At 66.2% G+C, this 52,620-nt stretch carries 65 protein-coding genes and 1 tRNA gene (1 of these 66 only partly in view); 48 read left to right on the forward strand and 18 right to left on the reverse strand.

Translation table 11 applies throughout. From position 1 onward, the window contains the following. Nucleotides 1-133 precede the first annotated feature (133 nt). From ACO2Q5_RS10160 to hypE, 38 genes are all read left to right on the forward strand, one after another. Nucleotides 134-298 carry a hypothetical protein gene (locus tag ACO2Q5_RS10160; protein ID WP_423290564.1) on the forward strand — a complete coding sequence of 55 codons (165 nt, stop codon included), beginning with the start codon at nt 134-136 and terminating at the stop codon, nt 296-298. Between the two features lie 305 nt (nt 299-603). Beyond that, nucleotides 604-1,443: a 50S ribosomal protein L2 gene (gene rplB / locus ACO2Q5_RS10165; protein ID WP_423290566.1), complete on the forward strand. Its 840-nt coding sequence runs from the start codon at nt 604-606 to the stop codon at nt 1,441-1,443. A 3-nt stretch (nt 1,444-1,446) separates the two neighbouring features. Further along, a complete protein-coding gene (rpsS, locus tag ACO2Q5_RS10170) occupies nt 1,447-1,725 on the forward strand; it encodes a 30S ribosomal protein S19 (RefSeq protein ID WP_423290568.1) in 279 nt (92 codons plus the stop codon). A gap of 3 nt (nt 1,726-1,728) precedes the next feature. After that, complete coding sequence (rplV, locus tag ACO2Q5_RS10175; protein ID WP_423290570.1) at nt 1,729-2,109, forward strand: 50S ribosomal protein L22; 381 nt, start codon at nt 1,729-1,731, stop codon at nt 2,107-2,109. Further along, nucleotides 2,109-2,834: a 30S ribosomal protein S3 gene (gene rpsC, locus ACO2Q5_RS10180; RefSeq protein WP_423290572.1), complete on the forward strand. Its 726-nt coding sequence runs from the start codon at nt 2,109-2,111 to the stop codon at nt 2,832-2,834. Before rplV ends, rpsC begins: the two co-directional genes overlap by 1 nt. Before the next feature lie 13 nt (nt 2,835-2,847). Continuing rightward, a complete protein-coding gene (gene rplP / locus ACO2Q5_RS10185; protein WP_423290574.1) occupies nt 2,848-3,261 on the forward strand; it encodes a 50S ribosomal protein L16 in 414 nt (137 codons plus the stop codon). Nucleotides 3,262-3,939: 678 nt separating this feature from the next. Continuing rightward, nucleotides 3,940-4,563, forward strand: coding sequence for a TIGR02466 family protein (locus ACO2Q5_RS10190; RefSeq protein WP_423290576.1), 624 nt, complete (start codon nt 3,940-3,942; stop codon nt 4,561-4,563). 149 nt (nt 4,564-4,712) lie between these two features. Beyond that, on the forward strand, nt 4,713-5,321 hold the full coding sequence (locus ACO2Q5_RS10195; protein ID WP_423290578.1) for an outer membrane protein: 609 nt from the start codon (nt 4,713-4,715) through the stop codon (nt 5,319-5,321). Nucleotides 5,322-5,515: 194 nt separating this feature from the next. Then, nucleotides 5,516-5,716 carry a 50S ribosomal protein L29 gene (rpmC, locus tag ACO2Q5_RS10200; protein WP_423290580.1) on the forward strand — a complete coding sequence of 67 codons (201 nt, stop codon included), beginning with the start codon at nt 5,516-5,518 and terminating at the stop codon, nt 5,714-5,716. A gap of 11 nt (nt 5,717-5,727) precedes the next feature. Continuing rightward, a complete protein-coding gene (gene rpsQ / locus ACO2Q5_RS10205) occupies nt 5,728-5,961 on the forward strand; it encodes a 30S ribosomal protein S17 (protein WP_423290582.1) in 234 nt (77 codons plus the stop codon). Nucleotides 5,962-6,052: 91 nt separating this feature from the next. Further along, on the forward strand, nt 6,053-6,421 hold the full coding sequence (gene rplN / locus ACO2Q5_RS10210) for a 50S ribosomal protein L14 (RefSeq protein ID WP_013066055.1): 369 nt from the start codon (nt 6,053-6,055) through the stop codon (nt 6,419-6,421). After that, nucleotides 6,421-6,726 (forward strand): 50S ribosomal protein L24, encoded by a 306-nt coding sequence (gene rplX, locus ACO2Q5_RS10215; RefSeq protein WP_423290585.1) that lies wholly within the window; start codon nt 6,421-6,423, stop codon nt 6,724-6,726. The genes rplN and rplX overlap by 1 nt, the downstream gene beginning before the upstream one ends. Next, nucleotides 6,726-7,286 carry a 50S ribosomal protein L5 gene (gene rplE / locus ACO2Q5_RS10220; RefSeq protein WP_423290587.1) on the forward strand — a complete coding sequence of 187 codons (561 nt, stop codon included), beginning with the start codon at nt 6,726-6,728 and terminating at the stop codon, nt 7,284-7,286. The genes rplX and rplE overlap by 1 nt, the downstream gene beginning before the upstream one ends. Before the next feature lie 18 nt (nt 7,287-7,304). Beyond that, on the forward strand, nt 7,305-7,610 hold the full coding sequence (gene rpsN, locus ACO2Q5_RS10225; RefSeq protein WP_423290589.1) for a 30S ribosomal protein S14: 306 nt from the start codon (nt 7,305-7,307) through the stop codon (nt 7,608-7,610). A 13-nt stretch (nt 7,611-7,623) separates the two neighbouring features. After that, nucleotides 7,624-8,022 carry a 30S ribosomal protein S8 gene (gene rpsH / locus ACO2Q5_RS10230; RefSeq protein WP_423290591.1) on the forward strand — a complete coding sequence of 133 codons (399 nt, stop codon included), beginning with the start codon at nt 7,624-7,626 and terminating at the stop codon, nt 8,020-8,022. Nucleotides 8,023-8,032: 10 nt separating this feature from the next. Next, nucleotides 8,033-8,566 carry a 50S ribosomal protein L6 gene (rplF, locus tag ACO2Q5_RS10235; RefSeq protein WP_423290593.1) on the forward strand — a complete coding sequence of 178 codons (534 nt, stop codon included), beginning with the start codon at nt 8,033-8,035 and terminating at the stop codon, nt 8,564-8,566. An 11-nt stretch (nt 8,567-8,577) separates the two neighbouring features. Next, on the forward strand, nt 8,578-8,937 hold the full coding sequence (gene rplR, locus ACO2Q5_RS10240) for a 50S ribosomal protein L18 (protein ID WP_423290595.1): 360 nt from the start codon (nt 8,578-8,580) through the stop codon (nt 8,935-8,937). Nucleotides 8,938-9,056: 119 nt separating this feature from the next. Then, a complete protein-coding gene (rpsE, locus tag ACO2Q5_RS10245) occupies nt 9,057-9,614 on the forward strand; it encodes a 30S ribosomal protein S5 (RefSeq protein WP_423290597.1) in 558 nt (185 codons plus the stop codon). A gap of 4 nt (nt 9,615-9,618) precedes the next feature. After that, nucleotides 9,619-9,810 carry a 50S ribosomal protein L30 gene (gene rpmD / locus ACO2Q5_RS10250; protein ID WP_423290599.1) on the forward strand — a complete coding sequence of 64 codons (192 nt, stop codon included), beginning with the start codon at nt 9,619-9,621 and terminating at the stop codon, nt 9,808-9,810. Nucleotides 9,811-10,004: 194 nt separating this feature from the next. After that, entirely contained in the window at nt 10,005-11,336 is a 1,332-nt protein-coding gene (locus tag ACO2Q5_RS10255; protein ID WP_423290601.1) for a sensor histidine kinase, read from the forward strand. Further along, nucleotides 11,333-12,322 carry a HupU protein gene (locus tag ACO2Q5_RS10260; protein ID WP_423290603.1) on the forward strand — a complete coding sequence of 330 codons (990 nt, stop codon included), beginning with the start codon at nt 11,333-11,335 and terminating at the stop codon, nt 12,320-12,322. The genes ACO2Q5_RS10255 and ACO2Q5_RS10260 overlap by 4 nt, the downstream gene beginning before the upstream one ends. Next, nucleotides 12,319-13,746, forward strand: coding sequence for a nickel-dependent hydrogenase large subunit (locus ACO2Q5_RS10265; protein WP_423290605.1), 1,428 nt, complete (start codon nt 12,319-12,321; stop codon nt 13,744-13,746). Before ACO2Q5_RS10260 ends, ACO2Q5_RS10265 begins: the two co-directional genes overlap by 4 nt. Before the next feature lie 55 nt (nt 13,747-13,801). Continuing rightward, complete coding sequence (hypF, locus tag ACO2Q5_RS10270; protein ID WP_423290607.1) at nt 13,802-16,042, forward strand: carbamoyltransferase HypF; 2,241 nt, start codon at nt 13,802-13,804, stop codon at nt 16,040-16,042. Nucleotides 16,043-16,242: 200 nt separating this feature from the next. After that, the gene (locus ACO2Q5_RS10275) at nt 16,243-17,328 is read left to right on the forward strand and encodes a hydrogenase small subunit (RefSeq protein WP_423290609.1); all 1,086 of its coding nucleotides are present in this window, start codon (nt 16,243-16,245) and stop codon (nt 17,326-17,328) included. Nucleotides 17,329-17,332: 4 nt separating this feature from the next. Next, nucleotides 17,333-19,126: a nickel-dependent hydrogenase large subunit gene (locus tag ACO2Q5_RS10280; protein ID WP_423290611.1), complete on the forward strand. Its 1,794-nt coding sequence runs from the start codon at nt 17,333-17,335 to the stop codon at nt 19,124-19,126. A gap of 9 nt (nt 19,127-19,135) precedes the next feature. Further along, on the forward strand, nt 19,136-19,870 hold the full coding sequence (gene cybH, locus ACO2Q5_RS10285) for a Ni/Fe-hydrogenase, b-type cytochrome subunit (protein ID WP_423290613.1): 735 nt from the start codon (nt 19,136-19,138) through the stop codon (nt 19,868-19,870). Between the two features lie 215 nt (nt 19,871-20,085). Beyond that, nucleotides 20,086-20,703 (forward strand): HyaD/HybD family hydrogenase maturation endopeptidase, encoded by a 618-nt coding sequence (locus ACO2Q5_RS10290; RefSeq protein WP_423290615.1) that lies wholly within the window; start codon nt 20,086-20,088, stop codon nt 20,701-20,703. Next, on the forward strand, nt 20,703-21,014 hold the full coding sequence (locus ACO2Q5_RS10295) for a HypC/HybG/HupF family hydrogenase formation chaperone (RefSeq protein ID WP_423290617.1): 312 nt from the start codon (nt 20,703-20,705) through the stop codon (nt 21,012-21,014). Before ACO2Q5_RS10290 ends, ACO2Q5_RS10295 begins: the two co-directional genes overlap by 1 nt. Before the next feature lie 3 nt (nt 21,015-21,017). After that, nucleotides 21,018-21,446: a hydrogenase accessory protein gene (locus tag ACO2Q5_RS10300; RefSeq protein ID WP_423290619.1), complete on the forward strand. Its 429-nt coding sequence runs from the start codon at nt 21,018-21,020 to the stop codon at nt 21,444-21,446. Between the two features lie 4 nt (nt 21,447-21,450). Beyond that, entirely contained in the window at nt 21,451-22,284 is an 834-nt protein-coding gene (locus ACO2Q5_RS10305) for a hydrogenase expression/formation protein (protein WP_423290621.1), read from the forward strand. Further along, nucleotides 22,281-23,066 carry a [NiFe]-hydrogenase assembly chaperone HybE gene (hybE, locus tag ACO2Q5_RS10310; RefSeq protein ID WP_423290623.1) on the forward strand — a complete coding sequence of 262 codons (786 nt, stop codon included), beginning with the start codon at nt 22,281-22,283 and terminating at the stop codon, nt 23,064-23,066. Before ACO2Q5_RS10305 ends, hybE begins: the two co-directional genes overlap by 4 nt. Next, a complete protein-coding gene (locus ACO2Q5_RS10315) occupies nt 23,063-23,968 on the forward strand; it encodes a hydrogenase expression/formation protein HupK (protein ID WP_423290625.1) in 906 nt (301 codons plus the stop codon). Before hybE ends, ACO2Q5_RS10315 begins: the two co-directional genes overlap by 4 nt. After that, complete coding sequence (gene hypA / locus ACO2Q5_RS10320; RefSeq protein ID WP_423290627.1) at nt 23,961-24,302, forward strand: hydrogenase maturation nickel metallochaperone HypA; 342 nt, start codon at nt 23,961-23,963, stop codon at nt 24,300-24,302. The genes ACO2Q5_RS10315 and hypA overlap by 8 nt, the downstream gene beginning before the upstream one ends. Continuing rightward, nucleotides 24,302-25,303, forward strand: coding sequence for a hydrogenase nickel incorporation protein HypB (gene hypB / locus ACO2Q5_RS10325; protein WP_423290629.1), 1,002 nt, complete (start codon nt 24,302-24,304; stop codon nt 25,301-25,303). Before hypA ends, hypB begins: the two co-directional genes overlap by 1 nt. Nucleotides 25,304-25,307: 4 nt before the next feature. Then, the gene (locus ACO2Q5_RS10330) at nt 25,308-26,789 is read left to right on the forward strand and encodes a sigma-54-dependent transcriptional regulator (protein WP_423290631.1); all 1,482 of its coding nucleotides are present in this window, start codon (nt 25,308-25,310) and stop codon (nt 26,787-26,789) included. Nucleotides 26,790-26,793: 4 nt separating this feature from the next. Further along, nucleotides 26,794-27,078 carry a HypC/HybG/HupF family hydrogenase formation chaperone gene (locus ACO2Q5_RS10335; protein ID WP_423290633.1) on the forward strand — a complete coding sequence of 95 codons (285 nt, stop codon included), beginning with the start codon at nt 26,794-26,796 and terminating at the stop codon, nt 27,076-27,078. Further along, nucleotides 27,075-28,211 (forward strand): hydrogenase formation protein HypD, encoded by a 1,137-nt coding sequence (gene hypD, locus ACO2Q5_RS10340; protein WP_423290635.1) that lies wholly within the window; start codon nt 27,075-27,077, stop codon nt 28,209-28,211. Before ACO2Q5_RS10335 ends, hypD begins: the two co-directional genes overlap by 4 nt. Before the next feature lie 58 nt (nt 28,212-28,269). Continuing rightward, on the forward strand, nt 28,270-29,307 hold the full coding sequence (hypE, locus tag ACO2Q5_RS10345) for a hydrogenase expression/formation protein HypE (protein ID WP_423290637.1): 1,038 nt from the start codon (nt 28,270-28,272) through the stop codon (nt 29,305-29,307). A gap of 18 nt (nt 29,308-29,325) precedes the next feature. Here hypE and nikR read toward each other — a convergent pair whose 3' ends face one another. Next, complete coding sequence (gene nikR / locus ACO2Q5_RS10350) at nt 29,326-29,796, reverse strand: nickel-responsive transcriptional regulator NikR (protein WP_423290639.1); 471 nt, start codon at nt 29,794-29,796, stop codon at nt 29,326-29,328. Between the two features lie 126 nt (nt 29,797-29,922). Between nikR and ACO2Q5_RS10355 the strand changes: the two genes are divergently transcribed. Genes ACO2Q5_RS10355 through ACO2Q5_RS10375 form a run of 5 tightly spaced genes read left to right on the forward strand, consistent with a single transcriptional unit; the run spans nt 29,923 to nt 33,238 of the window. Then, nucleotides 29,923-30,681, forward strand: a complete 759-nt coding sequence (locus tag ACO2Q5_RS10355) for a DUF4198 domain-containing protein (RefSeq protein ID WP_423290641.1) — start codon at nt 29,923-29,925, stop codon at nt 30,679-30,681. Between the two features lies 1 nt (nt 30,682). Beyond that, on the forward strand, nt 30,683-31,294 hold the full coding sequence (gene cbiM / locus ACO2Q5_RS10360) for a cobalt transporter CbiM (protein WP_423290643.1): 612 nt from the start codon (nt 30,683-30,685) through the stop codon (nt 31,292-31,294). Beyond that, nucleotides 31,291-31,830, forward strand: a complete 540-nt coding sequence (locus ACO2Q5_RS10365; RefSeq protein WP_423290645.1) for a cobalamin biosynthesis protein CbiL — start codon at nt 31,291-31,293, stop codon at nt 31,828-31,830. The genes cbiM and ACO2Q5_RS10365 overlap by 4 nt, the downstream gene beginning before the upstream one ends. Further along, the gene (locus ACO2Q5_RS10370; RefSeq protein ID WP_423290647.1) at nt 31,827-32,579 is read left to right on the forward strand and encodes an energy-coupling factor transporter transmembrane component T family protein; all 753 of its coding nucleotides are present in this window, start codon (nt 31,827-31,829) and stop codon (nt 32,577-32,579) included. The genes ACO2Q5_RS10365 and ACO2Q5_RS10370 overlap by 4 nt, the downstream gene beginning before the upstream one ends. After that, on the forward strand, nt 32,576-33,238 hold the full coding sequence (locus ACO2Q5_RS10375) for an energy-coupling factor ABC transporter ATP-binding protein (RefSeq protein WP_423290649.1): 663 nt from the start codon (nt 32,576-32,578) through the stop codon (nt 33,236-33,238). Before ACO2Q5_RS10370 ends, ACO2Q5_RS10375 begins: the two co-directional genes overlap by 4 nt. Here the strand turns inward: ACO2Q5_RS10375 and ACO2Q5_RS10380 are convergent. From ACO2Q5_RS10380 to ACO2Q5_RS10415, 8 genes are all read right to left on the reverse strand, one after another. Then, the gene (locus ACO2Q5_RS10380; RefSeq protein WP_423290651.1) at nt 33,226-34,668 is read right to left on the reverse strand and encodes a mannitol dehydrogenase family protein; all 1,443 of its coding nucleotides are present in this window, start codon (nt 34,666-34,668) and stop codon (nt 33,226-33,228) included. The two genes, ACO2Q5_RS10375 and ACO2Q5_RS10380, sit on opposite strands and share 13 nt — an antisense overlap. 2 nt (nt 34,669-34,670) lie before the next feature. Then, the gene (locus tag ACO2Q5_RS10385) at nt 34,671-35,444 is read right to left on the reverse strand and encodes an L-iditol 2-dehydrogenase (RefSeq protein ID WP_423290653.1); all 774 of its coding nucleotides are present in this window, start codon (nt 35,442-35,444) and stop codon (nt 34,671-34,673) included. Beyond that, a complete protein-coding gene (locus ACO2Q5_RS10390; protein ID WP_423290655.1) occupies nt 35,441-36,430 on the reverse strand; it encodes an ABC transporter ATP-binding protein in 990 nt (329 codons plus the stop codon). The genes ACO2Q5_RS10385 and ACO2Q5_RS10390 overlap by 4 nt, the downstream gene beginning before the upstream one ends. An 8-nt stretch (nt 36,431-36,438) precedes the next feature. After that, entirely contained in the window at nt 36,439-37,269 is an 831-nt protein-coding gene (locus tag ACO2Q5_RS10395) for a carbohydrate ABC transporter permease (RefSeq protein ID WP_423290657.1), read from the reverse strand. 12 nt (nt 37,270-37,281) lie between these two features. Continuing rightward, nucleotides 37,282-38,154, reverse strand: coding sequence for a carbohydrate ABC transporter permease (locus tag ACO2Q5_RS10400; protein WP_423290659.1), 873 nt, complete (start codon nt 38,152-38,154; stop codon nt 37,282-37,284). A 164-nt stretch (nt 38,155-38,318) separates the two neighbouring features. Then, on the reverse strand, nt 38,319-39,629 hold the full coding sequence (locus ACO2Q5_RS10405; RefSeq protein WP_423290661.1) for an ABC transporter substrate-binding protein: 1,311 nt from the start codon (nt 39,627-39,629) through the stop codon (nt 38,319-38,321). A gap of 115 nt (nt 39,630-39,744) precedes the next feature. Then, a complete protein-coding gene (locus ACO2Q5_RS10410) occupies nt 39,745-40,704 on the reverse strand; it encodes a sugar-binding transcriptional regulator (RefSeq protein WP_423291103.1) in 960 nt (319 codons plus the stop codon). After that, nucleotides 40,698-41,381 carry an HAD family hydrolase gene (locus ACO2Q5_RS10415; protein ID WP_423290663.1) on the reverse strand — a complete coding sequence of 228 codons (684 nt, stop codon included), beginning with the start codon at nt 41,379-41,381 and terminating at the stop codon, nt 40,698-40,700. Before ACO2Q5_RS10415 ends, ACO2Q5_RS10410 begins: the two co-directional genes overlap by 7 nt. A gap of 169 nt (nt 41,382-41,550) precedes the next feature. On the opposite strand from ACO2Q5_RS10415, the gene ACO2Q5_RS10420 reads away from it, so the two are divergent. Continuing rightward, the gene (locus tag ACO2Q5_RS10420; RefSeq protein ID WP_423290665.1) at nt 41,551-42,681 is read left to right on the forward strand and encodes an S-(hydroxymethyl)glutathione dehydrogenase/class III alcohol dehydrogenase; all 1,131 of its coding nucleotides are present in this window, start codon (nt 41,551-41,553) and stop codon (nt 42,679-42,681) included. A gap of 165 nt (nt 42,682-42,846) precedes the next feature. Here the strand turns inward: ACO2Q5_RS10420 and ACO2Q5_RS10425 are convergent. Next, nucleotides 42,847-42,922: transfer RNA gene (locus ACO2Q5_RS10425), tRNA-Ala, on the reverse strand. Nucleotides 42,923-43,021: 99 nt separating this feature from the next. Beyond that, a complete protein-coding gene (locus ACO2Q5_RS10430) occupies nt 43,022-43,354 on the reverse strand; it encodes a TIGR02300 family protein (RefSeq protein ID WP_423290667.1) in 333 nt (110 codons plus the stop codon). 217 nt (nt 43,355-43,571) lie between these two features. Here ACO2Q5_RS10430 and ACO2Q5_RS10435 point away from each other — a divergent pair, with 217 nt between their 5' ends. The 3 genes from ACO2Q5_RS10435 to purU all read left to right on the forward strand — a co-directional run bounded on the left by ACO2Q5_RS10435 (nt 43,572) and on the right by purU (nt 46,159). Next, complete coding sequence (locus tag ACO2Q5_RS10435) at nt 43,572-44,258, forward strand: M48 family metallopeptidase (RefSeq protein ID WP_423290669.1); 687 nt, start codon at nt 43,572-43,574, stop codon at nt 44,256-44,258. Nucleotides 44,259-44,300: 42 nt separating this feature from the next. Next, nucleotides 44,301-44,951 (forward strand): GntR family transcriptional regulator, encoded by a 651-nt coding sequence (locus ACO2Q5_RS10440; RefSeq protein ID WP_423290671.1) that lies wholly within the window; start codon nt 44,301-44,303, stop codon nt 44,949-44,951. A gap of 323 nt (nt 44,952-45,274) precedes the next feature. Beyond that, nucleotides 45,275-46,159: a formyltetrahydrofolate deformylase gene (purU, locus tag ACO2Q5_RS10445; RefSeq protein ID WP_423290673.1), complete on the forward strand. Its 885-nt coding sequence runs from the start codon at nt 45,275-45,277 to the stop codon at nt 46,157-46,159. A gap of 52 nt (nt 46,160-46,211) precedes the next feature. On the opposite strand, the gene ACO2Q5_RS10450 is transcribed toward purU, so the two are convergent. The 7 genes from ACO2Q5_RS10450 to ACO2Q5_RS10480 form a co-directional block, all read right to left on the reverse strand. Next, nucleotides 46,212-46,619, reverse strand: coding sequence for a c-type cytochrome (locus ACO2Q5_RS10450; RefSeq protein ID WP_423290675.1), 408 nt, complete (start codon nt 46,617-46,619; stop codon nt 46,212-46,214). 119 nt (nt 46,620-46,738) lie between these two features. After that, nucleotides 46,739-47,818 (reverse strand): molybdenum ABC transporter ATP-binding protein, encoded by a 1,080-nt coding sequence (gene modC, locus ACO2Q5_RS10455; RefSeq protein WP_423290677.1) that lies wholly within the window; start codon nt 47,816-47,818, stop codon nt 46,739-46,741. After that, nucleotides 47,815-48,531 (reverse strand): molybdate ABC transporter permease subunit, encoded by a 717-nt coding sequence (gene modB, locus ACO2Q5_RS10460; RefSeq protein WP_423290679.1) that lies wholly within the window; start codon nt 48,529-48,531, stop codon nt 47,815-47,817. Before modB ends, modC begins: the two co-directional genes overlap by 4 nt. Nucleotides 48,532-48,545: 14 nt before the next feature. Beyond that, entirely contained in the window at nt 48,546-49,316 is a 771-nt protein-coding gene (gene modA, locus ACO2Q5_RS10465; RefSeq protein WP_423290681.1) for a molybdate ABC transporter substrate-binding protein, read from the reverse strand. 105 nt (nt 49,317-49,421) lie between these two features. Continuing rightward, on the reverse strand, nt 49,422-50,498 hold the full coding sequence (locus tag ACO2Q5_RS10470) for a zinc-binding metallopeptidase family protein (protein WP_423290683.1): 1,077 nt from the start codon (nt 50,496-50,498) through the stop codon (nt 49,422-49,424). A gap of 78 nt (nt 50,499-50,576) precedes the next feature. Further along, nucleotides 50,577-51,041, reverse strand: coding sequence for a GFA family protein (locus tag ACO2Q5_RS10475; RefSeq protein ID WP_423290685.1), 465 nt, complete (start codon nt 51,039-51,041; stop codon nt 50,577-50,579). Between the two features lie 75 nt (nt 51,042-51,116). Beyond that, the gene (locus ACO2Q5_RS10480) at nt 51,117-51,941 is read right to left on the reverse strand and encodes a TIGR00730 family Rossman fold protein (RefSeq protein WP_423290687.1); all 825 of its coding nucleotides are present in this window, start codon (nt 51,939-51,941) and stop codon (nt 51,117-51,119) included. Nucleotides 51,942-52,025: 84 nt separating this feature from the next. Between ACO2Q5_RS10480 and dapD the strand changes: the two genes are divergently transcribed. Next, on the forward strand, nt 52,026-52,620 hold the 5' portion of the coding sequence (gene dapD, locus ACO2Q5_RS10485) for a 2,3,4,5-tetrahydropyridine-2,6-dicarboxylate N-succinyltransferase (RefSeq protein WP_423290689.1). 230 nt of this gene lie beyond the right edge of the window; 595 of the gene's 825 nt are visible here — the first part of the coding sequence; it begins with the start codon at nt 52,026-52,028; its stop codon lies off the right edge, out of view.

The raw sequence follows: 52,620 nt of genomic DNA on the forward strand, positions 1-52,620 counted from the left end.
CCCTACATGCGACGCCTGACGAAATGAGCTCATCAAGTAGCCCACTGTGAGCTACGAACAGACCTCTGCCATCACTCCGAACTCGCCGTGCAAGCGATAATCCAATGGGGCGCGGCCGCCGCATACGGCGCAGATGGAAGCTGCTCCGAAGTTCTTCAATTTTGACCATCCAACCATGCCCGCCGAAATCCTTGAAGGATTGAGAAGCAAGTCATTCTCGGAATGGGCAGATGACTACGAAATGATGCTCTACACTTTGGAGCAACAAGTAGCCGCTTGGGAAGAGTTATACGGCTGAAGATTTAAAAGCCTACAACCATTGCCTTGCTTCGGCGCCAAGCGCCCGGGCCTGCCGTAGTCCATCTACCTTGCGAGACGAGAATCTTCTCTGCAAGGCATTGCCCCCCCGTCCCCCGTCTGCTACTGCACCCCCACACCAGAAGCCCCGGATTCGTCCGGGGCTCTTGGTTTTGTCCGGGCTGATGCGGTTTCACATCGGCGCGGGCAGTCGAACCGGGGATCTTCGGAGCCCTTAACCCCGGATCATCGCTGCAGCCGGCAACGGCAAGGTGACGGTCCAGAAGCAAACGGAAGACAGTAAACATGGCACTCAAGTCGTATAAACCGACGACGCCTGGCCAGCGCGGGCTGGTTCTGATCGACCGTTCGGAGCTGTTCAAAGGACGTCCTGTCAAGGCGCTGACCGAAGGTCTGGTGTCGCAGGGTGGCCGCAACAACCTCGGACGTGTCACGGTGCGCCACCAGGGCGGCGGGGCCAAGCGCCTCTACCGCATCGTGGATTTCAAACGCCGCAAGTGGGATGTGGCGGCAACCGTCGAACGCATCGAATATGACCCCAACCGCACCGCCTTCATCGCGCTGGTGAAGTATGCCGATGGCGAGCTGGCCTATATCCTGGCCCCGCAGCGTCTGGCCGTGGGCGACACCGTTGTCGCAGGCGCCAAGGTCGACGTGAAGCCCGGCAACGCCATGCCCTTCAGCGGCATGCCGATCGGTACCATCGTCCACAACGTCGAGCTGAAGCCCGGCAAGGGCGGCCAGCTGGCACGCGCCGCGGGCACCTATGCCCAGTTCGTCGGCCGTGACGGGTCCTACGCCCAGATCCGCCTGTCCTCGGGCGAGCTGCGTCTGGTCCGTCAGGAATGCATGGCCACCATCGGTGCCGTGTCGAACCCCGACAACTCGAACCAGAACTTCGGCAAAGCGGGCCGTATGCGCTACAAGGGCATCCGCCCGACGGTGCGCGGCGTTGCGATGAACCCGATCGACCACCCGCATGGCGGCGGCGAAGGCCGGACCTCGGGCGGCCGTCACCCGGTCACCCCGTGGGGCAAGCCCACCAAGGGCGCCCGCACCCGCACCAACAAGGCGACGGACAAGTTCATCGTCCGCTCGCGTCACGCCAAGAAGAAGGGGCGCTAATCCATGGCACGTTCCGTCTGGAAAGGCCCGTTCGTCGATGGCTATCTGCTGAAGAAGGCAGAGACCGCGCGCGCGTCGGGCAAGAACGAAGTGATCAAGATCTGGTCGCGCCGGTCCACCATCCTGCCGCAATTCGTCGGGCTGACTTTTGCCGTCTACAACGGCAAGAAGCACATCCCCGTTGCGGTCACCGAAGAAATGATCGGTCAGAAGTTCGGCGAATATTCGCCGACCCGCACCTACTACGGCCATGCGGCCGACAAGAAAGCCAAGAGGAAGTAAGCCATGGGTAAGGAAAAGAATCCGCGCCGCGTGGCCGAAAACGAGGCTCAGGCCATCGCCCGCATGCTGCGCACCAGCCCGCAGAAGCTGAACCTTGTCGCCGGTCTGATCCGCGGCAAGAAGGTGGAAAAGGCGCTTGCCGACCTGACCTTCTCGAAGCGCCGCATCGCCGGTGAAGTGAAGAAGGTTCTGCAATCGGCCATCGCCAACGCCGAAAACAACCACGGTCTGGACGTCGACAATCTGGTCGTCGCTGAGGCTTGGGTCGGCAAGAACCTGGTGATGAAGCGCGGCCGTCCGCGGGCCCGCGGCCGGTTCGGCAAGATCATGAAGCCGTTCAGCGAAATCACCATCAAGGTGCGTCAGACCGGGGAGTCGGCATAATGGGACAGAAGGTTAACCCGATTGGCATGCGCCTCCAGGTGAACCGCACCTGGGACAGCCGCTGGTTCGCCGAGTCGAAAGACTATGGCAATCTGCTGCTGGAAGACCTGCGGATGCGCGAGTTCATCCACAAGGAAGCCAAGCAGGCCGGCATCTCGAAGGTCGTGATCGAACGTCCGCACAAGAAGTGCCGCGTGACGATCTACTCGGCGCGTCCGGGTGTGATCATCGGCAAGAAGGGCGCCGACATCGAAACGCTGCGCAAGAAGCTCAGCGCTTTCACCAAGTCGGAACTGCACCTGAACATCGTCGAAGTCCGCAAGCCGGAAGTCGATGCCCAGCTGGTGGCCGAGTCGATCGCCCAGCAGATGGAACGCCGCGTCTCCTTCCGTCGCGCCATGAAACGCGGCGTGCAGAACGCGATGCGCATGGGTGCCCTTGGGATCCGCGTGAACGTGGCCGGCCGTCTGGGCGGCGCGGAAATCGCCCGGACCGAATGGTACCGTGAAGGCCGCGTGCCGCTGCACACCCTCCGTGCCGACATCGACTATGCGCTGTCGGAAGCCGAAACCCCCTACGGGATCATCGGCGTGAAGGTCTGGATCTTCAAAGGCGAAATCCTTGAGCACGATCCGCAGGCGCATGACCGCCGTATGACCGAAGCCCAGGACGGCCCGGCCCCGCGTGGCCCCCGTCGTGAGCGCGGCGACCGCGAACGCGCGTAAGGAGTAGAAGACAATGCTGCAACCGAAGCGCACCAAGTATCGCAAGATGCACAAGGGCCGGATCCATGGCGAAGCCAAGGGCGGTTTCCTGCTGAACTTCGGCTCTTTCGCCCTGAAGGCGACCGAGCCGGAGCGTGTGACGGCCCGTCAGATCGAAGCGGCCCGCCGCGCGATCACCCGTCACATGAAGCGTCAGGGCCGTGTCTGGATCCGTATTTTCCCGGATACCCCGGTCTCGGCCAAGCCGGTCGAAGTCCGGATGGGCTCGGGCAAGGGGTCGGTCGACTACTGGGCCTGCAAGGTCCAGCCCGGCCGCATCATGTTCGAGATCGACGGCGTGGCCGAAGACATCGCGCGTGAGGCCCTGCGCCTTGGCGCCATGAAGCTGCCGGTCACCTCGCGCATCGTCGCCAAGGAAGACTGGTAAGGACGCCGGGGCGGACTGCCCGCCCCGACATCTCGCAGAACAGACCCCCGCCGGAAACGGCGGGGGTTTCTGTTTAACGGGCCAAGGGCCTCACACAATATCCTCCCATGACGGCGCACGGCACAGGGTGAGGCAGGCCTCACATATCTCCTGAAGCGGACCGAAAGCCGGGGCCGCCCCCAGAGAACTGGATTCGCCATAGCGCGGCCACTTTTCAACAGATCAGCCATCAAACTCAGCGTGCCGCGATCAAGTAGATCAGGTTCTGCGCCATATTCGACGCAAAGTTTCCATGCGGCAACAAGGTCATGATTTGCGCTTCGGACACGTCTTTCGGACATCCCCTGTTTCAGCAGAAAGGCTTTGAGGGACAGCTCTATGCAGTGGGCGCAAAGCACCATGACCGGAGGAGGCGCAGCGCTTTCATACCCTGGGATATGGCCAATAACATCATCCGCTGCCAAGGCTGCCTCATAGTTCAGCCGGGCAAGGTACCTGTAGTAGTCCGCACGATTGTCCGGCGTGACGCTGAACATCACACTCCTCCTGCATTGACCGCGTGAGTTCGCATATATCAGGCACGGCACGGCCGGTCAGTGGAACTTGCCGCGGCGTGCACCTTTTCAATCCGACGGTCGCCTGCTAGCTCAGACCTGCGCCTTCGCAAAGGACCCCGCCATGGCCGAAATCACCTCGCTTTTCGTCACCCGCCTTTACCGTGCTGCGCTGAATGAGCTGGCGAAGAAGAAGGTGGACTATGCCGAACTCCACGCCTCCTGCGAGGCGATTGCCGAGGAGGACGAGGCCGGGCAGGAATGGTGCGAGGCCAACGGCTATCCGGGCTACACCTCTTATGCCTCGCTGGCCGATCTGCCCTGGCGGTTCCCGATCTTCGGCGCGCTGGAAAAGGTGCTGGACAAGCATGTCGCCGCCTTCTGCGACGATCTGGGCTTCGACCTGCAGGGGCGAAAGCTGAAGTGCAACTCGCTCTGGATCAACATCCTGCCGGAAGGCGGCACCCATTCCAGCCATATCCACCCGCATTCCGTGATCTCCGGCACCACCTATGTCGCCATGCCCGACGGGGCAGGGGCGCTGAAGCTGGAAGACCCGCGGCTGCCGATGATGATGACGGCGCCCCTGGTGCGCAAGAACGCCGGTGAGGACCGCCAACGGTTCCACTACGCCACGCCGAAGGTGGGCGATGTGCTCCTCTGGGAAAGCTGGCTGCGGCATGAGGTGCCGATGAACATGTCCGAGGAAGAGCGGATCTCGGTCAGCTTCAATTACGGCTGGGCGTGAGGGGCGGCCCCTCCATTACGTCTTCCGGGTAGCGAGACTGTGGCGCGGAACAAAAGGGTTCGTCCTCGGAGCCACAGGGCTTGCCCGCCGGCGTCACGGAACCAGATCGCGTTTTGTTGAATTGTCCTGATGGAACAGGACGTTCAGCCATGTCACACAAAAGCGCCGTGCTAGCCGCCATCATCGCCCTTTCCGGGCTGAACCCGGCTTATGCCGATGGAATGGATCCCGTCGTTGCAGAACGGGGGGTACCTGTCCTGCCCCCGGATATTGCTGATTGGTCGGGGTTCTATGTGGGGCTGGGCTATGGCAGCCTGGGCGGCAAGATCGCCGATGCGATCCGCGACTTTGATCTGGACGATACCACCAGCGCCGCGTTCATCGGCTATTCCCGCCAGTCCGGCCATGTCGTCTATGGTGTGGAGCTTGCCTATTCAAAAGGCGCCGATGACACCATCAACGGACGCGAGGTGCGAGGGGACGGAATGGTCGCCCTGACCGGGCGGCTTGGCTATGCGTGGAAGAAAAGCATTGTCTATGCACGGATAGGCTATGCGATTTCCAGCTATGAGATTGGCGGTGCCAAGGCGGATTACGATGGGGTCGCCTATGGGATCGGCTTCGACCACCGGCTGAACGACCGGCTTTCGGTCGGGCTGGCGGTCACGAACTTCGACCTCTCATCGGCTGACAGCGCCGCGCAGGGAATCGACATCAAGCCGCAGCAGTTGGATCTGCGTCTCAACCTGAGGTTCTGAACGGCGGCGATCCAGTCCCTGCCCTCGGAAGGGGGCAGCCCCAACTTTCCCTTGCCCCTTTGCCCCTTTCCCCCTATACGGCCCCATCCACGGTTCCGGGGCGACTCGGATTCGGTGGTTTGCCATTGATCCGCCAGGCTCACGGTGACCCTGCAAGGGGGGCCGTCTGGCGATTGTGAAGAAGGAAAAGCGCGATGAGCGCCAAGGAACTGACCGGGAAGACCCCGGACCAGCTGCGTGATCAGCTGGTCGCCCTGAAGAAAGAAGCCTTCAACCTGCGCTTCCAGCAAGCGACCAACCAGCTTGAGAACACCGCGCGCATGCGTGTGGTGCGCCGCGAAGTGGCGCGGATCAAGACCGTTCTCGGCCAAAAAGCCGCCGAAGCTGCGAAGTGAGGAACTGAGATATGCCCAAGCGCATCCTGCAAGGCACCGTGACCTCGGACAAGAACGAACAGACGATCACCGTTCTGGTGGAACGTCGCTTCAAGCACCCGCTGCTGCAGAAGACCGTCCGCAAGTCGAAGAAATACCGCGCCCACGACGCGGAGAACAAGTTCAAGGTTGGCGACGTTGTCCGCATCGAGGAATGCGCGCCGATCTCGAAGACGAAACGCTGGACCGTGGTGGTAGAGGGCTGAGGTAACTCAACCCTCTCCATCGCTCCAGTTGAACTGAGCGAAACCCCGGGGCAGCTTGCATTGGCTGTCCCCGAAGGTCGGGAGAAACCAAATGATCCAGATGCAAACGAATCTGGATGTTGCTGACAACTCCGGCGCGCGCCGGGTGCAGTGCATCAAGGTTCTGGGCGGGTCGCACCGCCGTTATGCTTCGGTCGGCGACATCATCGTGGTGTCGGTGAAGGAAGCGATTCCGAAAGGGCGCGTGAAGAAGGGTGACGTCCGCAAGGCCGTTGTCGTCCGCACCGCCAAGGAAGTCCGTCGCGAAGATGGCACCGCCATCCGCTTCGACCGTAACGCCGCCGTCATCCTGAACAATCAGGGCGAGCCGGTCGGCACCCGTATCTTCGGGCCGGTCGTCCGCGAGCTGCGCGCGAAGAACTTCATGAAGATCATCTCGCTTGCGCCGGAGGTGCTGTAATGGCTGCCAAGCTCAAGAAGGGTGATACCGTCGTCGTTCTGACCGGCAAGGACAAGGGCAAGAAGGGCGAAATCACCTCCGTCTCGCCCAAGGACAACAAGGCCGTCGTCGAAGGCGTGAACATCGCCATCCGCCACACCAAGCAGTCTGCCGGTTCGCAAGGCGGCCGCATCCCGCAGGCCATGCCGATCGACCTGTCGAACCTTGCCCTGATGGACAAGAACGGCAAGGCGACCCGCGTCGGCTTCCGTGTGGAAGGTGACAAGAAGGTCCGCTACGCCAAGACCACCGGGGAGGCGATCTGATGCTCGATACCCAAGCCTATTCCCCGCGTCTGAAGGCAGCCTACAAGGCCACGATCCGTGCGGCCCTGAAGGAAGAATTCGGCTACAAGAACGACATGCAGATCCCCAAGCTGGACAAGATCGTCCTGAACATGGGTGTCGGCGAAGCGGTCAAGGACACCAAGAAGGTCAAGCAGGCCTCTGAGGAACTGTCCCAGATCGCTGGTCAGAAGGCTGTCATCACCAAGGCCAAGAAGTCGATCGCCGGCTTCCGGGTCCGTGAAGAGATGCCGCTTGGCACCAAGGTGACCCTGCGCGGTGACCGGATGTATGAATTCCTTGATCGGCTGATCAACGTGGCACTGCCCCGCGTCCGCGACTTCCGCGGCGTCAAGGGCACGGCTTTCGACGGCCGTGGCAACTATGCCATGGGCCTGAAAGAGCACATCGTTTTCCCGGAAATCAACTTCGACAAAGTCGATGAGGTTCTGGGGATGGACATCATCATCTGCACCACGGCCAAGACCGATGCGGAAGCGAAGTCGCTGCTGAAGCACTTCAACATGCCGTTCTCGGCCTGATCGCGAGGAACCTGATTCATGGCTAAGAAATCCATGGTGAACCGCGAAGTGAAGCGCGCGAAACTGGTGAAGCAATTCGCCGGCAAGCGGGCTGCGCTGAAGGCGGTGATCAATGACCAAGAGAAGCCGATGGAAGAGCGCTTCAAGGCGTCTCTGAAACTGGCTGAGATGCCGCGCAACTCGTCGGCCACGCGGATTCACAACCGCTGCCAGCTGACGGGCCGGCCCCACGCCTATTACCGCAAGCTGAAGCTGTCGCGGATCATGCTGCGCGAGCTGGCCTCGTTCGGCCAGATCCCCGGCATGGTCAAGTCGAGCTGGTAAGGGAGGAAGACAAATGTCGATGAACGATCCTCTCGGCGATATGCTGACCCGCATCCGCAACGCGCAACTGCGCGGCAAGTCCACCGTGATCACCCCGGCGTCCACGCTGCGGGCCCGCGTTCTGGACGTGCTTCTGGCGGAAGGCTACATCCGTGGCTACGAAAAGGCTGAGACCTCTAACGGTCAAGGCGAGTTCTCCATCTCCCTGAAGTATTACGAAGGTGAGCCGGTCATCCGCGAACTGAAGCGGGTGTCGAAGCCGGGCCGCCGCGTGTACATGGGCGTGAACGATATCCCGCAGGTCCGCAACGGCCTTGGCGTGGCGATCGTCTCCACCCCGAAGGGTGTTCTGACCGATGCAAGCGCACGGGCTGCCAATGTTGGCGGCGAAGTGCTCTGCACCGTGTTCTGAGGAGGGTGCAATGTCTCGTATCGGCAAGAAGCCCGTCGCCCTGACCAAAGGCGTCACCGCCTCGGTCTCGGGCCAGACCATCGAAGTGAAGGGGCCGAAAGGCACCCGCAGCTTCACCGCGACCGACGATGTCACCATCGCGGTCGAGGGCACCGAAGTGAAGGTCACCCCGCGTGGCCTGTCCAAGCGCGCCCGCCAGCAATGGGGGATGACCCGCTCCATGATCGAGAACCTGGTCACCGGCGTGACCACCGGGTTCAAGAAGGAGCTGGACATTCAGGGCGTCGGCTATCGCGCTGCGATGACCGGCAACGTTCTGAAGCTGTCGCTCGGCTTCTCGCATGAGGTGAACTTCGAAGTTCCCAAGGGCGTGACCGTCGCGACCCCGAAGCCCACGGAAATCGTGGTCGAGGGCATGGACGAGCAACAGGTCGGCCAAGTGGCGGCGAACATCCGCGAATGGCGTCAGCCCGAGCCCTACAAGGGCAAGGGTATCCGCTACCGGGGTGAGTTCGTCTTCCGCAAGGAAGGCAAGAAGAAGTAAGGGGCGCAAAAATGGCTTTGAACAAAAGAGAGCTGTTCCTGAAGCGCCGCCTGCGCGTTCGGAACAAACTGAAGGCCTCCTCGGCTGGCCGTCTGCGGCTGTCCGTCCACCGCTCGTCGAAGAACATCAGCGTTCAGCTGATCGACGATGTGAAGGGCGTGACCGTCGCTGCTGCCTCGTCGCTGGAGAAAGACTTGGGTGTGGTCGGCAAGAACAACGTCGAGGCGGCCGCCAAGGTCGGTTCAGCGATTGCCGAGCGCGCAAAGGCGGCTGGCGTGGAAGAGTGCTACTTCGACCGCGGCGGCTTCCTGTTCCACGGCAAGATCAAGGCTCTGGCCGATGCAGCCCGTGAGGGCGGCCTGAAGTTCTGATCCCTGCGGGCGGTGCCTCAGCGCCGCCCCGATGATCCGGGAGCGCGCCTTCGGGCGTGTCTCACCAGGATTGGTTCAATAGGGCGTGCCGGACACGCCATCACGAAAAGGAATGCCTTATGGCAGAACGTGAACAACGCCGGGATCGCCGCGAAGCGCGCGAAGAGACCCCGGAATTCGCGGATCGTCTCGTTGCGATCAACCGCGTCTCGAAGACCGTGAAGGGCGGCAAGCGCTTTGGCTTTGCAGCTCTCGTCGTGGTGGGTGACCAGCGCGGCCGCGTGGGCTTTGGCAAGGGCAAGGCGAAGGAAGTGCCGGAAGCGGTGCGGAAAGCGACCGAGCAGGCCAAGCGCAACATGATCCGTGTGCCGCTGAAAGATGCGCGCACCGTGCACCACGACATCGAGGGCCGTCATGGCGCCGGCAAGGTCGTGATCCGGACCGCCGTTCCCGGTACCGGGATCATCGCCGGCGGCCCGATGCGCGCCGTCTTTGAAATGGTGGGGATTCAGGACGTGGTGGCCAAGTCCATCGGCACCCAGAACCCCTACAACATGATCCGTGCGACGTTCGAAGGCCTCAAGAAGGAAGCCTCGCCCCGCTCCGTGGCCTCGCGCCGCGGCAAGAAGGTGGCCGAGATCCTGAAGAAGCCGGAAGGCGAAGCGGTGGAGGCCTGAGACCATGTCGAAGAAAACCATCGTTGTGAAGCAGGTGGCCTCGGCCGCCCGTCGCCCGGCCGTCCAGACCGCGACCCTGAAGGGGCTGGGCCTGAACAAGATGAACCGCACCCGTGAGCTGGAAGATACCCCGGCTGTGCGCGGCATGGTGAACAAGATCGCGCACCTCGTGCAGATCATCGAAGAGCGCGGCTGAGCTTCCGCTTTTTCCGAACATACAGAACGCCCCGGTCGCAAGGCCGGGGCGTTTTGGCATTCTCCGGCCCGGCTTTCGGTCGCCCCTCCGGCCCGACCGGGCTGGTGTCTGGATCCCAACGGGCCGGCCGGGGGCGGCGCCGCGCCCCCTTGACGCGGGCCGCCCCCGGGTGTCGCATGGCGGCAGGAGGAGCGATGACCGTCAGCCCAGAGCCAGCCCTGCCCCCGGGCGCCGCGGAATTTTCCGATGGCGCCTGGAACGACGTGCTGTCTGCGGTGGACCGGACCTATTCCGAACTGGTGGCGCATCAGGAACGGCTGGAACGGCAGAACCGCGAGCTGGAGGCGCTGCGGCAATTCCTCGCCTCGGTCTTTGCTTCGGTGTCGGATGTGCTGGTGGTGCTGGACCGTGAGGGGCGGGTGGAAGAGGTGAATGCCTCGGTCACGGCGATGATCGGCTCGACCGCGGTGGCGCTGGCCCGGCGGCCCCTGGCCGAACTGGTGCGGCCCGAGGACCGCGCGCCGGTGCAGGCGCTGCTGGCGCAGGTGGCGCGCAGCCGCAGCCCCGGCAAGCTGGATTTCGCGCTGCTGACCCCTGCCGAACCCGCGCCGGTAGAGGCGGTGCTGTCGCCGCGGCTGGATGACCGCGGGCGCGTGGCGGGCATGGTGCTGACCGGGCGCCCGGTGGGCGAGCTGCGCCGCGCCTATGCGCAGCTGGAACAGAGCCATGCCGAGATGAAGGCCGCGCAGGCCCAGCTGGTGCGGGGCGAGAAGCTCGCCTCGCTGGGTCGCCTCTTGGCCGGGGTGGCGCATGAGCTGAACAACCCGATCAGCTTTGTCTATGCCAATGCCCATGCGCTGGAACGCTACGCCGCGAAGTTCGAGACCTATTTCCAGCGGGTTCAGGCCGGGGCCAGCCGTGAGGAGCTGGTGGATCTGCGCGAAGAGCTGCGGCTGGACCGCGAGCTGCGGAACCTGCGCGATGCCGTCCATGGCGCCCGCGAAGGGGCCGAGCGGGTGCGCGATATTGTCGAGGACCTGCGGCGGCTGTCGGCCGATGGCACCGGAGAGATGGTGGGCTTCGACCTGACGGAAACCGCCCGGATCGCCGCGCAATGGGTGCTGCGCGGCACGGCGGACCGTCCCGACCTGCGGATCGAGGCGCCCGCCCCGGTGATGGTGCGCGGGCGGCCCGGGCATATCCAGCAGGTGGTGATGAATCTGGTGCAGAATGCGGTGGATGCCGTTGCGGGCCGCCAGGGTGCGCTGATCCGGCTGACCCTGATGGCCGAGGCCGGGCGCGGTGTGCTGACGGTGGCCGACAACGGCCCGGGAATTGACGAGGCGACGGCGGCGATGATCTTCGACCCGTTCTTCACCACCAAACCCGTGGGCCATGGCACCGGGCTGGGCCTGTCGATCAGCCTGAAGATCGCCGAGGAACATGGTGGCCGTCTGACCCTGCCGCCCGCGGCCGAGGGGGCCAGCTTCCGGCTGGACCTGCCCTTGGCGGAGGGCGCGGCATGAACGTTTTGTGGCTGCAATCGGCGGGCTGCGGTGGCTGCACCATGTCGCTGCTGTGCGCCGAGGGGCCGAACGTCTTCGACCTGCTGGCCGGGGCGGGCATCCGGTTCCTGTGGCACCCCGCGCTCAGCCTTGAGACCGGCACCGAAGTGCAGGGGATTCTTGCCGCGATCGAGGCAGGCGAGGTGGCGCTGGATGTCCTCTGCATCGAAGGCTCCATCGCCACCGGGCCACGCGGGACGGGGCGGTACCATATCCTGTCGGGCACCGGAGTGCCGATGCTGGACTGGGTCCGGCGGCTGGCCCCCCTTGCGCGGGATGTGGTGGCCGTGGGGACCTGCGCCACCTATGGCGGGATCACCACCGCGGGCGGCAACCCGTCGGACTCGGTCGGCGTGCAATATGACGGCGCCCATCCCGGCGGCGCGCTACCGGCGGAGTTCCGGTCCCGCAGCGGCCTGCCCGTCATCAATGTGGCGGGCTGCCCCACGCATCCGGACTGGGTGACAGAGACGCTGCTCCTCCTGTCCGCGGGCGCGCTGCCCGCTACCGCGCTGGATGCCTTGGGCCGCCCGCGGTTCTATGCCGACCATCTGGTCCACCATGCCTGCCCGAAGAACGAGTTCTACGAATACAAGGCCAGCGCCCGCAGCCTGTCCGAGATGGGCTGTATGATGGAACATCTGGGCTGCATCGGCACGCAGGCCGTGGGGGATTGCAACATCCGCCCGTGGAACGGCGGCGGCAGCTGCACCCGCGGCGGATATCCCTGCATCAACTGCACCGCGCCCGAATTCGAGGAGCCGCGCCACATCTTCACCGAAACGCCCAAGATCGCGGGCATTCCGGTGGGATTGCCCACCGACATGCCGAAGGCGTGGTTCATGGCACTGGCGAGCCTGTCCAAGGCCGCCACGCCCGACCGGATCGCAAAGAACGCCGTGGCCGACCGCGTGGCCGTGCCGCCCACCCTGCGGAAACCCCGATGACCGAAGGCCGCCTGATCGTCGGTCCGTTCAACCGGGTGGAGGGGGATCTGGAGATCCGGCTGGACATCCGCGAGGGCCGGGTGGCCGCGGCGCGGGTGAATTCGCCGCTCTATCGCGGGTTCGAACGCATGCTGCCCGGCAAGGACCCGCGCGATGCGCTGACCATCGTGCCGCGGATCTGCGGCATCTGCTCGATCAGCCAGTCGGCGGCGGCGGCGCGCGCGCTGGCCATGGCCTGCGGGATGGAGCCTGCGCCACAGGGCGAACGGGTGGCCGCGCTGATCCACGCGATCGAGAATATCAGTGACCACCTGACCCATTTCAACCTGTTCTTCATGCCGGATTTCACCCGTCCAGCCTATGCCGGGCGGCCGTGGCACGCCCGCGCGGTGGAGCGGTTTACCGCGATGGCGGGCAGCGCACAGCGCGCCACGGTCGAGGCGCGGGCGCAGCTGATGCATATTCTGGGTCTTCTGGCGGGGAAATGGCCGCATACTTTGGCCATTCAGCCGGGCGGCGTGACCCGTGCCCCCACGGCACGCGACCGGCTGCGCATTCTGGCGACTTTGGCCGGGTTCCGGAGGCATCTGGAACAGATGGTCTTCGGCGCCCCCGTCGAGGCTTTTGCTGCGCTGGAGACGCAGGCCGCGCTGATGGGCTGGACCCGCGGCGATGCCGGGCTGTTTCTGGAGATCGCCGCTGATCTTGATCTGGGCACCATGGGGCAGGGCAGCGGGCGGTTCCTGTCCTTCGGCGCCTATCCTCTGGCGGGCGGCCACGGCTTTGCTCCGGGTCTTTGGGACGGCGGGGCGCGCGCGCTGGATACCGCGGCGATTGCCGAGGACCTGAGCCATTCCTGGATGCTCGGCGCGACCGCGCACCCGTCCGAAGGCATGACCGAACCGGATGAAGACATGCGGGACGAGGCCTACAGCTGGTGCAAGGCGCCGCGGCTGGCGGGCCGGACGTTCGAGACCGGGGCGCTGGCGCGGCAGGTGATCGACGGCCACCCGCTGGCCCGCGATCTGGCGCGCCCCGGTGGCGTCTTGGCACGGGTGGCCGGGCGGCTTCTGGAACTGGCCCGGACGCAGGTGCTGATGGAGGAGCTGGCGCAGGGGATCGTGCCGGAGGAGAGTTTCATGTCCGGCCCGGTGGTGCTGCGCGATGGCACGGGCGAGGGGCTGGTCGAGGCGGCGCGGGGCGCCCTTGGCCATTGGCTGCGGATCGAGCGGGGCCGGATCGCCGCCTATCAGATCGTCGCGCCGACGACCTGGAACTTCTCGCCCCGCGATGCGGCGGGGGTGCCGGGGCCGGTGGAGGCCGCGCTGGAAGGGGCCGTGGTGGCAGAAGGCGAGACGACGCCGCTGAGCGTGCAGCACATCGTGCGCAGTTTCGATCCCTGCATGGTCTGCACGGTGCACTAGGGGGAACCCGCGGGCCGGGGGCCAGCCCCCGGACCCCCGGGATATTTATGAACAGATGAATGAGCCGGGATTTTCCATAAGGGTGCGGGGGCAGGTGCAGGGCGTGGGGTTCCGGCCCTTCGTCTGGTCGCTTGCGCGGGCGCGGGGCCTGCGCGGGCTGGTCCTGAATGATCCCGAAGGGGTTCTGGTGCTGGTGGCGGGGCCGTTGGAGGATTTCGCGCGGGCCTTGCGCGATCAGGCGCCGCCCCTGGCGCGGGTGGATGCGGTGGAGGTGGCGCCGCATGTCTTCAAGACGGCGCCCGAGGGGTTCGTGATCGCCGAAAGCCGCGGGCAGGGGGCCGAGACGCGGGTGACGCCCGATGCCGCGACCTGCCCCGCCTGCCGGGAAGAGGTTTTCGCGCCGGGGCGGCGGCAGGGCTATGCCTTTACCAACTGCACCCATTGCGGGCCGCGCTTCACCATCCTGACCGGGCTGCCTTATGACCGGGCGAAGACCACGATGGCGCCTTTCGCTTTGTGCCCCGACTGTGCTGCGGAATATGCCGATCCCGCGGACCGCCGGTTCCATGCCCAGCCGGTGGCCTGTCCCGCCTGCGGCCCGCGGCTGTGGTATGAAGGGGAAGCGGCTGCGGGCCGTCCGCTGGCGCAGGCCGCAGGCGTGCTGCGGGCGGGCGGGGTGGTGGCGGTCAAGGGGCTGGGCGGGTTCCATCTGGCCTGCGATGCGGGAAATCCGGCGGCCGTGGCGCTCTTGCGCGGGCGCAAGCGGCGGCCCGCCAAGCCCTTTGCCCTGATGGGCACTTTGCCGATGCTGGAGGTTTTGGCCCACCTGACCGATGCCGACCGCACCCTGCTGGCCGATCCGGCGGCGCCGGTCGTGCTGGTGGCGGGCCGCGCGCCCTTGCCCGAGGGCGTGGCGCCGGGCATGCGGCAGCTGGGCGTGATGCTGCCCTATACGCCGCTGCACCATCTGCTGCTGGCGGAATTCGACGGTGTGCTGGTGATGACCTCGGGCAATCTGTCGGGGGAACCGCAGGTGATCGGCAATGAGGAGGCGCGGGAGAAGCTGTCGGCCTTTGCCGACGGGTTCCTGATGCATGACCGCCAGATTGCGCGGCGGCTGGATGACGGGGTGGAGCGGGCCGATCCGCCCATGGTGATCCGCCGGGCGCGGGGGCGGGTGCCGGGCACGCTGCCGCTGCCGCCGGGGTTCGAAGCCGCGCCACAGGTGCTGGCCTTCGGCGGGCAGATGAAGGCGGCGATCTGCCTGACGAAAAACGGGCAGGCGATGCTGTCGCACCATCTGGGCGATCTGGACGATGCGCTGACGGCCGAGGAATACGCCCGCACCCTGCACGATTGCGCGGCTTTGTTCGACCACCGGCCCACGGTCGCGGCCTGCGACCTGCACCCCGGGTTCCGCGCCACGCAGGCGGCCGAGGCATCTGGCCTGCCGGTCACGCGGGTGCAGCACCACCACGCCCATCTGGCGGCCTGTCTGGGCGAAAATCTCTGGCCGCTGGACGGCGGCAAGGTCGCGGGGATCATCCTGGACGGGCTGGGTCTTGGCCCGGATGGCACGGTCTGGGGCGGCGAGGTCCTGTTGGGCAACTACCGCGGGGTCGAACGGCGGGCCATGCTGACCCCTGCGCCCTTGCCCGGCGGCGACCGGGCGCAGGCCGAACCGTGGCGCAATGCGCTGATGCGGCTGGATCAGGCGGGCCATGCGGACTGGGCGGATGCGCTGTTCCCCGATGCGCCGCGCGACCAGATCCGGCGGATGGCCGCGGCGGGGCTGAACGCGCCTTTGTCCAGCAGCGCCGGGCGGCTGTTCGATGCGGTGGCGGCGATGCTGGGCCTTTGCCCGATGCGCCAGAGCTATGAGGGCGAGGCCGCGATGCGGCTGGAGGCGCTGGCGGCGGAGGCGCCCGACGATGGCAGCAGCTATGACCTGCCGCTGATTGGGCAGGAACTGGACCCGGCGCCCATTTGGCCGCAGATTCAGGCCGACCTGCGCCGTGGCGTGCCCGTGGCGCGGATCGCATGGCGGTTCCATGCCGGGTTGGCCCACGGCTTTGCCCGGGTGGCGCGGCGACTGGTCGAGGGGGGAGAGGCGGCGGCCATCGCCTTGTCCGGTGGTTGCTTTCAGAACGGACTTCTTCTGACCCTGACCGCCGGTGCGCTGAAAGACCTGCCCGTGCTGACCCACCGGACCACCCCGGCCAATGACGGCGGGCTGGCACTGGGGCAGGCGCTGGTTGCTGCGTCGCGGCATATCGACGCTGCGGAAGCGGGCTGACCGGGGGTCCTGCCGGCTGCAAAGGCCGTGACCACGGCGGCCGGGCCAGCTGTCTGTTAATCAATTGGCCAGACAGCGAAAAACCGCAAATTCCTGTCCCGCCGATTTCCATTGGCCCGGCCCCCTGCGGCGCGGCATCCCTTGGCATACCGCGCAGAGCCGCCCTTCGGGGGTGCGCCCGGGCAAAAGGGGAGGATGGCGTGTCGAAGATCGAAACCTTTTACGACGTGATGCGGCGGCAGGGGATCACCCGCCGCAGCTTTATGAAATACTGCTCGCTGACCGCGGCCGCGCTTGGCCTTGGCCCGGCCTTCGTGCCGAAGATTGCCCATGCGATGGAGACGAAGCCGCGCACGCCGGTGATCTGGGTGCACGGGCTTGAATGCACCTGTTGCTCGGAGAGCTTCATCCGCTCGGCGCACCCTCTGGCCAAGGATGTGGTGCTGTCGATGATTTCCCTCGACTATGACGATACGCTGATGGCCGCGGCGGGTCATGCGGCCGAGGCGGCGTTCGAGGAGACGATCGAGAAATACAAGGGCCAGTATATTCTGGCCGTCGAAGGCAACCCGCCGCTGAACGAAGACGGGATGTTCTGCATCACCGGCGGCAAGCCCTTTGTCGAAAAGCTGCGCCATGCGGCCAAGGATGCCAAGGCCATCATCAGCTGGGGCGCCTGTGCCAGCTATGGCTGCGTGCAGGCCGCGGCGCCCAACCCGACCCGCGCCACCCCGGTGCACAAGGTCATTCTGGACAAGCCCATCATCAAGGTGCCGGGCTGCCCGCCCATTGCGGAGGTGATGACCGGCGTCATCACCTATATGCTGACCTTCGACCGCATGCCCGAACTTGACCGGCAGGGCCGGCCGAAGATGTTCTACAGCCAGCGTATCCACGACAAATGCTATCGCCGCCCGCATTTCGACGCTGGCCAGTTTGTCGAACACTGGGACGACGAGAACGCGAAGAAGGGCTATTGCCTCTACAAGATGGGCTGCAAGGGTCCGACGACCTACAACGCCTGTTCCACCGTGCGCTGGAACGAAGGCGTCAGCTTCCCCATCCAGTCCGGTCACGGCTGCATCGGCTGTTCCGAAGACGGGTTCTGGGACCAAGGCTCGTTCTACGACCGGCTGACCAACATCAAGGCCTTCGGGGTCGAGGCGAATGCCGACAAGATCGGCGGGGCTGCCGCCGGCGTGGTGGGCGGCGCGGTGGCGGTGCATGCCGCCGTCAGCGCGCTGAAACGCGCGCAGAAGAAGACGCAGGACAAGGTGGAGGGCTGAGGCCATGACGATCAACACGCCGAACGGCTTTACCCTCGACAACACCGGCCGCCGCATCGTGGTGGACCCGGTGACCCGCATCGAAGGCCATATGCGCTGCGAAGTGAACGTGGATGAGAACGGCATTATCCGCAACGCAGTGTCCACCGGCACCATGTGGCGCGGGCTGGAGGTCATCCTGAAGGGCCGCGATCCGCGCGACGCCTGGGCTTTCACTGAACGGATCTGCGGTGTCTGCACCGGGACTCATGCGCTGACCAGCGTTCGCGCGGTCGAGGATGCGCTTGGCATCACCATTCCCGACAATGCGAATTCCATCCGCAACATGATGCAGCTGAATCTGGAAATTCACGATCACGTCGTGCATTTCTACCACCTGCATGCGCTGGACTGGGTGAACCCGATCAACGCGCTGAAGGCCGATCCCAAGGCCACCAGCGAATTGCAGCAGATGGTCAGCCCGTCGCATCCGCTGTCCTCGCCCGGCTATTTCCGCGATGTGCAGAACCGACTGAAGAAATTCGTGGAATCGGGCCAACTCGGGCTGTTCAAGAACGGCTATTGGGACAATCCGGCCTATCTTCTGCCGCCCGAAGCCGATCTGATGGCGACCACGCATTATCTGGAGGCGCTGGACCTTCAGAAAGAGATCGTGAAGGTCCACACCATCTTCGGCGGCAAGAACCCGCATCCGAACTGGCTGGTGGGTGGCGTGCCGTGCCCGATCAACATCGACGGCACCGGCAGCGTCGGCGCGATCAATATGGAGCGGCTGAACCTCGTCTCCTCGATCATCGACCAGTGCAACGAATTCAACCGCAACGTCTATATCCCCGATGTGATCGCCATCGGCGGCTTCTACAAGAACTGGCTTTACGGCGGCGGGCTGTCGTCCAAGGCCTGTCTGGCCTATGGCGACATTCCGGAAAACCCGAATGATTTCCGGGCCGAGAACCTGCATCTGCCGCGCGGGGCGATCATCAACGGCAACCTGAACGAGGTTCATGATGTCGACCAGCGCGACCCCGAACAGGTGCAGGAATTCGTCGATCACAGCTGGTATACCTATGGCGAGCCGGGCAAGGGCCTGCATCCCTGGGACGGCGTGACCCAGCCGCAATATGAGCTGGGCCCGAATGCCAAGGGCACCCGCACCAACATCGAACAGCTGGACGAGGCCGCGAAATATTCGTGGATCAAGGCGCCGCGCTGGAAGGGCCATGCGATGGAGGTGGGTCCCCTGGCCCGCTACATCGTCGGCTATGCCAAGGGGCATGAGGATATCAAGAACCAAGTCGACGGTCTTCTGGGCACCATGGGGCTGCCGCTGAACGCGCTGTTCTCGACCCTTGGCCGCACCGCGGCGCGGGCACTGGAATCGGAATATTGCGGACGGCTGCAGAAGCATTTCTTCGACAAGCTGATCCAGAACATCAAGAACGGCGATCAGACCACGGCGAATGTGGAAAAGTGGGACCCCTCCACCTGGCCCAAGGAAGCCAAGGGCGTGGGCGCGACCGAGGCGCCGCGCGGCGCACTGGGCCACTGGATCAAGATCAAGGACGGTCGGATCGAGAATTATCAATGCGTCGTGCCGACCACCTGGAACGGCAGCCCGCGCGACACCGCCGGAAACATCGGCGCCTTCGAGGCCAGCCTGATGGACACCAAGATGGAACGCCCCGACGAGCCAGTCGAAATCCTGCGCACGCTGCACAGCTTCGACCCCTGCCTTGCCTGCTCCACCCATGTGATGGCGCCGGACGGGCAGGAGCTTGCCCATGTCAAAGTGCGGTAGGGGGCGAAGATGAGCGACCATTCCGCCAACACCGGCCTGAAGGATTTGAACGCCGGAGAACAGATCAGCCGCCAGACCTCGGTCTATGTCTATGAGGCGCCGGTCCGCATCTGGCACTGGATCAACGCGCTGGCCATCATCACGCTTTGCGTGACCGGCTATTTCATCGGCTCACCGCCGCCGTCGATGCAGATCGCCGAGGCTTATGACCAGTTCGTCTTCGGCTATATCCGCTTTGCCCATTTCGCGGCCGGCATGGTGATGACCGTGGGCTTTTTCGGCCGCATCTACTGGGCGCTGGTGGGCAATCACCACGCGAAGCAGCTGTTCTATGTGCCGATCTTCAGCGGCCATTACTGGAAGGAGCTGTTTTTCGAAATCCGCTGGTATCTGTTTCTGGAGCGGGAGCCGAAGAAATACGTCGGCCACAACCCCTTGGCGCAGTTGGCGATGTTCTGCTTCATCACCCTTGGGATGAGTTTCATGATCATCACCGGCTTTGCGCTTTATGCCGAAGGGGCGGGCCGGGACAGCGGGTTCGATCTGGTCTTCGGCTGGGCGCAGGATCTGGTGCAGAACACGCAGCGTCTGCACACTTTGCACCATCTGGGCATGTGGTGGATCCTTATCTTCATGATCGTGCACATCTATGTGGCCATCCGCGAGGACATCATGTCGCGGCAATCCATCGTCTCGACCATGATCTCGGGCCATCGCACGTTCAAGGATGACCGACCGGAGTGAAAGGGATTCTTCCGGTTCTGGAAATACCGAAAAGATAGTTTCCATATCCGCTTCGGAAATCCCGCCTCTTCTGGCGGGATTTTCTTTTCATATCATGTGGTTGTAACTTTATTTCCACTTTGCCGGAATTTTCGGCGGTGCCCGGGTGAACAGTTTATTGTCAGATTCGTAAGGCGGGGACAGCCCGCTTGCCAGCAAGGTTCGGGGAGGGGCCATTGCCAGCAGAGCATCCGAAATCCGTTCTGGTCCTCGGGATCGGGAATATCCTCTGGGCCGATGAGGGCTTTGGCGTCCGTTGCGTCGAAGAGATGGCCGCCGCCCATGCGCTGCCGCCACAGGTGAAGCTGTTGGATGGTGGCACGCAGGGCCTGTATCTGCTGCCGTTTCTGGAAGAGGCCGAGGCGCTGATCGTCTTTGACGCGGTGGATTACGGCCTGCCGCCCGGCACGATGAAGATCGTCGAAGGCGACGAGGTGCCCGCCTTTCTGGGCGCCAAGAAGATGAGCCTGCACCAGACCGGCTTTCAGGAAGTGATCGCCACGGCGCAGCTTCTGGACCGCTGCCCGCGCCATCTTCTGCTGATCGGCTGTCAGCCGGTCGAGCTGGAGGATTACGGCGGCGGGTTGCGGCCGGCTGTGGCCGCGCGCATCCCCGATGCCATCGCCATCGCGCTGGACCGGCTGGCGCACTGGGGCTTTGCGGCGTTTCAGGGCGAAAGCCCGGCGGAACTGGCCGATCCGTCGATCCGCCGCGATGCGTATGAACAGGGCCGCCCCGATGCCGCTGAGGCCTGCCGGATCGGCGATGAGCGCTTCTTTCCGGGGGCTGTCTGATGTGCGTGGGCATTCCCGCGCAGCTTCTGGCGGTCGACGGCATCGCCGGGCATTGCGCCGATGGCACGCTGGTTGACCTGTCATTGGTGCCCGATGCCGGGCCGGGCGACTGGGTGCTGACCTTTCTGGGCAGCGCACATGAAGTGATCGACGCTACCACCGCCGCTCAGATCGCGGCCGCGCTGGAAGGGCTGCGCAATGTGATGCAAGGCCTGCCCATGGGCGATGCCTTTGCCGATCTGGACGCCCGCGGCCCGCAGCTTCCCCCCCATCTTCAGGCCGCGCTGGACGCGGGCCACAGCAAGGGCTGATCCATGCACGACCATCACCATCATGACGATGATTTCGACACGGCGGTGCGGCCCGCGGGCCGCATCCATCCGCTGATCGCCCGACTGGAAGAAATGGGCTGGCCGCGGCTGTCCTCTCTCTCGGATGTGGCGGAATTCACCGGGCGGCCCGGGGCGCATTGCTTGCTGGCGCCCGGGGATTTCGTCCGCAATCTGGAAAGCGCCGATGCCGCGGTGATCCTGCCGGAACTGCGCATGACGTTCCAGAACGCCTTTGACTGCGCCATTCTGGATGATGCGATCGAGGCCAAGGTGCGCGAGACATGGCGTGCGCTGAAGACCCCCGCCTTCCTGTTCTTCCGCGAAGGCTTCTACCTCGGCTCCATCGAAAAAATCCGCGACTGGGACGATTACATCGCCCGCACCAGCCACCTGTTGAACCTGCCGGGATAAGATCATGGTCCAGAACTTCCACCTGCCGCCGACCGGCTTCGGCCCCGGCTCTCAGGCCGATGAGGCTGAGGATTTCGATTATATGGCGCTGCCGTCGGGCATGCGCACCTACAGCGCGCATATGCCTGAGGTCGAGGATGCCACCCCCCTTGCGCCCGCGCTGGCGCTGCTGGCGGAAATTGCCGCCGCGGCTGAGGTGGTGGCGCAGGGCATGCCGCCGCAAAGCTTTGATCTGTCGGGATTGGATGCCGCCAACCGTGCGCTGATGGCGGAAACCCTGGGGCAGGGTGAGGTGTCTGTGCGCGCCCGTGGGGTGCCTGCGGTGGCGATGCAGGAAAGCGTCTTTGCCGGCGTCTGGGTGCTGAAGGCCGAAGGGATCGACCGGGTGGAGGTGGGGCCGGTGCCCGGTCTGGCCCGGACCCGCGCCTTCCTGCCCGTCCGCCCTGCCATCGGTGCGCTGGCCCGCCGGGCACCCGGCGTGGTGAACGCCCCCGCTCTGCTGGCGGAGCTGATGGACAAGTCCATGCAATGGCAGGGGCCGCAGGACCTGCATGTCGTGAACCTGACCCTGCTGCCCCATACCGAAGAAGATCTTGTCTGGCTGGCCGAGGCTTTGGGCGAGGGGTCTGTGACCATCCTGTCGCGCGGCTATGGCAATTGCCGCGTCAGCGCCACCGCGCAGGCCAATGTCTGGCGGGTGCAGTTCTTCAACTCGATGGACACGCTGATCCTTGACACGTTCGAGGTGACGGACATGCCCGAGGTCGCCCTTGCCGCGCCCGAAGACCTGACCGACAGCGCCGAACGCATCCGCGAAGTGCTGGAGGCGATCAGATGACCTTTGAAGGCAGCTACCTTGGCGCCAATGACCGGATCAGTCCGCGCGCCATCATGGAATGCAAGATCTGCTGGACCACCTATGACCCGGCCGAGGGCGACGATTACCGGCAGGTCCTGCCCGGCACGCCCTTTGTGGCGCTGCCTGACGACTGGAAATGCCCCGGCTGCGATGCGCCCAAGGCGCAGTTCATGGTCCGCGAAGATCCCGGCAGCGACGAGATGCGCCGCGCCGCGGTGATCGGCCAGAAGACGCAGGCGCTGGTCGCCGACTTTCGCGAGGTCTTCAACGCCAAGATGCGCGATGTGCCGATCGTGAACCACGCGCTGCATGTCGAGGCGGTGGGCTTCCGCAGCCATGGGCCGGACATTCTGGGTGTGCTGGTCTCGCCCTGGTTCATGAACCTTGTGCTGTTGCCGGGCGATACCGAATGGCCTGCGCTGAAGGCGGGCGAGAAGGAAGTGATCGCCTTCCCCTCGGGCGAATACGAATTCATCCACAACAGCCGCGAGATGGTGGGGCCCTATAAGGCCTGCTCGCTCTTCTCTCCCATGGCGGATTTCAACAGCCAGATGCAGGCGGTGGATGTCGCCCGCGCGGTGATGGGGGAACTTTTCAAGGACGAGAACCGCGAAGAGACCGACCGCGCCGCCGAGATCCGCGCCGCGCGTGAGGCGGAACTGGCGCCCCCGCCGGAGCCTGCGGAACTGCCGGTCCCGGACCTGCGCCCCTCGCGACGGGCTTTGCTGACCGGCGGTCTGTCTTCTGGAACCTCGGAATGATACCGGCCCTCCGCCTGACTCTGTCGCCCCATGCCGGGGGCCTGCGCGCCCTCAGGGCGGGCGAGGCCGGGCCGGGGGTGGATGCCATGATGCTGGGCCGCCCGGTGGAGGACGTTCTGCGTCTGCTGCCCGCGGTCTTCGGCCTGTGCCGGTCGGTGCAGGAAACCGCGCTGGCGCTGGCTTTGGACCGGGCGCCGCCCGATCCCGAAGGGCTGCGGCGCGACATGATCCGCGATCACCTCGCCCGGTTCTGCCTGCATCTGCCGCGCGCACTTGGCCTGCTGCCGATGCCGCTGCCGCAGGGCTGGATGCGGGGAGGCGCCGTGCTGCGTCAGGCGCTGTTCGGGGCCGATGGCCTGCCCGCGCCTTCGGGGTTTGAACAATGGCTGTTGCAGGGGCAGGGCGCGGCGCCGGTCGTTGCGGCCGTGATGCAGACCTTTGCGCCCTTTGAGGCCGCAACCCTGTTGCCCCCCCTTGACCCGATCGCCCCTTTTGCGCGGGACGCGGTGGAAAATGCGCTGATCGCCCGGCACGGCAGCCACCCGTTGCTGGCCCATGTCGTCATCAGCCATGGCCGCGGCCCGCTGGCCCATCTGGTGGCGCGGCTGGTCGACCTTGACGCTCTGTCCCGCGGGGGGATGCCCGCGGCCCGGCGGCTGGCGGACGGCACCGCGCTGGTGCCCTGTTCCCGGGGCCTTTGCGCGCTGCGGCTGCGGGTTGCGGGCGGCATGGTCACCGGCTTTGACCGCCGCACGCCGACCGACCATCTGCTGATGCCCGGCGGCCTGATGGAGGCGTCGCTGGCCAGGCTGCCCGCGGCCAAGGCTGGTGCGGCGCCCCTTCTGGCGGCTATCCTTGATCCCTGCGTTCCGGTCATGATCGAAGGGGGCCTTCATGCATGAGATGAGCCTTGCCGAAGGCATCCGCGGCATCGTGCTGGATCAGGCCCGCGCGCATGGCTTTTCCCGCGTCACCCGGCTGCGGCTTGAGATCGGGCGCTTTGCCGGGGTGGAAAAACCGGCGCTGGAATTCGCCTTCGATGTGGTGATGCGCGGCAGCCCGGCCGAAGGCGCCGCGCTGGAGATGCTGGACCTGCCGGGGCAGGCCCTGTGCTTTGACTGCGGCCAGACGGTCGGGATCGAGGACCGGCTGGACCCTTGCCCGCTGTGCGCGGGCACTCGGCTTCTGCCGCAGGGGGGCGATGAAATGCGGATCCGGGATATGGAGGTGGTCTGATGTGCACGGTCTGTGGGTGCGGCGAAAAGATCCTGTTCGACGGGCGCGAGATCACGCATGAGGAGGCCCATCGTCTGGGCCTGCCGCATGGTCATGGTCCGGCGCATGCGCATGGGGCAGCGGGGCACAGCCACGCCCATGCCCATCTGCATGACCACAGCCATTCCCATGGCGGCGTGACCCATGCCCACCCCCATGCCCATGAACACGCGCATCATCATCATGACCATGATCACGGCGACCACGGCCACGCGCATGACCATGGCGCGGGGGCGCATGACCACGATCACCACCACTACTACTATGGCACCGGCGCCGCGGGTGTTTCGGTTCCCGGCCTGTCGCAGGCCCGGCTGATCGAGGTGGAGACCGCGATCCTGTCGAAGAACGACACGCTGGCAGCGGGCAACCGGCGGGTGCTGTCGGCGCTGCGGGCCTTTGCGGTGAACCTCGTCTCCTCGCCCGGGTCGGGCAAGACCACGCTTCTGTGCCAGACGATTGCGATGCTGGGCGACCAGCCGCTGGCGGTGATCGAGGGCGACCAGCAGACCCAGATGGACGCCGACCGCATCCGCGCCACGGGCGCGCGGGCGGTGCAGGTGAACACCGGCAAGGGCTGTCATCTGGATGCGCAGATGGTGGGCGCGGCGATGGATGATCTGCGCCTTGCCCCGGCCTCGATGCTGTTCATCGAAAATGTGGGCAATCTGGTCTGCCCCGCCGCCTTTGATCTGGGTGAAGATGCCAAGGTGGCGATCCTCTCGGTGACCGAGGGCGAGGACAAGCCGCTGAAATATCCCGATATGTTCACCGCGGCGAAACTGGCCGTCCTGAACAAGACCGATCTGGCCGAGGCCTGCGGCGCCGATCTGGCCGCCTATGAGGCGGCGCTGCGCCGGGTGAACCCGGCCATCGAAATCCTCCGCGTCTCGGCCCGCACGGGCGAGGGGATGGCGGCGTGGCTGGACTGGCTGCGCCGTGGTCTGGCGGCCAAGGCATAAGCCCATGGCCGATCCGCGCCCCTATGTCCTGCTGATTGATGACGAGCCGCATTCGCTCTCGGCCATGCGGATGGCGCTGGAGGATGAGTTTGAAATCCTGACCGCCACCGACACCCGCACCGGCGCCGAGCTGATGGAGGAGGAATGGGTGCAGGTGGTGATCTGCGATCAGCGGATGCCGGGGCAGACGGGGGTGGAATTCCTGTCCGCCATCCGCGAACGCTGGCCCGAGACGGTGCGGATCCTGATCACCGGCTATACCGACCCCGGCGCCATGGCCGATGCCATCAATCTGGGCGGCATCCACCAGTTCATCGCAAAGCCGTGGCACCCCGATCAGCTGTTGATGGCCACCCGCAACGCGGCCCGGCTGTTCCATCTGGCGCGTGAGAATGAGCGGATGGCGCTGGAGATGCGGCTCCTTTCCTCGACGGCCGAGACGAAGCTGGAAAAGCGCCGCCGCGCCCTGCGCGACGGGCTGGGATTCGAGACGATCCTGCGCGCGCCGAATTCGCCGATGATCGCGCTGGTCGATGCCGCGCGGCAGTTCGCCACCTTTGACGTGCCCGTGCTGCTGACGGGCGAGGCGGGGACCGGCAAGGCGCAGATTGCGCGGGCGATGCATATGGCCAGCCTGCGGTCCGACCGGCCCTTTTATGCGCTGAACCTGGGCGGCATGCCCGAGGAACTGGTGGCACTGGAGCTTCTGGGCGCCAAGCGCGGCGCGGCGCCGGGGGCCACGAACCGCATCGGCCTGTTGCAGAAGGCCGACCGCGGGACGCTGTATCTGTCGGGCGTGGACACGCTGCCGCCGGCGTTGCAACTGGCGCTCCTGCGGGTGCTGACCGAGGGCGCCTTTACCCCCCTGGGCGGGCAGGAGACGATTTCCACCAATCTGCGGCTGATTGTCGGCGCGCACCGTGACCTTGCGGCTTTGGTGGCGGACGGGTTGTTCCGCCCCGATCTTTACTATGCGCTGTCGGTGGCCGATCTGACCGTGCCGCCCCTGCGCGCCCGCCGCGGCGATGTGGCGATTCTGGCCCAGCATATCCTTGTCGAGGTGGCGGCGCGTCATGGCAAGCTGGTCCATGGCTTTGACGCCGCCGCGCTGGAGTTTCTGGAGAATTACGACTGGCCCGGCAATTTGCGTGAGCTGACGAATGAGATCACCCGCATGCTGATCTTTGCGCAGGACAGCATTCTGGGGGCCGAACTGATTTCCCGCCCCATCCTGCAGGGCCCGCCGGGTGAGGCCGGGGCCGACCGGTCCGCGCAGGCTGTGCTGACCGGCGACGGCACGCTGAAGGACCGGGTCGAACTGATCGAGATGCGGATCTTGCGCGAAACGCTGACCCGCCACCGCTGGAACAAAAGCCGCGCCGCGGCGGAACTGGGTCTCAGCCGCGTGGGTCTGCGGGCCAAGCTGGACCGCTACGGTATCGCCGACCCGACAGGGCGCGCGACGCAGGACGAAGAGGAGGACTGAGCCTATGTGCCTTGGCATTCCCGGCCGGATCACGGCCATCACCGACGAAGCCCGCCAGATGGCCATGGCCGAGGTTTCGGGTGTGCGGCGCGAGGTCAGCGTGGCCTGCGTCGCCGATGGCCCGCTGGAGGGGCTGATCGGCGCATGGGTGCTGATCCATGTGGGCTTTGCCATGGCCCGGATCGACGCCGATGAGGCCGCCCGCACGCTGGAGGCCCTGCGCGAACTGGGCGAGGCGCAGGAGACGCTGGACCAGATGGCGCAGGCCGATGAGGAGATGGCGCGATGAAATATGCCTCCGAATTCCGCGACCCGGTGGCGGCCAAGGGGCTGCTGTCGGCCATTGCCCGCATGGCCGACCGTCTGGGTGCCACGCGGGCAAAGCCCGTCCACATCATGGAAATCTGCGGCGGGCACACCCATTCGATCTTTCGCTACGGGTTGGACAAGCTGGTGCATGAAGGGGTGGAATTCATCCACGGCCCCGGCTGCCCGGTCTGCGTGCTGCCCCGCGCCCGGGTCGATGAATGCATCCAGATCGCCGAACGGCCCGGGGTGATCTTCACCACCTTCGGCGATGCGATGCGGGTGCCCGGCACGCAGAAATCTCTGTTGCAGGCCAAGGCGGCGGGGGCGGATATCCGCATGGTCTATTCGCCCTTGGACGCGCTGGCGCTGGCGCGCAAGAACCCCGACCGCGAGGTGGTGTTCTTCGGGCTGGGGTTCGAGACGACGACGCCCTCCACCGCGCTGGCCATCCAGCAGGCCGCGCGCGAGGGGCTGGGGAATTTCAGCGTGTTCTGCAACCACATCACCGTGCCCGAACCGATCAAGGCGCTGCTGAACGACCCCGACATGGTGCTGGACGGGTTCATCGGGCCGGGCCACGTGTCGATGGTCATTGGCATTCACCCCTATGATTTCATTGCCGAGACCTATGCGAAGCCCATCGTCGTGGCGGGGTTCGAGCCGACCGATCTGCTGCAATCGGTGCTGATGGTGCTGACCCAGATCGCCGAAGGTCGGGCGGCGGTGGAAAACCAATATGCCCGCGTGGTGCCCGAGCATGGCAATGCGGTCAGCCTTGCCGCCATCGCCGATGTCTATGAACGCCGCCCCAGTTTCGAATGGCGGGGTTTGGGAGAGATCGACGCCTCGGGCCTGCGGATCCGTCCGGCCTATGCCGCCTTTGATGCCGAAGAGAAATTCGGCATCGGCTATGCCGCCGGGCCGCGGGTGGTGGAGGAGCCGGAGGGCTGTGCCTGCGGGGCTGTGATGACGGGGCGGATGAAGCCCACGCAATGCCCGCAATTCGGCAAGGGCTGCACCCCCGACATGCCCTTGGGTGCGCTGATGGTCAGTTCCGAAGGCGCCTGCGCGGCCTATTGGCAATATGGCGGCGCGCGGGTGGCGGCCGAGTAAGGGGGCGCTGCCCCCCTCCTGCTGCGCAGGAGTCCCCCGGGATATTTGAGGACAGAAAATGGATGGCGGTTCGGTGAAAAGGCTGCGCGACACGCATGTGACCCTGTCGCATGGCGGCGGCGGGCGGGCGATGCGCGATCTGATCGAAGCGGTGTTCCTGCCTGCCTTTGGCCCCGGCTCGGGCGAGGATCAGGCGCGGCTGGTGTCGGCGGCGCTGGCGGAACCGGGGGCGCGGCTGGCGATGACGACGGACAGCTTCGTGGTGACCCCGCTGGAATTTCCGGGCGGCGACATCGGCAAGCTGGCCATCTGCGGCACGGTGAACGATCTGGCGGTGGGCGGTGCGCGGCCCCTGTGGCTGTCGGCGGCCTTTATCATCGAGGAAGGTTGCGAGCTGGCGCTGTTGCAGCGCGTGGTGGCGACCATGGCCGAAGAGGCCGCGAAGGCCGGAGTGCAGATCGTGACCGGCGACACCAAGGTGGTGGGTCGCGGGCAGGCGGACGGCCTTTTCATCACCACGGCGGGGGTAGGGGTGATCCCGCCCGGCCGTGATCTGGGGGCGGTGCGGATCCGGCCCGGCGATGTGGCGCTGGTGAACGGCGTGCTGGGCGACCATGGTGCCGCCATTCTGGCGGCGCGGGGCGATCTGGCCTTGTCCACCGACCTGACCTCGGACTGTCAGGGGCTGGGCCATCTGATGGAGGCGGTGCTGGCCGTGGCCGATGTGCGCGCGGCTCGCGATGCGACGCGGGGGGGCCTCGCCTCGGCCCTGAACGAGATGGCCGAGGCGGCGGGCGCGGGTATGGTCATCGACGAGACCGCGCTGCCCCTGCGCGACGAGGTGCGCGGCGTATGCGAGATTCTGGGGCTCGATCCCCTCTATCTGGCGAATGAGGGGACTTTGGTGCTGTTCGTGCCCGAAGATCAGGCGGCGGCCGCGCTGGCGGCGATGCGTGCCCGGCCCGAAGGGGCAGGGGCGGCGATCATCGGCCGGGCGGTGGCGGCCCATCCGGGGCAGGTCCGGATGACCACCGCCTTTGGCGGCAGCCGGATCGTGGACATGCTGGTGGGTGAGCAGTTGCCCCGGATCTGCTGAAAACGGACCTGCTGAACGCTAAAAGGTTTCCTGCACGCGGAGGTGGACATGCGCGGGCGCGTCATCGTCATGGCTGTGGGTGTGCACCTCAGCCTCGACCGGAACCAGATGCAGCGCCCCGTGCAGGATGCCGCGTTCCAGAAACAGCCCCTCGGCATAATCGGTGACGGATCCCACCGTGCCGCGCATCACCACCACATCCACCGTGCTGGAATGGTCCACCGGCACCGACAGCGCGGCCACTGTCTGGTCGTGCCGGTCCAGCCGTCCTTGCGGCACCCGGCGGCCCAGATCGCGCACGGAATGATCAATCGCATAAGAGACCACGCCATAGCAGCCCGCAGAATCGCGGTCGCGGTTGCGGGCGGCCAGACCGCGGCGCACAAGATCGCGGATGGCCTCGGACCGGTTGAACGCGCCCGAGGCGTCGATATGGGCGTCCAGTTCGGCGACAAGGTCGTCGTCCATGGTGATCGTGATCCGCTGCATCCGGCCCTCCTGTGCGGGGCCATGGTAGGGCGGCGCGAGGCGGGGGGAAAGCGGCAGATTGAGGCTTGCACCGGGGACGCCGCTGTGTATGATTTTCTAAATAATAAATCATACTGGAGATTGCCCATGCGACTCGCCCCCCTTGCCGCGCTGGTTCTGCTGGCGGCCCCGGCGCAGGCGCATTTCCTGCAGCTGATCCCGTCCGCCGATGTGCTGCCCGAAGGCGGGGCGGTGGATCTGGCGCTGACCTTCACCCATCCGTTCGATGGCGGGCCGGTGATGCAGATGGACCGCCCGGTGCGGTTCGGGATGATCCGGGGCGACGCGGCGGTGGATCTGCTGCCCGCGCTGACCGAAGGGCAGGTGGACGGCGCTTCGGTCTGGTCGGCCAGGGTCGATCTGGCGGAACCCGGCCCGGCGCTGTTCTATGTGGAACCCGCGCCCTATTGGGAACCGGCCGAGGGCGTGATGATCGTGCATTACACCAAGGTTCTGGTCGACAGCTACGCCAGTGGCGAGGGCTGGGACACGCCCGCGGGCCTGCCGGTGGAAATCCTGCCGCTGACCCGGCCCACCGGGCTTTGGGCCGGGAACAGCTTTACCGGGGTGGTGACGAAGGGTGGCCAGCCCGTCCCCCATGCCGAGGTCGAGGTGGAATTCATCAACGATGGCAGCGTGACCGCGCCAAATGATGCCTTCATTACCCAGGTGCTGAAGGCCGATGCGAATGGCACCTTCACCTATGCCATGCCGCGGGCGGGCTGGTGGGGATTTGCCGCGCTGATCGAAGGCGATGCGCCGATGGCCAGCCCCGACGGGGCCGAGGTTCCGGTGGAAGAGGGCGCGCTGATCTGGGTGAAGACCACCGCGATGGGGGCGAACTGAGATGGCGCATATTCAGGACGGCGTTTTGTCTGCCCCGGTTCTGGCGGGCGGCGCGGTCCTGACCGTGGCGCTTTGTGCATGGTCGATGCGCGGGGCCTCTGACCGGGCGGTCACGCGGGCCGCAGTGCTGGGGTCGGTGTTCTTTGCCGGGTCGATGCTGGCCATTCCGGTGGGGCCATCTTCGGTCCATCTGATGTTCGCCGGGCTGATGGGGCTGATCATCGGCCCCCTGGCGGTGCCCGCGGTGCTGGCGGCCCTTGTGCTGCAACTGGTGCTGTTCGGCTTTGGCGGGGTCACGACCCTGGGCGTCAATGCGTTCAACATCGCCATGCCGGGGGTGCTGGCGGGCATGGTGCTGGCCGGGCCGGTGCGGCGGGCGGGGCCTGGCGGTGCTGCGGTCTTGGCGGGCCTCGGCGCCGGGCTGGCGGTTCTGGGCACGGCGGGGCTGGTGGCGCTGTCGCTTGCCCTGTCGGAAAGCGCCTATCTGCCTGCCGCGCGGGTGCTGGCGCTGACCTATCTGCCTCTGGCCCTGATCGAGGCGGCGGTGGCCGCGGCCGCTGTGGGCTATCTGCACCGGGCGCATCCGGGCGACTGGCAGGCGGTGCCGGGATGAGGGGGCTGGCCATCCTTCTTCTGGCGCTGGCCCTGCCGCAGGCAGCGCTGGCGCACAAGCTGCGGGTCTTTGCCGCGGTCGAGGACGGGGCCGTGACGGGATATGCCTTCTTCGTCGGCGGCGGGCGGCCGCAGGATGTGCCATGGCAGATCACCGATGCCACGGGCGCCGTGCTGGCGGAAGGGCGGACCGATGATGCGGGCGTCTATCGCTGGACCCCGCCTGCGCCGCAGGATCTGACCGTGACGGTCAATGCCGAGGACGGCCATTTCGCCAGCGCCACGCTGACCGCCGCGCGGTTTGGCGGGCAGGAGGCGCCCCCGGTGGCGCAGCCGGAAACACCGGCGGTGACCGCCCCTGCACCGGACGATGAGGCGGTGGCCGCCGCCGTCCGGCGCGAGATGCTGCCGCTGCTGGAGCGGATCGAGGAGATGGATAACCGGCTGCGGTTCACCGATGTGATCTCGGGCGTGTTCCTGATCCTGGGCGCGGCGGGGGCCTATCTGGGTCTGCGCGGGCGAAGGGGCGGCGGATGAGCCTTGTCGACCACAGCCCGCTGCGGCGGCCCCTCGCGGCCAAGGATGACCTGCGGTTGCCGCTCCTGCTGGTGGCGGTGGCGGCCGTCGGGATCTCCGCGCTGCACAGCCTGCCCGCCATCGGGCTGGCGCTGGCGGCGGCGGTCGCGCTGGTGCTGACCCGACGGGTGGACCGGGCCGCGGTGCTGCACCGGATGGCGCACGTCGAGGGCTTTGTGCTGGTGCTTGTGGCGTTTCTTTGCGTGACGGTGCCCGGGGCGCCGGTCGTAGTGCTCGGGCCGCTGACGGTCACGGATGCGGGATTGACCCATGCGCTGGTGCTGGGCGGGCGGATCAATGCGATGGTGCTGATCCTGCTGGCGCTGCTGGGCCGCGCTGCGCCGGAACATCTGGGCCGGTCCTTGGCCGCGCTTGGCGCGCCGCAGCGTTTCGTCCGGCTCATGGAACTCCTCTGGCGGCACAGCCACACGGCCCGCGCCGCCCTGCACCGCCAGCGCGAGGCGATGCGCGCCCGCGGCTTTCGCCCCGGCGCCGGACCGCACGGGTTGCGCAGTTTCGGCCATCTGATCGGCGGGGCCCTGTCGCGGGCGATGCTGCGGGCGGAACGGGTGGAGGAGGCGATCCGCCTGCGCGGCGGACGCAGCGCGGACCCGGCACCGATGCCGCCGATGACCGGCGCGGCGCGCGCGGTGCTGGTCGTGGCCGCGCTGGCGATGCTGGCGCTTGTACTCTGGGACCGGCTGGCGTGACCGCGCCCGTGCTGGAAATTGCCGGGGCCGAGGCGCAGCGCGACGGGCGCCGCCTCTGGCACGGCCTCTCGCTGACGCTGCGACCGGGACAGAGGGTGGTGGTGGGCGGCGCGAACGGGGCGGGCAAGACCACGCTCCTGCGCGCTTTGGTTGGCCTCCATCCGCTGGCCGCGGGCGAGGTGCGGTTCCACGGCGCCCCCTGCCGGACCGAGGCGCAGTTCCGCCCGCTGCGGCTGCGGGTGGGGTTCCTGTTTCAGGACCCCGACGACCAGTTGTTCAGCCCGACCGTGGCCGAGGATGTGGCTTTCGGCCCGCTCAATCAGGGCCTGTCCCGGGCTGAGGCGCAGGCCCGCGCGATGCGGCAACTGGCGGTCATGGGGCTGGCGCATCTGGCGGACCGGCCGGTGCATCGCCTGTCCGGCGGGGAAAAACGGCTGGTCGGGCTGGCGGGCCTGTTGGTCATGCAGCCCGAGGTCCTGCTGCTGGATGAACCCACGGCGGGGCTGGATGCCGATGCCGAAGCGCGGCTGATGGCGCTGCTGGACGATTGCCCCGCGGCGCAGCTGATCATATCCCATGATGCCGGGCTGGCCGCCCGTTTGGGGGCAGCCAGCCTGCATCTGTCCCCTGCGGGACTGGCCGAGGGTCAGCCCAGATAGCGCCGCAGCGTGGCCGCAGTGCCTTCGGCCCAAAGCTGCCGCAGCCAGCCTTCAAAGGCGCGGGCAAAGGCCGGGTTCGCCGCCGTGTCGCCATAAACCGCGGGCTGATCCAGCCAGACCGAGGGCTCCGCCCGGGCCGAAAGGGCGCGGTCGTTCAGCGCGTCCCAGTTCGGGTCGTTGGGCGGAATCGGCGTGCCCTTGTCGGTGCTGCCCGCGCAGTAGCGACACCACAAGGCCGAGACCAGTGCCAGCCCGCGCACAGACCCGCCCGCCGCCAGGGCATCGCGCACCGAGGGCACGATGAACTTCGGCTGCCGGTTCGACCCGTCCAGACACAGGCGGCGTTCGGTATCCGCCACCTCCGGGTTCGAGAAGCGCGAGCGGATCAGCCGGTAGTAGGCCGGAATGTCGGTATCGGGCACGGGGGGGACGTAGGGAATGACCTCCTCCGTCTCGACCTTGTCCAGAAAGGCGCTGATCAGCGGGTTCGCCATCGCCTCATGCACATATTCGATGTCCATGAGGCCGCCCGGATAGGCGATGATCGCATGGCCGCCGTTCAGGATGCGGATTTTCATCATCTCATAGGCGTGGACATGGTCGCTGAAGGTGACGCCCACTTGCTCCAGCGGCGGGCGACCTTGCGGGAAGTGATCTTCGACCACCCATTGCCGGAACGGCTCACAGGTGACGGGAACGGGGTCGGTCAGGCCGAAACTTTCGGCCATGGCGCGTTCGCGCGGGCCGGTGGCGGGGGTGATGCGGTCCACCATGCCGTTGGGAAAGGCGACATTGGCGTCGATCCATGCCGCAAGCTCCGGGTCGGACAGCCGGGCGGTGCCCACCACGGCGTTGCGCGTGACCTGCCCGTTGCCGGGCAGGTTGTCGCAGCACATCACGGTAAAGGGCGGCTGGCCGGCGGCGCGGCGGGCCTTCAGCGCGGCCACGATGGCGCCGAAGGCGGTGCCGGGGGTCGAGGGGTTGGCGGCATCGGCCATGATCTCGGGCGCGGTCGGATCAAAGGCGCCGGTGGCGGCGTCGATGAAATAGCCTCCCTCGGTCACGGTCAGGCTGACGATACGGATGGCCGGGTCGGTCATCGCGGCGATCAGCGGGCCATTCCCGGCCTCGACCGGCAGAAAGTCGATCATCGCGCCCACCCGGCGGCAGGTCTTTCCGGCCGGATCCAGCTCGATCACGGTGGACAGGCAATCCTGCGCCTTCAGCGCATCGCGCATCCGGGCATCGGGCGCGCGGACCCCGGCGCCGATGATCGCCCAGTCATGGCCCAGACCCTGATTGAACAGGTCGTCCAGATAGACGGCCATATGCGCGCGGTGAAAGTTGCCCAGCCCGATATGGACGATGCCCGGGGTCAGGCGGCTGCGGTCGTATTGGGGGAGGGTTACGGTCATCTGAGTGTGGGGCATGATCAGGCCATCCAGTTGCCGCCGTCCACGCCGAAGCATTGGGCGACGATGTAGTCGGCTTCGGGCGTGGCAAGAAACACCGCCATGCCCGTCAGGTCTGCGGCGGTGCCCATCCGGCCAAAGGGCACGGCGGCACCGACCTCATGCTTCTTCTGGCCGGGGGCTTTGCCTTCGTATTTGGCAAAGAAGCTGTCCACCCCGTCCCAATGTTCGCCGTCCACCACCCCGGGGGCGATGGCATTGACGTTGATTCCGTGCTGGATCAGCCCCAGCCCCGCGCTTTGCGTCAGGCTGATGACCGCGGCCTTGGACGCGCAGTAGACGGCCACCAGCCCCTCACCCCGGCGCCCGGCCTGAGAGGCCATGTTGATGATCCTGCCGCCCTGACCGCGCGCGATCATGTGGCGCGCGGCGGCCTGCATCGGAAACAGCGTGCCCGAGACATTGACGGCGAAAACCCGGTCGTAATCGGCACGGGTGATTTCCGCGATGGGCGCGGCGGTGAAGAGGGCGGCGTTGTTCACCAGAATGTCCAGCTTGCCCATGCGGGCAATGGCCTGGGCAAAGCCTGTGTCGATGCTGGCCTGATCGGTCACATCCATCTGCACGGCATGGGCCATCGGACCAAGCGCGGCCGCCGCCGCCTCGGCCGCGGCGCCGTTGATATCGGCCAAGGTGACCTGTGCGCCTTCGGCGATATAGGCCCGGGCGAATTCCAGCCCGATGCCGCGTGCGGCGCCGGTGATCAGCGCCGCCTTTCCTGCCAGCCGTGTCACAATGCCATTCCCTTGTCGTCGAAGCGGTGGATCTTGCCCGCGGGGGCCAGCCGGATGGTCTGGCCGTGATGAACGCCCACCTCGCCCGGCGCGCGGACGTTGATGGTGCCCATGCCGGGAACTTCCACCTTGATGAAGCTGTCTGAGCCGAGGTGTTCCGACAGGCCGACCACGCCCTCCCACGGGCCGTCCCCCACGGTGATATGCTCGGGCCGGACACCAATCGTATGGGCGCCGTGCTTCGCCGCCTCAGACCCGGAGATGAAGTTCATCTTGGGGCTGCCGATGAAGCCTGCAACGAACAGGTTGCGCGGATGGGCATAAAGCTCCAGCGGGGCGCCGACCTGTTCGATGCGGCCCGCATTCAGCACGACGATCTTGTCGGCCATGGTCATGGCTTCGACCTGATCGTGGGTCACATAAATCATCGTCGTCTTCAGAGACTGGTGCAGTTCGCTGATTTCCTGCCGCATGGTCACGCGCAACGCGGCATCAAGGTTCGACAGCGGCTCGTCGAACAGAAAGGCCGCGGGTTCGCGCACGATGGCACGGCCGATGGCGACGCGCTGGCGCTGCCCGCCCGACAGCTGGCCCGGACGGCGGTTGAGATAGCTGGTCAGGTTCAGGATGCGGGCGGCGTTCTCGACCTTGCGCTCCTGCTCGGCCTGCGGAAGCTTTGCCATCTTCAGCGGGAAGGCGATGTTCTTGCGCACCGTCATATGCGGGTAAAGCGCATAGCTCTGGAACACCATGGCCAGCCCGCGTTCGGCGGGGGGCGCATGGGTCGCATCGCGCCCGTCGATGTCGATCCGCCCGGCGGAGATATCCTCCAGCCCGGCGATCAGCCGCAGAAGGGTGGATTTCCCGCAGCCCGAGGGGCCGACAAAGACGACGAACTCGCCATCGTTGATCTGCAGGTCCAGGGGCGGGATGACGTGAACTTCGCCAAAGCTTTTGGTCACGGAGGAAAGGGTGATCTGTCCCATGATTTACCTCACTTCACCGCGCCGAAGGTCAGACCGCGGACGAGTTGCTTCTGGCTGAACCAGCCAAGGATCAGGATCGGCGCGATTGCCATGGTGCTGGCCGCCGAGAGTTTCGCGTAGAACAGGCCCTGCGGCGCCGAGAAGCTGGCGATGAAGGCCGACAGGGGCGCTGCCTTGGTGGTGGTCAGCGTGATGGTCCAGAACGCCTCGTTCCAGGCGAGGATGACGTTCAGGAGCAGGGTGGAGGCGATGCCCGGAATGGCCATCGGCGTCAGCACATAGATGATTTCGTTCCAGAGGCTGGCGCCGTCCATGCGGGCCGCCTCAAGGATCTCGCCGGGGATTTCCTTGAAGTAGGTGTAAAGCATCCAGACGATGATCGGCAGGTTCATCAGCATCAGCGCCAGAACAAGGCCGATCCGGGTGTCCATCAGCCCGACCCGCTGGAACACCAGATAGAGCGGCACCATGACGGCCACGGCGGGCATCATCTTGGTGGACAGCATCCACATCAGCAGATCCTTGGTCCGGCGCCCCGGCACGAATGCCATGGACCATGCGGCGGGAATGGCGAAGACCAGCCCCAGCAGGGTAGAGCCGAGCGAGATGACGACCGAGTTCCAGAAGAACCGCGGATAGTCGGACCGCGACCAGACTTCGGCATAGTTCTCCAGCGTCCAGTCCGCGGTGAACAGCTGCGGCGGCACCGCCACGGCCGAGGATTCGGTCTTGAAGCTGGTCAGGATCATCCAGAGGACGGGAAAGAAGATCAGCAGCGCGACGGACCATGCGGCCAGCGTCATCAGCAGCTTTCGGCGGGGGGAAACGGCACGGGCCATGGGAAATCCTCCTCACGCGTCCAGATGGCGGCCAATGCCGCGCATCAGGAAATAGGCGACGATATTGGCCAGAATGACCGCGATGATGCCCCCGGCCGCGGCACGGCCAATGTCCTTGGCCACGATGGCCTGTTTGAAGATCATGTAGGGGAGCGTGGTCGACGCCGATCCCGGCCCGCCCTGCGTGGTGGTGAAGATCTCGCCGAAGATGCCCAGAAGGAAGATCGTCTCGATCAGGATCACCACGGTGATCGCCCGGGTCATATGCGGCAGGATGATGTGGCGGAAACGGTTCAGCCCGTTCGCCCCGTCCATCTCGGCCGCCTCCAGCTGCTCGGACGACAGGGATTGCAGCGCGGTCAGCAGGATCAGCGTGGCAAAGGGCAGCCATTCCCAACTGACGATGCCGATGACCGACAGCATGGGATACTGCTCCAGAAACAGGATCGGGTCATAGCCCAGACCCTGCGCCGCCGCCGCGAAGAGCCCGTTCTGCGGGTGCATGAACAGGTTCTCCCAGATCGACGCGGCCACCGGCGGCATCACGAAGAAGGGCGCGATGACCAGGATGCGCAGGATGCCCTGTCCCTTGACCGGCTGATCGATCAGCAGCGCGATCAGCGTGCCCAGAACCACGGTGATGATCAGGACGCCCCCCACCAGCGCCAGCGTGTTGAACAGCGCCAGCCAGAAATCGGGGGCCTTGAAGAACCAGGTGTAATTGCTGAACCCCACCCAGCCCGTCCGGTCCGGCGACAGCAGCCGGTAGAGACGGAACGAGAAGTAAAGGGTCATCGCCAGCGGGACGATCATCCAGACGAAAAGCACAAGGACCGAGGGGGCAACCATCAGCCGCGCGGCTGTCCGGGTCGATTGCGTGGACATGGGCGGGTCTCCGGGAAGGGGGCTCTGCACCGGCGGGGCGCAGGGTGCGCGCGCCGGGATGCGGACAGGTCATCAGGGCAGAGGGGGGCGCGGACGGGGATGGCCACCCGCGCCCCACGCAGAGTGCCCGGGCCCGGAGGAGGGCGGGCCCGGACGGTGCGTTCTTACTTGATGTAACCGGCGGAGGTCATCTCGTCGGTGACGGCGGCCTGCGCTTCGGACAGCGCCTGATCCGAGGTCTTCTGCCCGGCCAGCGCGGCCGAGAAGATTTCGCCCACGGTGGTGCCCATCCCTGCGAATTCCGGAATGGCCACGAACTGGACGCCGACATAGGGCACCGGCTTGACCGTCGGATGCGTCGGATCAGCCGAGTTGATCGAATCCAGAGTCATCTTGGCGAAGGGAACCTTGGCATATTCCTCGTTCATATAAAGCGAGGTGCGGGTGCCCGGGGGAACGTTGGCCCAGCCTTCCTTGCTGGCGACAAGGGCAAGGTAATCCTTGTTCGTGGCCCAGTTGATGAAGGTCTTGGCGGCGTCCTGCTTTTGCGACGACGACGGGATGGCCAGCGACCATGCCCAGAGCCAGTTGCCCCGCTTGCCCAGACCATTGTCGGGGGCCAGCGCAAAGCCGACCTGATCGGCTACGGTGGAATCCTTGCCGGTCACGAAGCTGGCGGCGACGGTGGCGTCGATCCACATGCCGCACTTGCCTTGGTTGAACAGGGTCAGGTTTTCGTTGAACCCGTTGTTCGATGCGCCGGGCGGGCCGTAGTTGTTCATCAGGTTCAGGTAGAAGTCGAGCGTGGCCTTCCATTCCGGCTGGTCGAACTGCGGGACCCAGGCCTCGTCGAACCAGCGCGCCCCGAACGAATTCGACATGGCGGTCAGGAAGGCCATGTTCTCGCCCCAGCCCGCCTTTCCGCGCAGGCAGACGCCGTAGATGCCCGCGGATTTGTCGGTCATCGCGGCCGCGGCCTTCTCGATCTCGGCCCAGGTGGGGGCGTCGGGCATGGTCAGCCCGGCCTTTTCCATCAGGTCCTTGCGATACATCACCATCGAGCTTTCGCCATAGAAGGGCGAGGCCATCAGGTTGCCGTCCACGGTCAGACCGCCACGGATGGCGGGCAGAAGGTCGTCCACGTCATATTCGGCAGGCAGATCGTTCAGGCTGACCAGCCAGCCCTGCTTGCCCCAGATCGGAACCTCATAGGTGCCGATGGTCATCACGTCATATTGCCCGCCGCCGGTGGCGATGTCGGTCGTCACGTTCTGGCGCAGGACGTTCTCTTCCAGCGTGACCCACTCGACCTTGATGTCGGGGTGCTTGGCATAGAAGTCGTCCATCAGACCCTGCATGCGGATCATGTCGCCATTGTTCACGGTGGCCACGGTGATGGTGGTTTCGGCCATCGCGGCCCCCGAAAGGGCAAGCGCCGCCGACGCGCCAAACAGCGCGCGAAGGGTGATTTTCATGTGTCTCCTCCCAAACAAGCGAATGAGCAATTGATCGCTTGATGGGCAAATACTCACACATAGCCGTGATCCGTCAAGCCCCCTCTTCCGCCGCAATTGCGAAGGTGAGAGAGGGTCAGCGATGCGCGAGTAGGGCTGTGGCTGTCAGCTCGTCGGTGATCAACTTGTTGATGATGCGCGATTTCAGCGCACCGAACAGGGCGGGCACCTTGCTTGCACCTGCGGCAATGCCATAGGAGGGCCGGTCAAGTCCGGGTGTCACGCGGACCCCGCCGGTGCGGCGGTTGGTGCCCACGTCCAGATAATTCCCCTCCGAATCGAAGACCCAGCCCGCCACTTCGCCCGCCGCCCCCGCGGCCCGCATCTCGGCCAGTTCCGACCGGGTGACGAAGCCGTCTTTCAGCAGGGGGGCATCCTCGGACATCTGGCCCACGCCGACAAAGATCACATCCGCTCGCCGTGCCAGATCCACCACCCGCGCCACCGGCGGCAAGGCGTGAAAGGCCGCGGTCTCTTCGGGGGTCGGGCTGATCACGGGGACCGGCATCGGGTAATGCGGCGCGCGCACCTTGTCGGCGATGCGCATGACCACATCAAAGAAACTCGCCTGTCCGTCCGGCGCGATATTCCCGATCAGCGAGACGATGCGGTGCTGTTCCGCCTCCATCGGCGTCAGCGCATCCACCATCCCGCGCAGCGCCCGCCCGGTGCCAAGCGCGATCACCCGGGGTTCAGGCTGGCGCAGCACCCGCTCCAGCTCGGCCGCGGCGGCGCCGGAGATGGCGACGACCGGATCGGCCCCCGGCCCCAGCGAGGGCATGACCCGGCAGCGGTTCAGGCCGAACCTGTCGCGCAGGGCGGTTTCCAGATCCAGACAGGCGCCGATCCGGTGGTTCAGCCGGACATGGATCAGCCCCTCGGCCATGGCGCGGCTGACAAGGCGCTGCGCCCGCTGGCGGCTGATGCCCAGTTCGGTGGCGATCTGGTCCTGCGTCATGCCGCCCACGTAATACAGCCAGCCCGCGCGGGCGGCGTCATCCTGCGGGGTGGGGTCGGTGTCGCTGCGGCTCATGATGCCCTCCTGAATTCCGGGGCGAGGGTGTAGAAATCGGCAAAGGCGGCAAAGCGCCGTTCGGGGCGCGCGTCGTCCGGCTCGTCGGGCGTCTCCGGTCCCATATGGCTGCCGCCGGTGAAACGCCAGACCCGCATGCCCGCGGCCAGCGCGGCGCGGATGCCGGTCAGGCTGTCCTCGATCACCAGACAGCGGGCGGGATCGGCCCCCATCTGCGCGGCCGCGAACAGGAACAGGTCCGGCGCGGGTTTGCCGCGGGCGACCTGACTGGCGGTGAAGGTAACCTGTCCCAGACGGTCCCACAGCCCGACCAGCCGCAGCGACATCTCCACCCGCCGGGGCGAGGAGGAGGTGGCCACGCAGACGGGCAGGGCCAGCGCCTCCAGCATGGCGGCCACGCCGGGCATGATCCGCAGGTCCCGCTCGAACGCTTCCAGCAGGCGGTCGCGGTAGCGCGCCTCGAACTCGGGCGGCAGGTCCAGCCCGAATTCCCGCCGGATTGTCGCCATCACGGTCGGATAGCTGCGGCCCAGAAAGTGCCGCGCCACATAGGGCAGGTCGATCGCCACGCCCAGACGGGCCAGTTCATCCACCAGCATGCGGGCGCTGATGATCTCGCTGTCGATCAGCACGCCGTCGCAGTCAAGGATGAGGAGATCGGGGATCGGAAGGTCGGCCATGATGGCGCCACTAGGCCGCATCCGGGTGGGTTTGCGCAAGACGGATGTGAAAACCGTTTCCCGGCCGTCGCAGTCCAAGGGTAAAGCGGCGCGGTTGCGGGGACGGGGCGGTCAGTGCCATGATAGGCAGGACCGCGGCCTTGCCGCCGACGCAAGAAGGAGTTGACCCATGCGCACCCGCGCCGCCGTTGCAGTTGCTGCCGGCAAGCCCCTTGAAATCATGGAAGTGAACCTTGAAGGCCCGAAACGGGGCGAGGTTCTGGTCGAGATCAAGGCCACCGGCATCTGCCACACCGACGAATTCACCCTGTCGGGCGCCGATCCGGAGGGGATTTTCCCCTCGATCCTTGGCCATGAAGGCGCAGGCGTTGTGATTGAGGTGGGGGAGGGCGTCACCACCCTGAAGCCGGGCGATCACGTCATCCCGCTGTACACCCCGGAATGCCGGGAATGCCCGTCGTGCCTGTCGCGCAAAACCAACCTCTGCACCGCGATCCGCGCGACCCAGGGGCAGGGCCTGATGCCCGACGGTACCACCCGTTTCAGCATGCTGGATGGCACGCCGATCTATCACTACATGGGCTGCTCGACCTTTGCGAACCACACGGTTCTGCCGGAAATCGCGCTGGCCAAGGTGGACCCCGAGGCGCCCTTCGACAAGATCTGCTACATCGGCTGCGGCGTGACTACCGGCATCGGTGCGGTGCTGAACACCGCCAAGGTCGAGATCGGCGCCAAGGCGGTGGTCTTCGGTCTGGGCGGCATCGGGCTGAACGTGATTCAGGGCCTGAAGATGGCCGGGGCCGACATGATCATCGGCGTGGACCTGAACAACGACAAGAAGGAATGGGGCGAGAAGTTCGGGATGACGCATTTCGTCAATCCGAAAGAGATTGAAGGTTCCGTCGTTCAGCACATCGTCGATCTGACCAAGACCCCCTTCGACAAGATCGGCGGCGCGGATTACTCGTTCGACTGCACCGGCAATGTGAAGGTCATGCGGGACGCGCTGGAATGCACGCACCGCGGCTGGGGCCAGTCGATCATCATCGGCGTGGCGCCTGCGGGTGCGGTGATCGAAACCCGGCCGTTCCAGCTGGTCACCGGGCGGGTCTGGAAAGGCACGGCCTTTGGCGGGGCGCGTGGCCGGACCGATGTGCCGCAGATCGTCGACTGGTACATGCAGGGCAAGATCGAGATCGATTCCATGATCACCCACACGCTGAAGCTGGAAGACATCAACAAGGGCTTCGACCTGATGCATGAGGGCAAGTCGATCCGCGCGGTGGTGGTCTATTGATCGCCGCCCTTTGCCCCTGATCCGGCGCGGCGCTGGCCCTGTCCCGCGCTGCACCCCATGGCGGAACGGCCATCCGGCACCGCCATGATGACAATGAAATCGCTGCGCCGAAAATGAAAAAGGCCGCCGAAGCGACCTGTTTTCAAACACTTAGGAAGTGTAAATTGGTGGAGCCAGGGAGGATCGAACTCCCGACCTCTTGAATGCCATTCAAGCGCTCTCCCATCTGAGCTATGACCCCACCGAGGTACCGCAGTCTGTCTTCGTCTGCGATGCGGGCTATCTAGAATGCGGCGCGGGGGGGTGCAAGAGGAAAAATGCGGCCCCGCGCCGAAGTTTGTCAGACGTCTTCCTCGTCGCCGGGAACATCGGCCAGATCGTCCAGCGACACGTTGTCGTCGGCATCGTCTTCCAGCAGATCATCGTCCAGCTCGGCATCGTCCGAGGCGGCCGATTCCAGCAGGTCGTCATCGCCTTCCAGATCGTCGACCAGCGGATCGTCCTTTTCAGGCAGCACGCGCGAGATCACGGCGGCGGCCATCTTGCGGCGGGCGGATTCGATATCCACCACTTCGCCGGTATAGGGGCTGACGACGGGCGTGCGGTTCAGGTCGTAGAAACGCTTGCCGGTCGTGGGGCAGAGGCGCTTGGTGCCCCATTCTGCTTCGGGCATGGATAGTCCCCTCGTAATCGGGATCGTGAAGTGCGGCGGGCCTATGGCGGGGCCGCGGAACGCTGCCCCTTGCCATAGCTGCGGCTGGCTGTCAAAGCCTTTCGCAGCCCTGCGCAGATGGCTGCGCCGGGGGCGGGAGTCAAGGGGGACGCCGGGACCTTTCCCGGGGAAAACCGAAGGCTTTGCGCAGGAAACATCCGCGCCGAAGGGGGCAGGAATGACGGTTCTTCCCGGCACGCCGCCGGTTCAGGTGCATCTGCGCCGCTCGGCCCGGGCGCGGCGATTCTCGCTGCGGGTGTCGCGGCTGGACGGGCGGGTCACGCTGACGCTGCCTGCGCGTGCCCGGGAAAGCGAGGCCATGGCATTTCTGGAACGGCAGGAGGACTGGCTGCGCCGCACGCTGGAGGGCATGCCGGAAACCGCGCCTGCCGGGTTGGAGTTCGGCGCGGTGATCCCGGTCGAGGGGCGGGCGCTGACGGTCACGCCCGGATCCGGGCGCAGCGTAAAGGTGGACGGGGATCTTCTGCTGGTGCCCGGCAGCGCCCCCGCCGCGCGCATCGCTGCCTTCCTGAAGGTGCTGGCACGGGACCGGCTGGACCGCGCCTCGGCCCGCTACGCCGCACAGGTCGGGCGGCGCTACACCCGGCTGACGCTGCGGGACACGCGGTCGCGCTGGGGCTCCTGCGCGCCGGACGGGGCGCTGATGTATTCGTGGCGGCTGATCATGGCGCCGCCCGCCGTGCTGGACTATGTCGCCGCGCATGAGGTGGCCCATCTGGTAGAGATGAACCATTCCGCGGCCTTCTGGGCGGTGGTGGAACGGATCTGCCCCGACTGGCGCGCGCATCGGCAATGGCTGCGGGACGAGGGACAGTCGCTGCACCGCTTCCGTTTCGGGGCGTGAGGGGGGATTGACCGGCACCCTGCCGCCGTGTTCCCTCGCCCCATGCAGATCACGCCGCGCCCGCCCGATCCCAATGCCGCCGCGCATGAACGGCTGTACCGCACCCTGCGCCAGCAGGTCATGCATGGCGAGCTGTCGCCCGGACAGGCGCTGACGCTGCGGGGGCTGGGCAAGCAGTTCGGCGTGTCGATGACCCCCGCGCGCGAGGCAGTGCGGCGGCTGGTGGCCGAGGGGGCGCTGACCCTGTCCTCCTCGGGTCGGGTCTCGACGCCTGAGCTGACGCCCGAACGGATCGAGGAGCTGGCGGCGATCCGCGCATTGATCGAGCCGGAGATGGCCGCGCGGGCACTGCCGCGGGCGCATTTCGCCCTGATCGAACGGCTGGCCGCGATCAACACCCTGAATGCCGAGGCGGTGCAGCGGCAGGATGCCGTGGCCTATGTCCGCACCAATCTGGAATTTCACCGCACCCTTTATCTGCGGGCGCAGGCCCCGGCGATGCTGGCGATCTGTGAAACCGTCTGGCTTCAGCTGGGGCCGACGATGCGCGCGCTTTACGCCCGGCTGCGGCGGAAGGAGGCGCCGCCCTATCACCGGATGATCCTTGCCGCGCTGAAGGCCGGGGATGAGCCGGGGCTGCGGCTGGCGGTGCGCACCGATGTGACGCAAGGTTTGCGGCATCTGGCGGGATAGGGATAGTGGGGGTGCGCTTTGCCGTGCCCCCGGAGGGCCTCGCGCCCTCCGGACCTCCCGCGGGATATTTATGAACAGATGAGCGGGATGTGCGGGGGTGCCGCCTCGGCAAAGCGGGCGCCTGCGACCCTGCCCGATGGGCGAAGGGCCAGCGGCCCTTGCATGGCGGGGCGGCAGGCGCGCGCGGAGGGCGAAAATCGGCATCCATGGCGTCATTCCGGCGCCGCATGTCGGATTCGGCCCTTGGCGAACGGGGGGCTTGCGGTCAATTTGCCGCTGCGGAATCCCCGCCCCCGTTGCCCACCAGAAGCGAAAGAGCGCCCATGTCCCGCTTTGCCCTGCGCGTCACCTGCCCGTCTACCCGCGGCATCGTCGCGGCCATTTCCTCCTATCTGGCCGAGGCGGGATGCAACATCACCGACAGCGCACAATTCGACGACACCGACACCGGCCGGTTCTTCATGCGTGTCAGCTTTCGCAGCGAAGAGGGGCGCAGTCTGGATGCGTTGCGCGACGGTTTTGCCCCGGTGGCCGCGAAATTTGCCATGGAGACGGAGTTCTTTGACGAAGCGGCCAAGCGCAAGGTCATCGTCATGGTCAGCCGTTTCGGCCATTGCCTGAACGACCTGCTCTACCGCCGCCGGATCGGCGCGCTGCCGATCGACATCGTGGCGGTCATCTCGAACCACATGGATTATCAGAAGGTCGTGGTGAACAACGACATTCCGTTCCATTGCATCAAGGTGACGAAGGAGAACAAGCCGCAGGCCGAGGCCGAGCAGATGCGCATCGTGCGTGAAACCGGGGCCGAGCTGATCGTGCTGGCGCGCTACATGCAGGTGCTGTCCGATGAGATGTGCCGCGAGATGTCGGGGCGGATCATCAATATCCATCATTCCTTCCTGCCGTCATTCAAGGGCGCGAATCCCTACAAGCAGGCCTATGAACGCGGCGTGAAGCTGATCGGCGCGACCAGCCATTACGTGACGGCCGATCTGGACGAAGGCCCGATCATCGAACAGGACATCGTGCGGATCACCCATGCGCAATCGCCCGACGATTACGTCTCGCTGGGCCGCGATGTGGAGGCGGGCGTTCTGAGCCGCGCGATCCACGCCCATGTGAACGGGCGGGTGTTCCTGAACGGCAACAAGACGGTGGTTTTCCCGGCCACTCCGGGCTCCTATGCCTCGGAACGGATGGGCTGACCGGGATACGGGTGGAGAGGCCGCGCCCCCCAAGGCAGGGGCGCGGCCTTTTTCATTTCATCGTCGCCAGCCAGGCGGCCACATCCTCGCCGCCTTTGGCCAATTTGAAGGTCATCTTCGACTTGCCCTCGCCACCATGGGTGTCGATGAATTTGGTCGGATCCTTCACATATTCGGCGATCAGCGCCTCATCCCAGACCAGCCCGGCCGCGGCGGCCTTCTTCAGCCCCTCGCCATAGGCGAAGCCGTCGACCGCGGCGGCCGGGCGGCCGATCACGCCCCAGAGATCGGGGCCGACCTTGCCGCCCTTGATGACCTCTTTCCCGGCCGGATCGGTGATTGCATGGCAGGATTTGCATTTGTTGAATTCCTTGGCGCCCTTTTCGGCGTCACCCGCCAGCGCGGGCAGGCCGGTCGCGGCGATCAGCGCGGCGGCGGCCATCAGGGGATAAAGTCGCATGGCTTCCCTCATCGGTTGCGGCGCCCGTTTCGCGGACGCAAGACGCCACATCCTGCCGGCGCGGGCGGGCTGTCCTTGATCCGGATCAGGTGCAGCCTTTGGCCGCAGTGGCGCAGGGGTCAGACCGGCGGGGCCACGGCGACCGATTTCAGCACCGCCTGCACCTGAACCCCGGGCGCCAGAGCCATGGCCCGGGCCGAGCGGGCGGTGATGCGGGCCAGCAGATGCCCGCCCCCCGCCAGCGCCAGCCGGACCAGAACCGCGCTTTCGTCCTGCGGCTCGATCCGCTCCACCACCGCGGGCAGGGTGTTCAGCGCCGAAATGCCCTGCGGCGCGGCCAGCGCCAGCATCACATCCTGCGCCATGATCCGCAGCCGCAAGGGGGAGCCCGCGGGCCGGTCGATCCGGGGCAGCCACAGGGGCCCTGCGGCGCTGTCCAGCCGGGTGAGGCCGTCATCTTCCTGCGCGGCGATGCGGGCCGTCAGCAGCGCGCCGGCGTCGCGCGGGGGCAGATGCGCGGCGGCGGACGTATCGGACAGGATGTCAGCCGTGGGTCCCGCAGCCATGACGCGGCCTGCCGAGAGCAGAACCGTGGTCGTTGCCAGCCGCGCCACCTCGGCCAGCGCATGGCTGACATAGAGGATGGGCAGCTGCACCTCATCCCGCAGACGCTCCAGATAGGGCAGGATCTCGGCCTTGCGCGCCTCGTCCAGCGCGGCAAGGGGTTCGTCCATCAGGAGAAGCCGCGGCGCGGACAGGATCGCACGGCCAAGCGCCACGCGCGACTTCTCGCCCCCCGACAGCGCGCCGGGGCGGCGCGGCAGAAGCGGGCCGATGCCCAGCAGGTCGACGATGCGGGACAGGTCGGCCCCCGCCGCGCCACGGGGCGCGAAGAACCGGCCGTAAAGCAGGTTCTGCCGCACGGTCAGATGCGGGAACAGCCGGGCATCCTGAAAGACATAGCCGATGCGGCGGCGATGCGGCGGCAGGCAAAGGCCGGCGGTGGTGTCCAGCAGCACCGCGCCGCCCGCCTCGATCCGGCCGCGGTCGGGGCGCAGCAGGCCCGCCACCGCATTCACGACCGTGGTTTTGCCCGCGCCGGACTGGCCGAACAGCGCCGTCACCCCCGGAGGCGCGGTGAAGCGGATCGCAAGGTCAAGCCCCGGGAACCGGTGCTGGAGATCGACGGACAGTGTCATAGGCCAGCAATCCGCCGCGCCACCGCCCGGCTGATCCATTCCGAAAGGAGAAGGGCCGCCATGGCGATGATGATCGAGATGAGGACCAGCCGCCCGGCCTGCGTCTCCCCTCCCGGGACCTGAAGCAGCGCATAGATGGCCGAAGGCAGTGTCTGGGTCTGGCCCGGAATGTTCGAAACGAAGGTGATCGTGGCCCCGAATTCCCCCATCGCCTTGGCGAAGGCGAGGATGGAGCCGGCGATGATACCGGGCAGGATCAGCGGCAATGTCACCGTGGCAAAGACCCAGACGCGGGGGGCGCCCAGAGTGCCTGCCGCCTGTTCCAGCTTCGGGTCCACCGCCTCGATCGCCAGACGGATGGCACGGACCATCAGGGGAAAGGCCATCACCGCCGCCGCCAGCGCGGCGCCGGTCCAGCGAAAGGCCAGCACCACCCCGATCTGGTCCAGCCAGGCGCCGACAAAGCCCTTGCGCCCGAAAGTCAGAAGAAGAAGGTAGCCCGTCACCACCGGCGGCAGGATCAGCGGCAGGTGCACCAGCCCGTTCAGAAGCTGCCGCCCCGGGAAACGCCACCTTGCCAGCGCATAGGCCACAAAAAGGCCAAGGGGCAGGCTGCAAAGCACAGCCCAGAATGAAACGCGCAGCGACAGGGCTACCGCGCGCCATTCTTCAGGGGACAGCCAGTCCGTTGACAGCCAGTCGGGCAATAGCACCGGGCCTTGCTCGCTCAGTTCAGGATCGAAAAGCCTTCGGCGGCAAAGATCGCATCTGCGGCATCGCCCGACAATGCCTTGTAGAACGCAATGTCAGCCTCATCCGCGGCGCCGGTCAGCACTGCGGCCGGATAGACGATGGCGGGATAGCTGTCCGCCGGGAAGGTGCCCACCACGCTGACATTCGGATCCGCCGCGGCATCGGTGGCATAGACGATGCCATAGGGTGCCTCTCCGGTGGAGACAAGCGCCAGCGCCGCCCGCACATTGTCGGATTGCGCGACCGAGGATTCCACCGCGGACCAGACGCCCAGGTTTTCCAGCGCGGCCTTGCCATATTGCCCCGCGGGCACCGAATCGACCAGCGCCATGGCCAGCTTTTCCTGCCCCAGCAGGCCTGCCAGATCGAAGCCCGGCCCGATCTCCACCGGGGCGGCCCCGGCGCCATGGGCGATCAGCACCAGTTTGTTGCCCAGCAGATCCTCGCGCTGGCCGTCCGCGACCAGCCCGGCCTTTTCGACCTCATCCATCCAGTTGACCGCGGCCGAGACGAAAATATCGGCCGGGGCTCCTTCGATGATCTGCTTGGCCAGCGCGTTCGATCCCGCATAGGAGATCGTGACGGTATGGCCTGTCACCGCGGTGAAATCGGCCGCCACGGCATCCAGCGCATTCTTCATCGACGCGGCGGCGAAGACCACCACCTCATCGGCATGGGCTGTCACCGGGCCAAGGACGGGCAGGCTGACGACAGCGGCCAGCAGGGCAGGGCGAAGGGCGGGCATGGCAGATCCTTTCGATATGTCCGTTTGAACATATCCGCCGGGATCGCGCATCCCGCAAGCCTTATTTTCGTCCGAACATATCGCCCGGACCTGACGAAGCACCCGCTATCGGCGTGCGGCCACCACCAGACCATGCACGAAGCCCAGTTTCGCCCGCACCGGGTCTGGCAGGGCAAAGGGATAGAGATCCTGCTGCCCCATGGAGCGGTTCATGGCGTTCAGCGCCACGGTCAGCGGCAGCCATGCCGACAGCAGCCGCTCCACCCGCCGGGTGGTCCAGGGGTTGAAATCCACCGCCGCAGTCAGTTCGCCGTCATCATCCACCTCGGGATGAACCTTCATCCCAAGCGAGGCCGCGGTTTCCAGCGTGTCCATCATGTGCAGATAATGCGCCCAGGTCTCGGCCCAGTCCTCCCATGGGTGCATGGTGGCATAGGCGGAGACGTGGTTCGCCTCCCATCCGGGCGGGGCGCCCAGTTCGTAATGGCGTTGCAGGGCGGCGCCGTAATCGGCGGTTTCGTCGCCGAACATCGCGCGGAAGTCCTGAAGTGCCCCCCCATCCCGGACCAGCAGATCCCAGTAGTAATGGCCGACCTCATGCCGGAAATGGCCGAGCAGGGTGCGGTAGGCCTCTCCCATGTCAGACCGCATCTTTTCCCGCGTGGCATCGTCGGCTTCGGTCAGCGAGATGGTCACCACGCCATCGGCATGGCCGGTCAGCACTCTTTCGGCGCTGCCGGGCATATCGGCCAGAAAATCGAAGACCAGCGGCTCGGGATGGTCGCCGCCCGGCACCGGCAGGGGCAGGCCCATATGGCGCAGGGTGTAGATCAGGCGGCGCTTGGCCACCTCGATCTTTTGCCAGCGGGCATGGGCCACCGGGTCCGACAGGTCCGGCACGGTGCGGTTGTGACGGCAGGCAGCGCAGAATTCGCCCTCATGCCCGTCGGCGGGCACCATCCAGTTGCAGGCCGAAAGCTCCCAGTTGCGGCAGAACCGCCAGCGGCTGTCCTCCGCAGGGCCGCCATCGGGCGCGGCCACCTGCCATTGCGGGCCGTCCGGTTCCACCGCGGCCATGCGGTCATCGCCCGGCAGATAGCCCAAGCTGCGCCCGCAGCGCAGGCAGGTGGTGTTTTCGAAGTGCAGCACCTGACCGCAGCACTGGCATTGAAACAGTTTCATCATCACTCCTGTCGCGGACCACGCCGCGGACACACGGAAACCAGACCGGACCCTTTGGGTTCCCGCCTTCCCAAAGATTCAGGCGTGGGCCCGGGCTGCCGCGAATGCCGCCATCAGGGCAGGATAATCTGCGGCAGGTGGAAATCCTGTAAAGCTGTGGCGGGCGGGCGTGGTGGCCCAGGACAGCCTTTCCGCGGTCATCGTCTCGATGAACGGGTCACACCATGACGGCTCATCGAACATCGTTGGGCGGATGTTCAGGAAATCCTCCATCCCCACAATGCGGGTGAACATCCATGTCAGGCAGTCGGGGCAGAAGTTGTGCTCCAGCTGCGGGCCTTTTGCCCCGCCGCGCACCGTCTGCCCGCGGCTGACGCGAAAGGCCGCGGCGGGCACCATGGCCGTCAGCGAAAAGGCCGAGGCCGCCATTTTCCGGCAGCCGTCGCAATGGCAGGCCGCGGTCATGAAGGGCGGCGCCGTCACGGTCAGTTCGGTGGCACCGCAGCGGCAGGTGCCGGTGCGGGGGGCAAAGGCTTCGGTCATGCCGGTCTCCCTTTGGGTTCGGGGGCAGGATAGGCCCGCGCACCCGGCCCGGCAACCGGGCGCCTCAGCCGCCGCTCAGCATCCGACGGGCGGCCAGCGGTCGATGGCCTCCAGCGCCTCATCCGCGGTCTCGACCATGCGGAACAGCGACAGGTCTTCGGGGCTGATCACCCCGGCCTCGGCCAGCATGGGCCAGTTGACCACTTTTTCCCACCAGTCGCGCCCGAAGAGGAGAAAGGGCACCCGTTTCATCCGTCCGGTCTGGATCAGGGTCAGGCTCTCGAACATCTCGTCCAGCGTGCCGAAGCCGCCCGGAAAGACGCAGACCGCCGCGGCCCGCATCAGGAAATGCATCTTGCGGATGGCAAAGTAGTGGAAGTTGAAGCAGAGGTCCGGCGTCACATATTCGTTCGGCGCCTGTTCATGCGGCAGGACGATGTTCAGCCCGATGGACTGCCCGCCCGCATCGGCGGCGCCGCGGTTTCCGGCCTCCATCACGCCCGGCCCGCCGCCGGTCACCACCACCCATTTGCGGCCATAGGTTTCCAGACTGCGCTCGGTCACCTGACAGGCGAAGCGGCGCGCCTCGTCATAATAGCGCGACAGATCGGCCAGCATCGGCGTCTTTGCCGTCTCGACCTTGTCCGAGGCCGGAATCCGCGCGCCGCCGAACATCACCACGGTCGTCTCGATCCCGCGTTCGTCCATCACCATCTGTGGCTTCAGCAGCTCCAGCTGCAGGCGGACGGGGCGCAGCTCCTCGCGCATCAGGAAATCGCGGTCGGTGAAGGCAAGGCGATAGGCGGGCGCGCGGGTCTGCACCGTGTCGGGCGTGCGGCGGGCCGCTTCGGCATCCTGCGTGCTGTCGCGGAACGGATGGCTGCGCGGTTCGTCTTTCATCGTCTGTCCTCCCGCATTGCGTGACCCTCTCTCCCGGCTTATAGCCCAACGGAGCCGAACGAAACCCGTCCGAAGGATTTGCCCATGTCTAACGCCGCGCTGGAAACTGCCATCGAAGCCGCCTGGGACGCCCGCGATACCATTACCCCCGCCACCACGGGCGAGGCGCGCGAGGCGATCGAGACCACGCTGGAGGCACTGGACAAGGGCACCCTGCGCGTGGCCGAAAAGCGCGGCGCTGACTGGCATGTGAACCAATGGGCCAAGAAGGCGGTCCTGCTGGGCTTCCGCCTGAAGGATATGGAGATGCACAGCGGCGGCCCGCAGGGCGGCGGCTGGTGGGACAAGGTGGACAGCAAATTCGCCGGCTGGGGCGAGGGCGAGTGGAAGGCCGCGGGCTTCCGCGCGGTGCCGAACTGCATCGTCCGCCGGTCGGCCTATATCGCGCCGGGCGTGGTGCTGATGCCGTCCTTCGTGAATCTGGGCGCCTATGTCGATTCGGGCAGCATGGTGGACACCTGGGCGACGGTGGGGTCTTGCGCGCAGATCGGCAAGAACGTGCACCTGTCGGGCGGCGTGGGCATCGGCGGCGTGCTGGAGCCGATGCAGGCAGGCCCGACCATCATCGAGGACAACTGCTTTATCGGGGCCCGGTCCGAGGTGGTGGAAGGCTGCATCA

Source organism: Neotabrizicola sp. VNH66, from assembly GCF_049445895.1.
Lineage (GTDB): Bacteria > Pseudomonadota > Alphaproteobacteria > Rhodobacterales > Rhodobacteraceae > Pseudogemmobacter.

What these genes read in the sequence shown, in the direction of transcription:
- cbiM (WP_423290643.1), top strand. Translation starts at nt 30,683, where the DNA reads ATGGCGCATATTCAGGACGGCGTTTTGTCTGCCCCGGTTCTGGCGGGC.
- hypF (WP_423290607.1), top strand. Translation starts at nt 13,802, where the DNA reads ATGAATGAGCCGGGATTTTCCATAAGGGTGCGGGGGCAGGTGCAGGGC.
- rplV (WP_423290570.1), top strand. Translation starts at nt 1,729, where the DNA reads ATGGGTAAGGAAAAGAATCCGCGCCGCGTGGCCGAAAACGAGGCTCAG.
- modC (WP_423290677.1), bottom strand. Translation starts at nt 47,818, where the DNA reads ATGACACTGTCCGTCGATCTCCAGCACCGGTTCCCGGGGCTTGACCTT.
- cybH (WP_423290613.1), top strand. Translation starts at nt 19,136, where the DNA reads ATGAGCGACCATTCCGCCAACACCGGCCTGAAGGATTTGAACGCCGGA.
- ACO2Q5_RS10395 (WP_423290657.1), bottom strand. Translation starts at nt 37,269, where the DNA reads ATGGCCCGTGCCGTTTCCCCCCGCCGAAAGCTGCTGATGACGCTGGCC.
- hypB (WP_423290629.1), top strand. Translation starts at nt 24,302, where the DNA reads ATGTGCACGGTCTGTGGGTGCGGCGAAAAGATCCTGTTCGACGGGCGC.
- ACO2Q5_RS10390 (WP_423290655.1), bottom strand. Translation starts at nt 36,430, where the DNA reads ATGGGACAGATCACCCTTTCCTCCGTGACCAAAAGCTTTGGCGAAGTT.
- ACO2Q5_RS10335 (WP_423290633.1), top strand. Translation starts at nt 26,794, where the DNA reads ATGTGCCTTGGCATTCCCGGCCGGATCACGGCCATCACCGACGAAGCC.
- rpsS (WP_423290568.1), top strand. Translation starts at nt 1,447, where the DNA reads ATGGCACGTTCCGTCTGGAAAGGCCCGTTCGTCGATGGCTATCTGCTG.
- rpsH (WP_423290591.1), top strand. Translation starts at nt 7,624, where the DNA reads ATGTCGATGAACGATCCTCTCGGCGATATGCTGACCCGCATCCGCAAC.
- ACO2Q5_RS10430 (WP_423290667.1), bottom strand. Translation starts at nt 43,354, where the DNA reads ATGCCCGAAGCAGAATGGGGCACCAAGCGCCTCTGCCCCACGACCGGC.
- rplN (WP_013066055.1), top strand. Translation starts at nt 6,053, where the DNA reads ATGATCCAGATGCAAACGAATCTGGATGTTGCTGACAACTCCGGCGCG.
- rplE (WP_423290587.1), top strand. Translation starts at nt 6,726, where the DNA reads ATGCTCGATACCCAAGCCTATTCCCCGCGTCTGAAGGCAGCCTACAAG.
- rpmD (WP_423290599.1), top strand. Translation starts at nt 9,619, where the DNA reads ATGTCGAAGAAAACCATCGTTGTGAAGCAGGTGGCCTCGGCCGCCCGT.
- rplR (WP_423290595.1), top strand. Translation starts at nt 8,578, where the DNA reads ATGGCTTTGAACAAAAGAGAGCTGTTCCTGAAGCGCCGCCTGCGCGTT.
- rplX (WP_423290585.1), top strand. Translation starts at nt 6,421, where the DNA reads ATGGCTGCCAAGCTCAAGAAGGGTGATACCGTCGTCGTTCTGACCGGC.
- ACO2Q5_RS10255 (WP_423290601.1), top strand. Translation starts at nt 10,005, where the DNA reads ATGACCGTCAGCCCAGAGCCAGCCCTGCCCCCGGGCGCCGCGGAATTT.
- nikR (WP_423290639.1), bottom strand. Translation starts at nt 29,796, where the DNA reads ATGCAGCGGATCACGATCACCATGGACGACGACCTTGTCGCCGAACTG.
- ACO2Q5_RS10380 (WP_423290651.1), bottom strand. Translation starts at nt 34,668, where the DNA reads ATGCCCCACACTCAGATGACCGTAACCCTCCCCCAATACGACCGCAGC.
- ACO2Q5_RS10405 (WP_423290661.1), bottom strand. Translation starts at nt 39,629, where the DNA reads ATGAAAATCACCCTTCGCGCGCTGTTTGGCGCGTCGGCGGCGCTTGCC.
- rplB (WP_423290566.1), top strand. Translation starts at nt 604, where the DNA reads ATGGCACTCAAGTCGTATAAACCGACGACGCCTGGCCAGCGCGGGCTG.
- rpsE (WP_423290597.1), top strand. Translation starts at nt 9,057, where the DNA reads ATGGCAGAACGTGAACAACGCCGGGATCGCCGCGAAGCGCGCGAAGAG.
- modA (WP_423290681.1), bottom strand. Translation starts at nt 49,316, where the DNA reads ATGCCCGCCCTTCGCCCTGCCCTGCTGGCCGCTGTCGTCAGCCTGCCC.
- ACO2Q5_RS10265 (WP_423290605.1), top strand. Translation starts at nt 12,319, where the DNA reads ATGACCGAAGGCCGCCTGATCGTCGGTCCGTTCAACCGGGTGGAGGGG.
- rplF (WP_423290593.1), top strand. Translation starts at nt 8,033, where the DNA reads ATGTCTCGTATCGGCAAGAAGCCCGTCGCCCTGACCAAAGGCGTCACC.
- ACO2Q5_RS10330 (WP_423290631.1), top strand. Translation starts at nt 25,308, where the DNA reads ATGGCCGATCCGCGCCCCTATGTCCTGCTGATTGATGACGAGCCGCAT.
- ACO2Q5_RS10470 (WP_423290683.1), bottom strand. Translation starts at nt 50,498, where the DNA reads ATGAAACTGTTTCAATGCCAGTGCTGCGGTCAGGTGCTGCACTTCGAA.
- ACO2Q5_RS10415 (WP_423290663.1), bottom strand. Translation starts at nt 41,381, where the DNA reads ATGGCCGACCTTCCGATCCCCGATCTCCTCATCCTTGACTGCGACGGC.
- hypE (WP_423290637.1), top strand. Translation starts at nt 28,270, where the DNA reads ATGGATGGCGGTTCGGTGAAAAGGCTGCGCGACACGCATGTGACCCTG.
- ACO2Q5_RS10190 (WP_423290576.1), top strand. Translation starts at nt 3,940, where the DNA reads ATGGCCGAAATCACCTCGCTTTTCGTCACCCGCCTTTACCGTGCTGCG.
- ACO2Q5_RS10365 (WP_423290645.1), top strand. Translation starts at nt 31,291, where the DNA reads ATGAGGGGGCTGGCCATCCTTCTTCTGGCGCTGGCCCTGCCGCAGGCA.
- ACO2Q5_RS10160 (WP_423290564.1), top strand. Translation starts at nt 134, where the DNA reads ATGGAAGCTGCTCCGAAGTTCTTCAATTTTGACCATCCAACCATGCCC.
- rpsQ (WP_423290582.1), top strand. Translation starts at nt 5,728, where the DNA reads ATGCCCAAGCGCATCCTGCAAGGCACCGTGACCTCGGACAAGAACGAA.
- ACO2Q5_RS10475 (WP_423290685.1), bottom strand. Translation starts at nt 51,041, where the DNA reads ATGACCGAAGCCTTTGCCCCCCGCACCGGCACCTGCCGCTGCGGTGCC.
- ACO2Q5_RS10435 (WP_423290669.1), top strand. Translation starts at nt 43,572, where the DNA reads ATGACGGTTCTTCCCGGCACGCCGCCGGTTCAGGTGCATCTGCGCCGC.
- purU (WP_423290673.1), top strand. Translation starts at nt 45,275, where the DNA reads ATGTCCCGCTTTGCCCTGCGCGTCACCTGCCCGTCTACCCGCGGCATC.
- ACO2Q5_RS10400 (WP_423290659.1), bottom strand. Translation starts at nt 38,154, where the DNA reads ATGTCCACGCAATCGACCCGGACAGCCGCGCGGCTGATGGTTGCCCCC.
- rpsC (WP_423290572.1), top strand. Translation starts at nt 2,109, where the DNA reads ATGGGACAGAAGGTTAACCCGATTGGCATGCGCCTCCAGGTGAACCGC.
- hypA (WP_423290627.1), top strand. Translation starts at nt 23,961, where the DNA reads ATGCATGAGATGAGCCTTGCCGAAGGCATCCGCGGCATCGTGCTGGAT.
- ACO2Q5_RS10295 (WP_423290617.1), top strand. Translation starts at nt 20,703, where the DNA reads ATGTGCGTGGGCATTCCCGCGCAGCTTCTGGCGGTCGACGGCATCGCC.
- ACO2Q5_RS10260 (WP_423290603.1), top strand. Translation starts at nt 11,333, where the DNA reads ATGAACGTTTTGTGGCTGCAATCGGCGGGCTGCGGTGGCTGCACCATG.
- ACO2Q5_RS10480 (WP_423290687.1), bottom strand. Translation starts at nt 51,941, where the DNA reads ATGAAAGACGAACCGCGCAGCCATCCGTTCCGCGACAGCACGCAGGAT.
- hybE (WP_423290623.1), top strand. Translation starts at nt 22,281, where the DNA reads ATGACCTTTGAAGGCAGCTACCTTGGCGCCAATGACCGGATCAGTCCG.
- ACO2Q5_RS10315 (WP_423290625.1), top strand. Translation starts at nt 23,063, where the DNA reads ATGATACCGGCCCTCCGCCTGACTCTGTCGCCCCATGCCGGGGGCCTG.
- rpsN (WP_423290589.1), top strand. Translation starts at nt 7,305, where the DNA reads ATGGCTAAGAAATCCATGGTGAACCGCGAAGTGAAGCGCGCGAAACTG.
- ACO2Q5_RS10300 (WP_423290619.1), top strand. Translation starts at nt 21,018, where the DNA reads ATGCACGACCATCACCATCATGACGATGATTTCGACACGGCGGTGCGG.
- rpmC (WP_423290580.1), top strand. Translation starts at nt 5,516, where the DNA reads ATGAGCGCCAAGGAACTGACCGGGAAGACCCCGGACCAGCTGCGTGAT.
- rplP (WP_423290574.1), top strand. Translation starts at nt 2,848, where the DNA reads ATGCTGCAACCGAAGCGCACCAAGTATCGCAAGATGCACAAGGGCCGG.
- ACO2Q5_RS10440 (WP_423290671.1), top strand. Translation starts at nt 44,301, where the DNA reads ATGCAGATCACGCCGCGCCCGCCCGATCCCAATGCCGCCGCGCATGAA.
- hypD (WP_423290635.1), top strand. Translation starts at nt 27,075, where the DNA reads ATGAAATATGCCTCCGAATTCCGCGACCCGGTGGCGGCCAAGGGGCTG.
- ACO2Q5_RS10370 (WP_423290647.1), top strand. Translation starts at nt 31,827, where the DNA reads ATGAGCCTTGTCGACCACAGCCCGCTGCGGCGGCCCCTCGCGGCCAAG.
- ACO2Q5_RS10305 (WP_423290621.1), top strand. Translation starts at nt 21,451, where the DNA reads ATGGTCCAGAACTTCCACCTGCCGCCGACCGGCTTCGGCCCCGGCTCT.
- ACO2Q5_RS10280 (WP_423290611.1), top strand. Translation starts at nt 17,333, where the DNA reads ATGACGATCAACACGCCGAACGGCTTTACCCTCGACAACACCGGCCGC.
- ACO2Q5_RS10450 (WP_423290675.1), bottom strand. Translation starts at nt 46,619, where the DNA reads ATGCGACTTTATCCCCTGATGGCCGCCGCCGCGCTGATCGCCGCGACC.
- ACO2Q5_RS10420 (WP_423290665.1), top strand. Translation starts at nt 41,551, where the DNA reads ATGCGCACCCGCGCCGCCGTTGCAGTTGCTGCCGGCAAGCCCCTTGAA.
- ACO2Q5_RS10195 (WP_423290578.1), top strand. Translation starts at nt 4,713, where the DNA reads ATGTCACACAAAAGCGCCGTGCTAGCCGCCATCATCGCCCTTTCCGGG.
- ACO2Q5_RS10355 (WP_423290641.1), top strand. Translation starts at nt 29,923, where the DNA reads ATGCGACTCGCCCCCCTTGCCGCGCTGGTTCTGCTGGCGGCCCCGGCG.